This is a genomic window from Paenibacillus sp. MER TA 81-3, assembly GCF_023713585.1.
In the GTDB taxonomy this organism is placed as follows: domain Bacteria; phylum Bacillota; class Bacilli; order Paenibacillales; family Paenibacillaceae; genus Paenibacillus_B; species Paenibacillus_B profundus.
On sequence record NZ_JAMAWB010000026.1, the window covers coordinates 1 to 57,671 of the forward strand.

General features: G+C 43.0%; 48 protein-coding genes and 3 pseudogenes (1 of these 51 running past the window's edge). 16 read left to right on the forward strand and 35 right to left on the reverse strand.

Translation table 11 applies throughout. The features are described from left to right. Positions 1 to 119: 119 nt before the first annotated feature. The 3 genes from M3650_RS26630 to M3650_RS26640 form a co-directional block, all read right to left on the reverse strand. Positions 120 to 647 carry a caspase family protein gene (locus tag M3650_RS26630; RefSeq protein WP_311295146.1) on the reverse strand — a complete coding sequence of 176 codons (528 nt, stop codon included), beginning with the start codon at positions 645 to 647 and terminating at the stop codon, positions 120 to 122. Further along, entirely contained in the window at positions 643 to 870 is a 228-nt protein-coding gene (locus M3650_RS26635; RefSeq protein WP_251579129.1) for a hypothetical protein, read from the reverse strand. The genes M3650_RS26630 and M3650_RS26635 overlap by 5 nt, the downstream gene beginning before the upstream one ends. 304 nt (positions 871 to 1,174) lie before the next feature. Beyond that, positions 1,175 to 2,122, reverse strand: a complete 948-nt coding sequence (locus tag M3650_RS26640; protein WP_251579131.1) for a site-specific integrase — start codon at positions 2,120 to 2,122, stop codon at positions 1,175 to 1,177. Between the two features lie 1,232 nt (positions 2,123 to 3,354). Here M3650_RS26640 and M3650_RS26645 point away from each other — a divergent pair. The 6 genes from M3650_RS26645 to M3650_RS26670 all read left to right on the forward strand — a co-directional run bounded on the left by M3650_RS26645 (position 3,355) and on the right by M3650_RS26670 (position 10,261). Then, positions 3,355 to 4,704 carry an FAD-dependent oxidoreductase gene (locus M3650_RS26645; protein ID WP_251579133.1) on the forward strand — a complete coding sequence of 450 codons (1,350 nt, stop codon included), beginning with the start codon at positions 3,355 to 3,357 and terminating at the stop codon, positions 4,702 to 4,704. 38 nt (positions 4,705 to 4,742) lie between these two features. Beyond that, positions 4,743 to 5,594 carry a hypothetical protein gene (locus M3650_RS26650; protein ID WP_251579134.1) on the forward strand — a complete coding sequence of 284 codons (852 nt, stop codon included), beginning with the start codon at positions 4,743 to 4,745 and terminating at the stop codon, positions 5,592 to 5,594. Further along, on the forward strand, positions 5,594 to 6,037 hold the full coding sequence (locus M3650_RS26655; protein WP_251579135.1) for a hypothetical protein: 444 nt from the start codon (positions 5,594 to 5,596) through the stop codon (positions 6,035 to 6,037). Before M3650_RS26650 ends, M3650_RS26655 begins: the two co-directional genes overlap by 1 nt. Positions 6,038 to 6,370: 333 nt before the next feature. Then, positions 6,371 to 8,515: a hydantoinase/oxoprolinase family protein gene (locus M3650_RS26660; protein ID WP_251579136.1), complete on the forward strand. Its 2,145-nt coding sequence runs from the start codon at positions 6,371 to 6,373 to the stop codon at positions 8,513 to 8,515. Positions 8,516 to 8,624: 109 nt separating this feature from the next. Beyond that, positions 8,625 to 9,302 carry a hypothetical protein gene (locus M3650_RS26665; RefSeq protein ID WP_251579137.1) on the forward strand — a complete coding sequence of 226 codons (678 nt, stop codon included), beginning with the start codon at positions 8,625 to 8,627 and terminating at the stop codon, positions 9,300 to 9,302. A 98-nt stretch (positions 9,303 to 9,400) separates the two neighbouring features. Next, complete coding sequence (locus tag M3650_RS26670) at positions 9,401 to 10,261, forward strand: MurR/RpiR family transcriptional regulator (protein WP_251579138.1); 861 nt, start codon at positions 9,401 to 9,403, stop codon at positions 10,259 to 10,261. 92 nt (positions 10,262 to 10,353) lie between these two features. On the opposite strand, the gene M3650_RS26675 is transcribed toward M3650_RS26670, so the two are convergent. From M3650_RS26675 to M3650_RS26695, 5 genes are all read right to left on the reverse strand, one after another. Next, positions 10,354 to 12,639: an ATP-dependent DNA helicase gene (locus tag M3650_RS26675; protein ID WP_251579140.1), complete on the reverse strand. Its 2,286-nt coding sequence runs from the start codon at positions 12,637 to 12,639 to the stop codon at positions 10,354 to 10,356. 245 nt (positions 12,640 to 12,884) lie between these two features. Then, the gene (locus M3650_RS26680; protein ID WP_251579142.1) at positions 12,885 to 13,523 is read right to left on the reverse strand and encodes an NAD(P)H-dependent oxidoreductase; all 639 of its coding nucleotides are present in this window, start codon (positions 13,521 to 13,523) and stop codon (positions 12,885 to 12,887) included. Then, positions 13,523 to 14,023 carry a flavodoxin family protein gene (locus tag M3650_RS26685; RefSeq protein ID WP_251579143.1) on the reverse strand — a complete coding sequence of 167 codons (501 nt, stop codon included), beginning with the start codon at positions 14,021 to 14,023 and terminating at the stop codon, positions 13,523 to 13,525. Before M3650_RS26685 ends, M3650_RS26680 begins: the two co-directional genes overlap by 1 nt. Next, positions 14,023 to 14,601: a TetR/AcrR family transcriptional regulator gene (locus tag M3650_RS26690; protein WP_251579144.1), complete on the reverse strand. Its 579-nt coding sequence runs from the start codon at positions 14,599 to 14,601 to the stop codon at positions 14,023 to 14,025. Before M3650_RS26690 ends, M3650_RS26685 begins: the two co-directional genes overlap by 1 nt. Positions 14,602 to 14,828: 227 nt before the next feature. Then, a complete protein-coding gene (locus M3650_RS26695) occupies positions 14,829 to 15,206 on the reverse strand; it encodes a phosphotransferase family protein (protein WP_251579145.1) in 378 nt (125 codons plus the stop codon). 14 nt (positions 15,207 to 15,220) lie between these two features. Here M3650_RS26695 and M3650_RS32780 point away from each other — a divergent pair. Both M3650_RS32780 and M3650_RS26700 read left to right on the forward strand, forming a co-directional pair. Then, positions 15,221 to 15,421: pseudogene (locus M3650_RS32780) on the forward strand (hypothetical protein); the annotation flags it as partial. 1 nt (position 15,422) lies between these two features. Continuing rightward, complete coding sequence (locus M3650_RS26700; RefSeq protein WP_251579146.1) at positions 15,423 to 16,316, forward strand: transposase; 894 nt, start codon at positions 15,423 to 15,425, stop codon at positions 16,314 to 16,316. 321 nt (positions 16,317 to 16,637) lie between these two features. On the opposite strand, the gene comI is transcribed toward M3650_RS26700, so the two are convergent. Both comI and M3650_RS26710 read right to left on the reverse strand, forming a co-directional pair. Continuing rightward, positions 16,638 to 16,733 (reverse strand): competence inhibitor ComI, encoded by a 96-nt coding sequence (gene comI / locus M3650_RS26705; protein WP_311295144.1) that lies wholly within the window; start codon positions 16,731 to 16,733, stop codon positions 16,638 to 16,640. A 360-nt stretch (positions 16,734 to 17,093) separates the two neighbouring features. After that, positions 17,094 to 17,441 carry a hypothetical protein gene (locus M3650_RS26710; protein WP_251579147.1) on the reverse strand — a complete coding sequence of 116 codons (348 nt, stop codon included), beginning with the start codon at positions 17,439 to 17,441 and terminating at the stop codon, positions 17,094 to 17,096. 582 nt (positions 17,442 to 18,023) lie between these two features. Between M3650_RS26710 and M3650_RS26715 the strand changes: the two genes are divergently transcribed. Next, a complete protein-coding gene (locus M3650_RS26715) occupies positions 18,024 to 18,866 on the forward strand; it encodes a tyrosine-type recombinase/integrase (protein WP_251579148.1) in 843 nt (280 codons plus the stop codon). Positions 18,867 to 19,029: 163 nt separating this feature from the next. After that, positions 19,030 to 19,832: pseudogene (locus tag M3650_RS32785) on the forward strand (tyrosine-type recombinase/integrase). A 217-nt stretch (positions 19,833 to 20,049) separates the two neighbouring features. On the opposite strand, the gene M3650_RS26735 reads toward M3650_RS32785, so the two are convergent. From M3650_RS26735 to M3650_RS26750, 4 genes are all read right to left on the reverse strand, one after another. Beyond that, the gene (locus M3650_RS26735; RefSeq protein ID WP_251579156.1) at positions 20,050 to 21,123 is read right to left on the reverse strand and encodes a Wadjet anti-phage system protein JetD domain-containing protein; all 1,074 of its coding nucleotides are present in this window, start codon (positions 21,121 to 21,123) and stop codon (positions 20,050 to 20,052) included. A 219-nt stretch (positions 21,124 to 21,342) separates the two neighbouring features. After that, positions 21,343 to 24,813, reverse strand: coding sequence for an ATP-binding protein (locus M3650_RS26740; RefSeq protein WP_251579158.1), 3,471 nt, complete (start codon positions 24,811 to 24,813; stop codon positions 21,343 to 21,345). Next, a complete protein-coding gene (locus M3650_RS26745) occupies positions 24,782 to 25,390 on the reverse strand; it encodes a DUF4194 domain-containing protein (RefSeq protein ID WP_251579160.1) in 609 nt (202 codons plus the stop codon). The genes M3650_RS26740 and M3650_RS26745 overlap by 32 nt, the downstream gene beginning before the upstream one ends. Then, positions 25,387 to 26,820: a Wadjet anti-phage system protein JetA family protein gene (locus M3650_RS26750; RefSeq protein WP_251579267.1), complete on the reverse strand. Its 1,434-nt coding sequence runs from the start codon at positions 26,818 to 26,820 to the stop codon at positions 25,387 to 25,389. Before M3650_RS26750 ends, M3650_RS26745 begins: the two co-directional genes overlap by 4 nt. Before the next feature lie 274 nt (positions 26,821 to 27,094). On the opposite strand from M3650_RS26750, the gene M3650_RS26755 reads away from it, so the two are divergent. Continuing rightward, complete coding sequence (locus M3650_RS26755) at positions 27,095 to 27,463, forward strand: hypothetical protein (protein WP_142546877.1); 369 nt, start codon at positions 27,095 to 27,097, stop codon at positions 27,461 to 27,463. 158 nt (positions 27,464 to 27,621) lie between these two features. Further along, on the forward strand, positions 27,622 to 29,280 hold the full coding sequence (locus tag M3650_RS26760; protein WP_251579162.1) for a hypothetical protein: 1,659 nt from the start codon (positions 27,622 to 27,624) through the stop codon (positions 29,278 to 29,280). Between the two features lie 363 nt (positions 29,281 to 29,643). Here M3650_RS26760 and brxL read toward each other — a convergent pair whose 3' ends face one another. The 10 genes from brxL to M3650_RS26810 all read right to left on the reverse strand — a co-directional run bounded on the left by brxL (position 29,644) and on the right by M3650_RS26810 (position 44,464). Then, complete coding sequence (brxL, locus tag M3650_RS26765) at positions 29,644 to 31,719, reverse strand: protease Lon-related BREX system protein BrxL (protein WP_251579165.1); 2,076 nt, start codon at positions 31,717 to 31,719, stop codon at positions 29,644 to 29,646. A gap of 47 nt (positions 31,720 to 31,766) precedes the next feature. Then, on the reverse strand, positions 31,767 to 34,283 hold the full coding sequence (gene pglZ, locus M3650_RS26770) for a BREX-1 system phosphatase PglZ type A (RefSeq protein WP_251579167.1): 2,517 nt from the start codon (positions 34,281 to 34,283) through the stop codon (positions 31,767 to 31,769). 24 nt (positions 34,284 to 34,307) lie between these two features. Next, positions 34,308 to 37,862 carry a BREX-1 system adenine-specific DNA-methyltransferase PglX gene (pglX, locus tag M3650_RS26775; RefSeq protein WP_251579169.1) on the reverse strand — a complete coding sequence of 1,185 codons (3,555 nt, stop codon included), beginning with the start codon at positions 37,860 to 37,862 and terminating at the stop codon, positions 34,308 to 34,310. A gap of 11 nt (positions 37,863 to 37,873) precedes the next feature. Further along, positions 37,874 to 41,509, reverse strand: coding sequence for a BREX system P-loop protein BrxC (gene brxC / locus M3650_RS26780; RefSeq protein WP_251579171.1), 3,636 nt, complete (start codon positions 41,507 to 41,509; stop codon positions 37,874 to 37,876). A 12-nt stretch (positions 41,510 to 41,521) separates the two neighbouring features. Then, on the reverse strand, positions 41,522 to 42,061 hold the full coding sequence (locus M3650_RS26785; protein WP_251579174.1) for a DUF1788 domain-containing protein: 540 nt from the start codon (positions 42,059 to 42,061) through the stop codon (positions 41,522 to 41,524). Positions 42,062 to 42,087: 26 nt separating this feature from the next. Beyond that, a complete protein-coding gene (locus M3650_RS26790) occupies positions 42,088 to 42,690 on the reverse strand; it encodes a DUF1819 family protein (RefSeq protein WP_251579176.1) in 603 nt (200 codons plus the stop codon). Positions 42,691 to 42,720: 30 nt separating this feature from the next. Further along, positions 42,721 to 42,951 (reverse strand): helix-turn-helix domain-containing protein, encoded by a 231-nt coding sequence (locus tag M3650_RS26795; protein WP_285848691.1) that lies wholly within the window; start codon positions 42,949 to 42,951, stop codon positions 42,721 to 42,723. Positions 42,952 to 43,150: 199 nt separating this feature from the next. Next, positions 43,151 to 43,498 (reverse strand): hypothetical protein, encoded by a 348-nt coding sequence (locus tag M3650_RS26800; protein WP_251579177.1) that lies wholly within the window; start codon positions 43,496 to 43,498, stop codon positions 43,151 to 43,153. Positions 43,499 to 43,579: 81 nt separating this feature from the next. Continuing rightward, positions 43,580 to 43,846: a hypothetical protein gene (locus M3650_RS26805; RefSeq protein WP_251579180.1), complete on the reverse strand. Its 267-nt coding sequence runs from the start codon at positions 43,844 to 43,846 to the stop codon at positions 43,580 to 43,582. 27 nt (positions 43,847 to 43,873) lie between these two features. Beyond that, positions 43,874 to 44,464, reverse strand: coding sequence for a hypothetical protein (locus M3650_RS26810; protein WP_251579181.1), 591 nt, complete (start codon positions 44,462 to 44,464; stop codon positions 43,874 to 43,876). Between the two features lie 130 nt (positions 44,465 to 44,594). Between M3650_RS26810 and M3650_RS26815 the strand changes: the two genes are divergently transcribed. Further along, a protein-coding gene (locus M3650_RS26815; RefSeq protein ID WP_251579183.1) for an IS3 family transposase occupies positions 44,595 to 45,715 on the forward strand; the annotation gives its coding sequence in 2 pieces (ribosomal slippage) (positions 44,595 to 44,841 and positions 44,841 to 45,715; 1,122 coding nt in all). Between the two features lie 412 nt (positions 45,716 to 46,127). On the opposite strand, the gene M3650_RS26820 is transcribed toward M3650_RS26815, so the two are convergent. The 8 genes and pseudogenes from M3650_RS26820 to M3650_RS26855 all read right to left on the reverse strand — a co-directional run bounded on the left by M3650_RS26820 (position 46,128) and on the right by M3650_RS26855 (position 52,093). Beyond that, positions 46,128 to 46,415 carry a transposase gene (locus tag M3650_RS26820; RefSeq protein WP_251579185.1) on the reverse strand — a complete coding sequence of 96 codons (288 nt, stop codon included), beginning with the start codon at positions 46,413 to 46,415 and terminating at the stop codon, positions 46,128 to 46,130. Between the two features lie 38 nt (positions 46,416 to 46,453). After that, entirely contained in the window at positions 46,454 to 46,966 is a 513-nt protein-coding gene (locus M3650_RS26825; RefSeq protein ID WP_251579187.1) for a helix-turn-helix domain-containing protein, read from the reverse strand. 325 nt (positions 46,967 to 47,291) lie between these two features. Continuing rightward, a complete protein-coding gene (locus M3650_RS26830) occupies positions 47,292 to 47,963 on the reverse strand; it encodes an HAD family hydrolase (protein WP_251579190.1) in 672 nt (223 codons plus the stop codon). A gap of 385 nt (positions 47,964 to 48,348) precedes the next feature. Continuing rightward, a complete protein-coding gene (locus M3650_RS26835) occupies positions 48,349 to 48,783 on the reverse strand; it encodes a GNAT family N-acetyltransferase (RefSeq protein WP_251579192.1) in 435 nt (144 codons plus the stop codon). 122 nt (positions 48,784 to 48,905) lie between these two features. After that, positions 48,906 to 49,658 (reverse strand): class I SAM-dependent methyltransferase, encoded by a 753-nt coding sequence (locus M3650_RS26840; RefSeq protein WP_251579194.1) that lies wholly within the window; start codon positions 49,656 to 49,658, stop codon positions 48,906 to 48,908. Positions 49,659 to 50,029: 371 nt separating this feature from the next. Next, a pseudogene (locus tag M3650_RS26845) lies at positions 50,030 to 50,445 on the reverse strand (hypothetical protein); the annotation flags it as partial. A gap of 254 nt (positions 50,446 to 50,699) precedes the next feature. Next, positions 50,700 to 51,371 (reverse strand): DJ-1/PfpI family protein, encoded by a 672-nt coding sequence (locus M3650_RS26850; protein ID WP_251579196.1) that lies wholly within the window; start codon positions 51,369 to 51,371, stop codon positions 50,700 to 50,702. Between the two features lie 164 nt (positions 51,372 to 51,535). Further along, positions 51,536 to 52,093 carry a helix-turn-helix domain-containing protein gene (locus M3650_RS26855; RefSeq protein ID WP_251579198.1) on the reverse strand — a complete coding sequence of 186 codons (558 nt, stop codon included), beginning with the start codon at positions 52,091 to 52,093 and terminating at the stop codon, positions 51,536 to 51,538. Positions 52,094 to 52,207: 114 nt separating this feature from the next. On the opposite strand from M3650_RS26855, the gene M3650_RS26860 reads away from it, so the two are divergent. Continuing rightward, entirely contained in the window at positions 52,208 to 52,792 is a 585-nt protein-coding gene (locus M3650_RS26860) for a LysE family transporter (RefSeq protein WP_251579200.1), read from the forward strand. 73 nt (positions 52,793 to 52,865) lie between these two features. Here M3650_RS26860 and M3650_RS26865 read toward each other — a convergent pair whose 3' ends face one another. The 3 genes from M3650_RS26865 to M3650_RS26875 form a co-directional block, all read right to left on the reverse strand. Further along, positions 52,866 to 53,291, reverse strand: a complete 426-nt coding sequence (locus tag M3650_RS26865; protein ID WP_251579271.1) for a transposase — start codon at positions 53,289 to 53,291, stop codon at positions 52,866 to 52,868. Between the two features lie 1,365 nt (positions 53,292 to 54,656). Further along, positions 54,657 to 54,875: a hypothetical protein gene (locus M3650_RS26870; protein WP_251579202.1), complete on the reverse strand. Its 219-nt coding sequence runs from the start codon at positions 54,873 to 54,875 to the stop codon at positions 54,657 to 54,659. 180 nt (positions 54,876 to 55,055) lie between these two features. Beyond that, the gene (locus tag M3650_RS26875; RefSeq protein ID WP_251579204.1) at positions 55,056 to 55,973 is read right to left on the reverse strand and encodes a LysR family transcriptional regulator; all 918 of its coding nucleotides are present in this window, start codon (positions 55,971 to 55,973) and stop codon (positions 55,056 to 55,058) included. Positions 55,974 to 56,130: 157 nt separating this feature from the next. On the opposite strand from M3650_RS26875, the gene hutG reads away from it, so the two are divergent. Together hutG and gltS are read left to right on the forward strand one after the other, a co-directional pair. Then, positions 56,131 to 57,072, forward strand: coding sequence for a formimidoylglutamase (hutG, locus tag M3650_RS26880; RefSeq protein ID WP_251579206.1), 942 nt, complete (start codon positions 56,131 to 56,133; stop codon positions 57,070 to 57,072). After that, positions 57,056 to 57,671 carry the 5' portion of a sodium/glutamate symporter gene (gene gltS, locus M3650_RS26885; RefSeq protein ID WP_251579208.1) on the forward strand. Its footprint extends 572 nt past the window's final position, so the window shows 616 of its 1,188 coding nt (coding positions 1-616); the start codon lies at positions 57,056 to 57,058; its stop codon lies beyond the right edge, outside the window. Before hutG ends, gltS begins: the two co-directional genes overlap by 17 nt.

The following is a 57,671-nucleotide window of genomic DNA, read 5'->3' on the forward strand; positions in this document are numbered from 1 at the left end:
ATCACACAGTCGCCGAAATCCGCAAAAATGTTCAGCAGTTTATGGACGAGATCATGAAATATCCCTTGTCCATCATCGATCGTCTTTGTGTAAGATTCTAAGTGATTCAATAATTCAACTTATATAGATACTTCAGCCCAAGGTCTTTGATTTCCTCTTATGTTTGTATTTAACTTAATAAAATCGGGTACCGCTTTACTAAGATAGTTCTGCAAAGATGCACTTGTAATGAATCGTTCTTGTTCTATTGCTTCGGATGCTTCACCCTTAAGTGCTTTTAACAGAAAGTGTGTCCATATTCCATGACCAAGTATTGAACTCCCGTATGATTTTTCTCCTCGAGAACATGATAAAAACATAGCTCGATAATTGCTTGATCTTACAAACTCGATAAATTCACTGGGATTCATATCGACTATGAAATCCCGACTTAACAATTGCTCGTCAATTTTGCTAGCGCAAGCATCTATAAATATCAAACTCTTATTACAATTTGATTTTCGTAAAGGCTCCATTAAAACATGATTAAGAGAAACCGTAGTATCTTTTAAATTGTATGGATGGGTGTCCCATGTTGTTATCTTGTTATATCCAGAATCAAAAAATCCATGACCAGCATAATAAAAAATAAACTGATCATTCTCAATTTAATCTGGATATTTCATATCGCAGCTCTTCAGTTAATGCTGATTTTGTTGCATCGGCATCTATCCATAGCTTAATATTCTCATGAGGTATCTTAAGATTATCGATCAACCACAGTCGAAATGCTTGAGCATCATTATTTGCATAATCAACCTTACTAATCTCAAATTGATAATTTTCGACTGCAATAATTACTGCATAAGTATTATATGTCTCAGTAATCATTCAATCACCACCCAAGAACGTAATCAATTTAACAAAAAAATGTTAAATCTAACACTATGCAAAAAGATATCTATATCGTTGCTTATCAATTAGGATTCTTCGGGCAACAGTACATTGCGTAAGTGTTAACCACTATCACATAGGACAGAACTTTCAGATAACGTTCTTGTTTCACGAACCTGAGAGCCTTAAATGAGCAATAGCGAACGGGTATCACTGCAAGCCTAGTCCAGCTGAATTTCTCCTCGCTTATCTACTTCGTTCCGAACCAAGGGCGTGTTCCTGCCGCGTCAATACGGTGTTATCAGATGCCATATGCCTTCTTCGAATTAATAATAGTAAAATATTCTTTAATCGCAGTTACTATTTGTGTTTCCTTGCTAAGCCCTACAATCTCATAAAAATCTATCAACTGTCGCCCATCGGTATCTAAAAGCCCGTGTAGTATCCTAGATCTTATCATTTTTTGTACATTCACTCTTCCTGACAATTTCTCATAGTTATCTTTCGTATCATTTAATAAATTGATAATTCGATTAAGTGACTTATTATTGGCTGGAGATTGAGAAATGTAAATAAAATAATCATCCTGTACTATCTCATTATGCTTCTTAATTAGAAATTGTTTATAGGACTCTATTAAACTGATTACATCTTCATTTAAAGGGATCCACTTAATACAGTAGTTATCTTCATCAGATCTAATATTTCTGATTTTTCTATTTACTAAATCGATATCTCTCCACTTAATTTGGGATATATGGTTTTGTTCAAACAAAGTGTAGTAAATTAACTGGAGAATAAGTGGTGCTAAAAATCTTTCTTCCTCTGTTCTTCGAGTACTGTATCTAAACTTAGAACTAAGAATAAAAGTGAGATCATCTTTTGTTAAAAAGTCCGATACATCTGTTTTTTTACTTTGGTATTTTTTTAGTTCATTCCTAATATCTAAATAATCTTTGGGACTCACTCTGCCAATTTTGAAATAGAACTCTAATAAATTTGTAATTGCAAATCTGGCTGTAGATGTTTTTCTATTGTTATGATAATCTTTCAGAGCGTAGGAATTGAAAAGATCTTTGTATTCTTCAATTATTATATGTTTTGGTACAATACACCTGTTCTTGTAAAACTGAAGATCGTCTATGTAACGAGTCTTTGTTTCTTCTGTAATTTCTTTGTCTTTCAAATTCAAATAATTAATAAAATCATTGTCAATTGACTTGAACAGTCTGGTCATGAAATCACTCATATTACGCCTCCCTGTTTTTATATGAAATACTTATTTTATATGTTCTATATATTACCATTATACGTTTTGTAATAGTTTAATTCAATATGTTTTGCATGTGATTTCTTGTATTATTTTCAATTAGAAAGGCTTAAGATGTTCGCACTGGATCCGACGGACTTAGTCAGAGCAGGGTTGTTTGTCTGATCCACTTCTCTGCCGACGGCTTCGGACAGACTAAGGAGCGACGAAGTCGATCCGTAGCGCGAATGCGGTGTTATCTTCTGTTACCGTCTTCTTCAGAAGATCTATTAGAATGTTTACATTTTGAGCAAATAACTTTATCTCTTGATATATCAATAATTTTCCCAGTTTCATTTTCAAGTCCTTTTAACACCGAGGGCTTCACCATTCGATCAAATACAGCATTCACATCATAGCAATCGCCCCTCCAAATCATTATTTCTAATTAAAGGACACTTATAATAATCCTCGTTTATTTTATGAGAAAAATCGTCAATCCAATTATAATCCTCCCCAACGAGGGTAGCTTCAGTATAGTCCAGTTGAAACTGTTTTAAATATGTACTTAAGTCTGTGATATTCCAACCTATCTCTCTCCAACCTCCCAACATAATATTCACGAACTTCGTAAAATACAGAATACAAATAAATCTACGAACATCATTAATTAAGATAGGTAAATTGTACCACGAGCATATTTTAAATAAAGTTGGGAACATATGAGGAGTTATTATCTTAAATAAAAAACTCCTACTAATATTAATAGTAGAAGCTTCTTTAAATATTTATCCACACAGGCAGATATATCCTAAACTCCCTGACTTCCTCTCCGTATAGAACACCTCCACAATAAGAGACACTTGTAACCACGAATTAGATTTACTGGTCAAACCAGTATCTGCTCAAGAAAGACGGAATCTTCCTCCGAAAGCCTTTGCCTTGCTTCTTCCACCAGTTTAGAAGTTTTTCTGTTAAGCTAACGAACGGCGATCCATCAATCTCATTGTCGATACCCTATCAAGGCTTCCGAACATTCGGAAGTCTTCTTTTTTTACGATAATTCCACACAACCATCCTTTTTACACCAGTTATCACAACTCAGCAAACAATTTTCAACATTTCCGGATATTTAGAAAATTATTTTCTAAAAGCGTTTACAAAGTATTTTTTATTTGTTAGCCTATAGGCATCAGAGGAATTAATCTTACGAGTAAAGGAGCGAAGCGTACATGAATCAGTATGACGTAGTTGTAATGGGCGGCGGCATCGCTGGGGCAATGGCGGCCATCGCCGCATCCAAGACCGGAGCGAAGACGCTTATTGTCGAGTCTCATGGTTTTCTTGGCGGCACACTGACCGCTAACGGCGTCGGCCCGATGATGACTTTCCATGCCGGCGAGAAGCAAGTCATTCAGGGCTTTACCGGGGAACTGATCGAGCGGTTGAAGCGGTTGGGCAAATCCCCGGGGCATATTTTCGACACGGTCGGATTTACATATTCCGTTACCCCGTTTGACGCCGAAGCGATGAAGCATGAGCTGGAGCTAATGGTCACGGAAGCGGGCGGTGATATTTTGTACCATACGATGCTGGCAGGCGTATATACGGAAAATGGCCGCATCACGGGCATACAGATCTGCAATAAATCCGGGCTCAGCGACATCCATGCCTCCGTCTTCATCGACGCAACGGGTGATGGCGACCTCTCGGCCCTTGCCGGAGTCGAATACACCAAAGGACGCGAATCCGACGGAGCAACGCAGCCGATGACCCTGAAAATGAAAATGTACAACGTCGATATCCCAAGGGTCAAGGAATATATTCACAGTCATCCGGAAGACTTCCCGCTGTATAGCGGGGATACCTCCATTATTGAGAAGTCCCCTCGCCTTTCGGTTGGTGGCTTTGACAGCCTGTTCAGGAAGGCCAAGGAGCGGGGCGAAATCTCCATTCCGCGTGAAAATATTTTGTTCTTTGAGACCAATAACCCGGGCGAGGTCATCCTCAATACAACGCGGATTATCGGCTATGACGCCACCGACGCGCACAGTCTCAGCCAGGCTGAAATGGAAGGCCGCAAGCAGTGCCGTGAATTGGAGCTGTTTGTCCGTAAATACATACCGGGATTCGAGCATGCGGTTGTCGAGTCCACCGGACCAAGCATCGGCGTTCGCGGCTCGCGTCAAATCAAAGGCATCTATACGCTGACAACCGAGGATATTTTGCAGCAGCGCCTGTTCGACGATACGATCGCCCATTCTGGTTATCCGATCGACATCCATAGCCCGGACGGCGAGGGCACCAAGCATCAAAAACTGGAATGGGGCGGCGTATATAGCATTCCTTATTCCTGCATGATTACCTCCTCCGTACATAACCTGATCGTCATCGGCCGCTGCATCTCGGCGACTTTTGAAGCGCAAGCGGCAATGAGAACCACTCCGACGACCGGAGCCATCGGTCATGGCGGCGGGATTGCCGCTGCACTCGCGGCGCTAGAAGGCAAGAACGCACAAGACATCGACATCAAGAAAGTGCAGACGATTCTCAAAGAGCAAGGTGCATATCTGGAAATCTAGTTCAACTTCTATCACCCATTTGGAGAGGGGAAATTCAGATGACAACTGCAATGTGGTTCCAAGCAATCGGTATTCTGCTCGTATTTCTGGTGTTTGTAGGGCTGATGATGACGCGTAAGCTGCCGACCATTCTGGCGCTGCCCTGCATGGCGATTCTGTTCGCCATTATCGCAGGCGTACCGCTGCTATCAAGTGATCCAGAGACAGCATCAATCGCCAAGACGATTCTGGCCGGAGGCTCGATGAAACTATCCGGCGCCATCGCCGGACTCATCTTCGGTGCCTGGTTCGGCCAGATTCTGAACAAAGTCGGCATCACCAAATCCATTATTCGCAAGGCAGCCGAGTTGGCCGGAGATAAACCTGTACTTATAGCTATTCTATTTTTTATTACCGCATCCATTATTTTTTCCGCAGCAGGAGGACTGGGCATGGTCATCCTCGTCGGCACGATCGTCATTCCGATTATGCTGACGGCAGGCATTTCCCAATTCGTCGCTTCTATCGTTGTTCTGCTGGCCGTTGGCGTCGGCTCCCTGTTCAACGTGTCCAACTGGGCTGTATATGTCGATGTGCTCGGTCTTTCCGTTGAGCAGATCGCCGACTACACGTTAGTTGTGGCTTCCCCACTGATCGTCATTGCCCTGGCCATGATCGTGTTCTATATCCGAAAAGACGGCAAAGGCCGCAAAGCATGGACGATGCCAGCAGCAACGCCTGGTGGCGGCGACAAGAAGGTGCCTGCGATTGCCCTGATTAGCCCGCTCGTACCGGTACTGCTCGTCTTTATCTTCAAGATCGATATCGTTCCGGCCGTTATTGCCGGTGCGATCGTCACAATCCTGCTCACCTGGCCGAAGCGTCCGGTTCATATCCTCTCAGTGCACTAGTGGAAGGAATTCAGGACGTTGCTGGCGCAATGGGACTCATGATCGGTATCGGCATTCTGCTCAGCTCCGTAATGTCGCCGCAAGTATCGGCGGTCATCTCGCCGCTGATCGAGTCCGTGCTGCCGAATACCCCACTGATGTTTATCCTGTTCTTCACGATTCTGTCGCCGCTGGCCATCTACCGCGGACCACTGAACGTATGGGGCCTTGGCAGCGGCATCGCTGCCCTGTTCGTATCCGCAGGTATGACTCCTGTAGCTGCCATGCTTGCCCTGCGCGCTGTCAGCAACGTGCAATCCGTCTCCGACCCTACGAACTCGCATAACGTATGGGTAGCTGACTTCACGAAGAGCGACATTAACGAGATTCTGAAGAAGACACTGCCATGGACTATGGTATCCGTCTTGATCGCCGTCATCATTGGATCGTTTATCGTATTTTAAGCTTCAAAATAATTACCTAATTAAAATCGAGTTCAAAAATTCCGGTTTTCAGCACCGAGAAGATTGGATGAAGCTAGGGACTGAGGAGCGGAGCTACGTTTTGGGTACGTGAGCACCTGAAATGTTTCCGGAGGAAACATACTTCGTAAGCATCTGCTTAGGCCCGGCTGAATTCAAGATTCGATGTCGAATAGCTTCATGATTTACTTCGTGATCAAAAGTGGACTTTTTGAATTACCTTTATAGATAAAACCGGGCACAAGGGCCCTGCGAAGAACCTTTACATAAGGCTCGAGCAGATGGTCCTTGACCCGCCAACTGGAGGAGAACATTATGGGGAGAACGAAAGTAAGGGTCGGCATTGACGTCGGCGGTACGTTTACCGATGCGGCACTGATCGACAATGAAACATTCGAAGTCATTGAGAAAATGAAAATCCCAACCACCCACCATGACCCGGACGGCGTGGCCAAAGGGATTGTACAAATACTGAAGCGAATTCTGGACAGCAGAGGTATCCAGCCCGAAGACGTTACCTTCATCGCCCACGGAACAACGCAGGCTACCAACGCCCTGCTCGAAGGAGACGTGGCGCGTATTGGCATCATCGGTATGGGCTCGGGCATCGACGGGCTCAGCGCCCGCTCCGAATCCAATCCGGGCGATATCGAGCTAGCTCCTGGAAAATTCCTGCACACTTTTCATACGTATCTGGATTCCAAGAGCATGACAGATGAGCAGCTCAACAGTGCCATTGACGAGTTGGCGGCTCAGGGCGCCGAGGTGATCGTCGCCTCCGAAGCATACAGCGTGGATGATCCAACCAATGAGCTACGCGTTGTAGAACTTGCCAACCGCAAGGGCCTTTACGCCACAGGCGGACATGAGATCAGCCAGCTCTACGGGCTGAAGACGCGGACACGAACAGCCGTCATCAACGCCTCCCTCATTCCGAAAATGATGGAGACCGCCAATATGACCGAGAAGTCCGTCAAGGATGCCAACATCCAGTCCCAACTCATGATAATGCGCTGCGATGGCGGTGTCATGAGCATTGACGAGGTACGCAAGCGCCCGATTCTGACGATGCTATCCGGTCTTGCCGCAGGCGTTGCCGGGGCGTTGATGTACGAGAAGATTTCTGACGGTATCTTCTTCGAGGTCGGCGGAACCAGTGTCGACATCTCCGTGATCAAGAACGGCAAGGTAATGATCAAGAATGCCGAGGTCGGCGGCCACCGCACCTACCTGCAATCCTTGGATGTGCGTACACTCGGCATCGCCGGCGGCAGCATGATCAAGGTGGCAGGTGGAAGAATTACCGATGTCGGGCCGCGCAGCGCGCATATCGCCGGTAAAGAGTACGAAGCCTTTACCCCGACAGAGAACATCGTCAATCCGAAGGTGAAATTCATCAGCCCCCGCGAAGGCGACCCTGCCGAATACGTCATCTGCGAATGCGCCGGAGGCAAAGAATTCTCGTATACACTAGCCGGAGCGGTCAACATTCTGAATTATGTTCCCGAGGGTGATTATGCCAGAGGAAACAAGGAAGCGGCGCTGAAATCCTGGAAGGCGCTGGCCGATCATGTTGGACTAAGCGTAGAGGAAGCTGCTAGACAGGTTATAAATATCGCCATCGATAAGACGATGAAGACCGTCAACGAGATGATCGAGGACTATGAACTCGACCGCAGCTTCGTCACGCTGGTTGGCGGCGGTGGCAGCGGTGCGGTGCTCGTCCCGGCAATGGCGGAGCGCGAAGGCTTCAAGTCGCAAATCGCCAACAATGCGCCTTATGTCTCCACGATCGGCGTAGCACTGGCCATGGTCAAAGAACAGCTAGAGCGGACGGTCATCAATCCGACCGAAGAGGATATCAAGCGCATCCGCGCCGACATCATCGAGCGTATCGTACAGTCTGGCGCTTCTGAGGAGACGGTCGAAGTCAGCATCGAGATCGACAGCCAGAAGAATATTCTCCGCGCCATGGCGACTGGCTCCACCGAACTGCGCTCCAAGGATCTGGCACAGGAAGCAATGTCGGTGGAAGATATGAGGGCCGTTGCTGCCAGCTCCATCGACCAGCCGCTAGAATCGACGACACTCGCCGCGCAGACCGGGCGCTGGAGCCTATTCGTCAGCGAAAATGTGAAGAAATCTTTTTTTGGCTTGTTCAAAAAGAAATCCAGCTCTGTCAGCGTTCTCGACCGCGAAGGCGTCGTCCGCTTCAAGAAAAGCAATGTGCACTATACGAAGCTAAGCAAATCCGCACCGGAAGCGCTATGCTCATTCCTGGACGATAACACCATTTATTCCGACGCAAATGCTACGATTCCGAAGGTGTTCGTCTTTTATAAGGAGAAGATGCTCGACTTAACCGGCATGCAGACCAAAGAGCAACTGCTGTCCATCCTTGAAATTGAAACCGAGATGCTCGCAGCAGAGGATGAAATGCTGGTTGTGGCTTATCAGTAATAGGATACCTAGTTATGTTAAAATTTTTAGCAGCCTTTTTAGGAGTAAATAGCGATATCACGTTTCGTTAGAGAGATTGATTTTACTGAATTAGCAAGGAGGCGTTCGAATGCCTGTTCAAACCCTTTTGCCGAACTCACTGTCCGGTCTGTCCGATGAAGTCTTAGGTTGTATGGAGCTGCGCCAGGACCCATTGTTTCATAAAATACCGCCAGAGAGAATTCCGTATTACGTTCATGAGTCGCTTCAGGCCGGACGCGTGGCGGCTGCGACATACAAAGGCCTCGGCATTCGCGGCATGTGCAGGGACGCCGGACTTCGTTATGAGATCACGGAGTCTTCTGTCCAATTTCATAACGTCTCCTTCCGCGCACAGATTGATTTCTCCAAGAAACCGCCGGAAATTATTCTGTACACCTCCTCGCTCAAGGGAATGCGGACGGTATGCCAAGAAATCCTAGGCGAAAGATCCAGCGGCAGCGCAGCGGATCTCGACCTTCTAGTCGATATTCATCTGGCTCATGAGTTTTATCACTGGCTGGAGTACCGGGAGCAGATTTTTACGAATGAAAAGCTTGAGCGGATCGAGGTTTTTAAGCTAGGGCCATATTCGAGAAAATCAAGCGTAGTGCAGTGCTGTGAGATCGCTGCGCATGCCTTCTGCAAAGAGCTGCTGGGACTTCCCTGCCTCCCCAACTTGCTGGACTACGCCTATTTGATCGGGGAGCAACAGCTTGCGACTGGAGATTTTATGGTTCAGATCGAAACTTGTAAATTATGGATATAACACACTCTCAATACCTCACTCAGTATGATATAATGGGAAAAGCTATTGCCAGACACGCCGGAGTAGTCATTTCCAGCGTTAGATCAGGAGGAGGTATCATGTCTTCACAAGTTCCGGCCGTCATCGCCAAAATCGTATCCCAATCGCAGAAATTAACATATGGTGAAAATCAGATCGCCAATTTCGTCATACACAATCCGGATTTTATTACGCGCAACACGATTACGGCCATTGCCAATGAAGTCGGCGTATCGGAGACAAGTATCAACCGCTTCTGTAAAAAGGTTGGATTCAAGGGCTTCAACGATTTCAAAATCGCCTTCGCCCAAGACGCCTTCTACCGGGATATGCAGGCCAAGAAAAAAGAAAGACGGGAAATTAATGCGATCGATGCGCTTGCGCTCGATTATAACGAACTGATTGTCAATACATCAGCGCTTGTCACCGAGGAACAGCTCCGCCAAGTGGTGGACATGCTGAAGGGAGCCCGGCGCATCTATATTATCGGTATGTTCGATTCTTATCTGGCCGCTATCGCCTTGAAGAACCGCTTGTCCATTATCGGCATCATGGCCGAAGCGATCAATGACAGCCGTGCCATGAAAATCGCCGCCGCACAGTGCAGCAAAGAGGACGCTGTTGTGGCATTCTCCCGCTCCGGCTCGACGAAGGAAATCGTGGAGACGGTAGCGATCGCGCAGGTTCATCAGGTCAAGACGATTGCGATCACCTGTTACGATTCGTCACCCATTACGGAGAATGCGGACGTGAACATCATCGTGCCGGATAAGATATCGGTCAATAACAGCGCGCTGATGTCCAACCACATCACGTTCCTGTTCGTCGTCGATTTGATCATGAGCATCTTCATTTCATCGGACAAGGCTTACCTGAAGAAGAAGCTTGACAGTGAGGCCGTTCTGGCCAGCGATCAGGCGATGACCAACTATTATTTATGAAAATAACAAAGTTCCTAAAGCGTTCTTTCCATCACGGAAGGAACGCTTTTTTCATGGCCACACTTGCGGGCAAAATTATGGCTTTTTACCGCTCACTTCCACTCATCCGGCAGCAATGCCGCATAATGCGGCTGCAGATAACGGTCATCGATCAGCAGTAATTCCCCCTGATCCGTCTCTGTACGGATCAGCCGCCCGCCGGCCTGCAGTACCTTGTTCATACCCGGATATACATAGGCATAGTCAAATCCGTTCTTGCCCTGCGAGTTGAAGTAGTCGCGGATGATATCACGCTCCAGGCCGATCTGCGGCAGTCCTACACCAACGATGGCAACGCCGGTCAAGCGGTCTCCCACTAGATCGATCCCCTCGGAGAAAACTCCGCCCATAACCGCAAAACCGATCAATGTCCCTTCATTGCCAGCATCGAAGGCTGACAGGAAACTGTCCCGCTCCTCCTCCGCCATATCCCCCCGCTGCAGCAACAGCCGCAAGTTTGCCTCTTCTGCATGAGCAACAGCAAAAGCTTCATAGACGAGATTCATATAAGCATAAGAAGGAAAAAAGAATAAATAGTTTCCGGGACGATCGGTAATCATCTGCCCCAGCACTCTCACCAGCCCAAGCTTGGTTCCCTCGCGATCGTGATAACGCGTCGACAACGGCTCGATCTGAACCGCGAGCTGCTCGCGGAAGAAAGGAGACGGCAGCGATAATGTATAATCCTCCTTCGGACTTGCCCCCAGCATGTCCCGATAATAGGACATCGGCGTAAGGGTAGCCGAGAAGAAAATATGCGAGCGGAAGCCCTTGCCCATTTCTCGTAGCAGATGAGAAGGATCGAGACAGAACAGCTTAATGGATACTTCTCTCGAAGAAATCTCGGCATAGGTTACATATCTTTCGTCGTACAGCTTGCTGATCCGCACGAAACTCTGGGCCGCAAAATAAACCTGCAGCAACAACTGCGACTGCTCTGTATCCTGACGGGAGCCAAGCTCCTCTTCTGCTGCGAGGATAAATGCCTCGGCCCGTTCAACCAGTTGTACAGGAACCTCCTGCGTAATTTGTGCTTTTCCGCCCGATTCTTTGAGCAGTTGTATAAAGAAGGCGTTCACCGCCTTGGCCGCCTTGTGCACCTCAGCGTTAAGCTCTTTATATTCCCGCTGCAAGCTGAGAAAATCCCCTTTATTCAATGTGGCCGAATACATCTCTCGCGCCCGGTCCACCAAATTATGCGCCTCGTCAATCAGAAGCGCCGTCCGGCTCTTCCGCTCGGCGAACATTCTTTTCAAAGAAATTCTAGGGTCGAAAATATAATTATAGTCGCAGATCACCGCATCCGCCGCATAAGCGAGATCAAGCGAAAATTCAAACGGACAAACCCGGTGCTTGCGTGCGTATTGCTCAATGATTTGCCGGCTGATTAGCGACCCGTTAGTCAATATATCAAGTACCGCCTCATTAATCCGATCATAGTAGCCGTCCGCGAATGGACAATCTTCCTTGCGGCAGCTCACCTGATCCTGAAAACAAATTTTCTCCTTGGCCGTGATGGTTACGGTATGCATCTGCAATCCTTGCGACTGCATCAAGGCGAACGTCTCCTCCGCTGCGGTACGGGTAGTCGTCTTGGCGGTCAAATAGAAAATCTGCTCAAGCTGTCCCGTCGCCATTGCCTTTATGGCGGGAAACGTTGTCGAGATCGTCTTACCGATCCCTGTGGGAGCTTTGGCAAATAAATTTACTCCCTCTTCGATCACTTTATAGACCGCTCCCGCTAATTTCCGCTGTCCAGCCCGATAATTAGTGAAAGGGAATTCCAGCCCGCGGATGCTTCTGTCCCGTGAAATCCGGTGATCGCGAAGCATCCGCGCATAAGGAGCATAATTCTCCACCAAATCCCGTACAAATAACTCCAAATCCGCAAAAACTGCCTCCTGCTGATAGCGTCTTTGTTCGCCCGTTACGACTTGTACGTAGGTCAATTGGATTTTCATTCGAGCAGCTCCATGCTCTCTGGCGTACATATAGGCATAGCATTTAGCTTGAGCCCAATGAACCGGATAGGTATCCTCCAGTGACTGCGGGATCTCGCCAGAAGTCGATTTAATCTCATCGATGACGACGGTTCCCTCTTCTTCCACCAACAACCCATCGCAGCGCCCGTCTATGACAAACAACAGATCTCCGCAAGGAATCTCTGCCGATAAATATACTTCTGTCTGATCCGCCTCACCGTAAGTTCGCTGCACCTGCTGATGCGCTTTAGTCCCCTCCGTGAGGGCCGTTCCCGCTCTGAACCCGCTATCCAAATCCCCGCTGCGGTACACGTACTCAACCAAAGGCCTCACAGCGATTTTCACTTGATCCTTCATCGCTTCACCCGCTGACTTTCGCTATAGAACATTTGTTCCATAGTATACCATAAAACTGCTTATACTCCTTACTTTTATCGAACCTTTTTCACAATATCCTTTCTTCACAGAAAACAACAGCGCCCCCGCATTCATTATGAACGCAGGGACGCTGTCAACTCATTAATTGGAAGTCCAATTTTCATTAATAATCTACCCCAGTTATGTATCGATGTTGATGATTATTCCACGGGAACGGTGCCTTCTTAAAGCCTTTTCATAATATCTTTCTTCTTCAGACCATTCTTTTTAGCTTTTGCATGCCAAAAAGAGTGTGTCGCTGCAAAGCGCCAGGCAAAGCGCGGGAAATTTGGACTGAACAGCAAGGATTCATCACTACCGTGCGAATGTATATTTTTTGCCAGGCTTTCCATTGCCTTTCCTAGATTTTTTAAAGGGCCCTGGCCAAGTGGTACCTTTTCGATAAAACCCATCATTTCACCGGCGCCTTGTCCGATTCCTTGTCCAAAATGAAGTCCGGATCGTATGCACCAGTTTTTGATGATTTCAAGAGCAATGTAAGTTTGCTTCCCCTCATAAAATCCATTGTTTACAAGAGCATAAACATAAATTTCCTTTTTCCGTTCTGCTTTCATATGCCCTTCAAGAGTAGTCAGCATCCTTAGTAAATGCGACGGTATTGCATCGAAGTATAGAGGGAATGCAATTATCAGTGTATCCATGTGGCAAAGCTCGATGTATTGCTCATCGGTAAGCGGTTTTTTATTCATGTTATAGTGTGATATTTCATGCTCGGAGATTATCAGGGGTTCGAGTGCTTTGAGCATCATGCCCGAATTGCTCTTTCCTAACTTGGGGCTTCCATTTATCATAGCGATTCTCACTATATAACCTCCTTGATTGCTTGTAGGCTGCTATGGAAATACATCTTGTTTCCTATGGAATTCAAGTTCACGCTATTCGCTGCAACCAGAGCTTGTGCGGTTTCCTTTTCTGCTTTGGTTATGTCATTGCCATAAAAATGTACCGATAGAGTGAATTTGTTATCATACCGGAATCGGTGATGGGTTTCTCCATTTTTGACTACAAAATAAGGAAGAAGATATGGTAAGCTCCGATCTACAATATTGCACACAAAGGGGCTGTAGCTCCCATAAACACATTTACTGATGATAACCAGCTCATGGCATTTTGAAAGAAGTTCGCCCATATTGTCATAACCATCCTTTATAACGCATTTTCCTGGTGTTCTGATCCAGCATCCGAAGCAACCAATGCATTTACGGATTGTGCCATTGTCTGATATAACAGTTACGTCTGTATTTTGGTTATCATACAACGCCATGAATTCTTGTTGTTCCAAATCATGTATAATAATTTTCATCATTCTATCTCCTTAATACAATTGTTTATGAAAACTTTACTCCAGTCCCCGGAATATCGGATACCCTGATTGGTAAGCAGCGAGGCTATGCCGTGTACCATTGACCAAAGAACAATCAATTTTTCTGAATAAGCTTCCTCTGGCAACCCTAAGCTGTGAAACATTTGATACGCCGTTGTCCTGAATAAAGCAAATGGCGGATAATCATTGGCGTTCTCATTGTCCAAATCAATGGTTAATCCTGAGTGATAGAAAAGGAACTGAAAATATTGCGGATTTTCAATGAAGAAGGAAATATAAGCCTGCCCAAGCAGTGAGGTCGCTTCAAGACTGTTTTCCTGTCCACGAATTGATGTACGCATCTTTTCCACAAATCGCTCCGTTACATGCTCGCCCATGGCATAAATCAACTCGTCTATATCTTTAAAATGACTGTATGGTGCGGCATGACTGACGTTGCATTTCGCTGCGACCTTACGCAGGGAAAAACCTTTTAAACCATCTTCATTAATAAGCCCTATACCAGCTTCAATAAGTTTATTTCGCAAATCACCGTGATGATATGTTTTTTCTTTCATTTGATATATACTTCCTTTCACACAACTTGACACTGTAAAGATTATATTGAACAATCTTTACAGTGTCAAGTTTAAAAATGTCATAGGAAGTCGACAGTTTCCATCTCAACTATTCATGCTTATATTCGTGTAACTAGCACGATCTCAGCCGACCCGAAGCGTGAACACATTGTTTAGGATATTAGTGCCTTCTTCGAGACACTTACACAATTCAACTATCGTTCTCCCTATCGTTCTCCGTTATCTTCCTGTAAAGCAAAGGTGCTTCTATAAAAATGAACTCGTTCTAAAATTTGGCTTCCTCCTGGGTACAGATTAGTGCATATTTCAAAAAACTCTTCTCCGTAACTGGAAAGAATTCCTGCGAAATCATATGCTGGATCCCCAAGTCCTGAGCCTCCGAAGTCAATAACTCCTGTAACTCTGTTTTCTTTTCGATCCCATATGATATTACTTGCTCCAAAGTCTCCATGAATAAAAGTTTTCTCTAAATTCTGATTATGAGTATTATTTAAAAATGTATTAAAGTTATGGCTCAATCCAAAACATAGTGCTTGAATAATAGAAAAACATCTGAACATTCCGTAAGATGGTTGTGCGACCAATCCAACTGTGAGGAATGACAGATGCACAATCAGTATACCGATTTTTACTCCGACTGCCAGATGTAAAAACAAAACAAGTCTTGGAAATCAATGAAAGCACCCTCCATATCGAAGTAACTCCCATCGCTGTGAGACAAGCCTGTCCATGTTGCCAATTAACGGAGCACGTCATCCGTAAAGGACAGAATCGGGTTCGCCGAATTCGTCATCTGGGAGTTGGAGGGCAAAGAATCTATCTTCTCGTTCCTGCCATCCGACTGTTCTGCAAGTCCTGTGATTGCGGGTGCGTCTGGAATTATTCCTTTGTTGATCCAGGGAAGCGATATACGAAAGCCTTTGAACAGCAAGCACTTCAGACGGCACGTGTGGCTACGGTCAAAACAAAGCGCAGAGCTTCATTTCCTGTCAAACAGCACCCTTCATCACAAGCATGAGCAGTGGCTAGCCATCGAAAGTAAACGCCTGCAAAAGCAAGGATGGAAAGAAGCTGCTTCTATGTCCAAGCTTGTTCTGGGGATTGACGATTTTGCCATTCGAAAAGGACACACCTACAATACGGGCATTCATAACTTACGCGGCGAAACGCTACTGGACATTTTGCCTGGTCGAAAGCTGGATGAACTGCGGATCTATGCAAAGCAGAGTCCTGCTTTTTTAGCGCTGCGTCCCGTGGCTGTTGTGATGGATTTAGCTCCGTATTACCACACTTGGATTCGAGAATGTTTTCCTGAAGCCATCCGTGTGGCTGACCGTTTTCATGTGCAGCGGTATGTCGTAAAGGCGGTTCAATCAATTCGCAAATCGATCACCCCTACCCTAGCTCCACAAGCGAAAGCACATCTTAAGGCAAAGCATCGCCTTCTGAATCCTCGTGTGGAATCCTTGTCTGTTGATAAGCAGGAGGAACTACGAGACATACTGGGATATTCCGCTTTGCTGAAGCAAGCTCACGCTTGGAAAGAAAGTTTCAGTCGATGGTACGATTGCTCACCAAATGTACATACCGCCAAGCAATGGCTGCATCACTGGCTCGTTCAGGGCAAACACGATAACGTTCTTGTATCTACGAACCCGAGAGGCTTAAGGCACAACACGCGCCGGTCCGACTGACTTAGCCTCACAGGGTTGTGAGCTGATTTCACTTCCATGCTCTCTACTTCTTGCGAACCAAGGGCAAAGCCCGCAGCGTAGATACGGTGTTAGCTGATGGGGATGCCATCTTCGAGATTCTTTCGATTGTGAATGACTACGTCTTTTTTGCTTCAACATTTTTCAATCCTTTGATACATCTGTTCTAATATGGTAATATATATGTAATAAAGACCAAGTGCGCTAACACTTGGTCCATACAATTGGCTTGGATGGATTATCCCCTTCTAGGTCATAAAAGGATTAAAACCCACCTTCGGCTTCCAATCTTCGGGTGGGTTTTTACTTTCTCTTGTTGTTATGATTAATGTACGTTAAATGAGCAAGAATGAATATTCCAAAGAGGAGCATGATCGTTATTGCATCTTTTACTTCCATGGCTTCACCTCCTTTCGAAGGGAAACCATGCCCAACCAAGATTCAATAGTAGTTATATTTTACCTTTTCCACATCCGCGCACAAGTTTCTTATATTGGTTTTAAACTTACATTTTGAACATGGTTTTAAAGTAATTCGCATACCTTTCAGATAACGTTCTTGTATTCACGAACCCGAGAGGCTTAAGACGCAACACGCGCCGGATCCGACTGACTTAGCCTCACAGGGTTGTGAGCTGAATTAACTTCTCTGCTTTCCTCATCTTGCGAACCAAGGGCAACCCGCAGCGTAGATACGGTGTTATCCGAAGTTATTGCCTTCTCCGAAACAGCTAAAATTCCTCGAGTAATTTAACCTCAGTTATTTTAAAATTAATTCACCTACACTGATTATACCTTCTGTTAATTTAGGATACACCGCACTCCAAATCAATGATGAAATAAATAAAATGATAAATATACTTGGATATCTTGCCCTCATACAGCGAGACGTTTGAATCATGCTGAGTAATAAAATAGGAATTGTTATGAATGAGGTTATATGCCACCCCCTCTCTCCTACCTTAGTCCAACTTCCAATCCCAATTAAGTCCAAGAAACTATCCAATAATGAGTATCCATATAAATGATTACATCCTAATATCAACACGACAAAATACACAGTCATCCATATACGGCCTATATTCATTTGATTGTATTGTTTGAACAAAATAACACCTCCTATCATAGTTACTATATTGTTAATTGGAACTAAGGTTGTTTTAAGGTTTAAAAATTTTCTGCAATAATTTCTGATAACGTTGTTGTGTTCACGACGTCCCACCGACTTAAGGCCACAACGTGGCCGGGCGCGATGCGCTTAGTCGGTGCGGGTGTGTCCGGTTGCCCCATCTTCCCCGAAATCCCTCTGCCGGACCGAGGGGCTTGTCCCCAGATGCGTGAACATGGTGTTACACGAGCCATCCTCTGAAAATTCCTGACCTTCAAAATACCCAGAAACCCATATGTATCAAGGGATTCCGGCGATTTTCGAGGAACGCGAGTACCCTTCAAATAACCCGGTTTTTCGTGCAAGTTATACGAAAGTGTATAACTGATTGTTATACGAATCCCGCTCCCCTCTTCGCATATCCGTTTTGGTTCGCATAACTCCATTGGGATGAAATGCGAAGTGCCGAACAAGGAAAGCTTCAAATTAAACTGAGATTGGAACGATGCTTTACAGTTATTTCTGCAAGATTGCAAAGTCAAAAACTTCAGTAGGGAGAGCATTCGCCGTTATCGCAAAGGCTTGGAAAAACTCCAGCTGCATCTCGATGCTTTGGAACTGCAACTAAGAGATCTTTCACCTGCCGTTTTCAAAAAGCAGGTGCTGCCCAGTTTGCTTGACGAGGGTCTCGCTTTATGCACTCTTAATTGTAACCTGCATATCTATAAGTCCTTTGCTCAGCTTTTATGTGAAGAAGAGTGGATTGACGAGCCTTTTGGTGCTGATATAAAGCTGTTTAAGCTACAACCGTCTTCTGCTCACACATTTACAGACGAGCATCTATACCAACTGCTTGCACTGCCTGATCGTACAACGTTTACCGGATTACGCAACTACGTGATGATGCTAACCCTTCTAGATACCGGTATCCGATTAAGAGAACTGGCCAAGCTGCAAGTCACGGATGTTTTACTGGATGAAGGCTCCCTGCGGGTTAACCATGGAAAAGGAAGGAAATCACGTTTAGTTCCGATTGAACGATTTGCCGCGAGTGAATTAAAACGTTATTTGCTGGAACGCGGCACACTAAATCATAATGCTCTTTGGGTGAACTTGAATAATCAGCCCTTTTTGCCTGGCGGCATTCGCACGATGATTGCCCGCTACTGCCAATCCGCCAAAATTGAGGATATTCAATGCTCCTACCATACCTTTCGACACAGGCTTGCCAAGAAATACTTATTAAATGGCGGCGACGTCTTCACACTCAAGAGCATCATAGGGCACGCTCAAATCGATACGACTGAAATGTATGTCGAATTATTTACCAGTGACTTGCAGTCTCAGCATGAAAAGTTCAGTCCTATCGAACATTTAGCTGAGGCCCTTCACCTACTGTCAGAAAGTGAGGTGGATGGTATATGAATGTTCGCCGTCGACAAAACAAGCTGGAACACGCAGAGAATCCAAGCCAAGCCAAACAACAACTCAATTTTGAAGATCTGCTTCATTAACTTTTATTCTCGATCGCAAGGCCAAAAACCTTTCACCTGTAACACTTCGTTTCTATAAGGACAGCGCCAAGCAGATGAAGGAAGCCTTTTTGGAGCAACAAGTTTCCTTTGATATCTACACGGTATCGATACGTGATATCAAAAATCATTTTATAGCTTATTTGTTTGATAAAGGCAGGTCAGACAATACGGTGAGCGGACGAATCAAGGCCATAAAGCAGTTTTTCAAATACTTATTTGAAGAAGGTTGGCGGACAGAGAACATCGCAAATGATCTCCATGTGGTCAAAGCCAAGAAGTTAATGATTCAAACGTTTACGAAAGAGCAAGTAGTCTCCATCTTTGAGCAACGGGATAAAAAAACGTTCACGGGTTACCGGGATTTTACTATGATGATGTTGCTTGAAACTGGGATGCGAATGGGTGAACTATGTCATTTGAAGAAAGGTTACATCTTTTTTAAGAATTGGAGATTCAAATTACGAAGGGAAAAGGCGAACGGGCACGCAGAGTACCGTTCCAACAAACCTGCGGGAAAATCATTCGCAAATACTTGGACATACGAGGCGACCTGGAAACGGATCCCTTGTTCGTCAACATGGACAACGAACAAATCAGTACACGAGCCTTGCAAGACAAAATGCAGACACACGGTAAGATGGCATAAATCACCAACATTAGAGTTTCACCGCATACGTTCCGGCATACTATGTCCAAATTCTATATTCTGAATGGCGGTGACCCATTTACGCTTAGACGTATTCTTGGCCATGCTTCATTGAAAATGGTAGACTACTATGTCGAGTTGTTCAGCAGCGATATCAAACAGCAGCAGAAGAAATTTAGTCCAGTTGAGAATATGAAACGAATTCTATGAATATTAAGATGGGACTGTCCGAAAAGAAATGTTTGATGAATGAATGTTCAGCAAAAACGATAAGATGGGAAAGAGTGATTGCTGGTTAATATTTATTCATTCTTGTTTTCTTTTCGTGCACCCCCTCTTTCTTTTCATTAGAACCGGCTAAATTTGGATCTAACTTCCATCCAACGCTGTTGCATAACTCACTCTAAGTTTGTATAAAATCCACCTATCAGTCTACGATACACTCCTGCTCCAGACGAATCCTACGCTCTAACATGGTTTCCAGCACCGGAAGCCAATCCGCATATCGTGGTTCACTCAACGCATGAAGTAGCTGACTGGCATAATCTTCACTGACAGGCGCTGCTTGTGATTCGTACTGGAGTAGCGTATCCACTCCCATCCGATAAGGTCGAAGCCCGGGAAAAAAATTGGATTGAATCCACTTAAAAATGCGGATTCCGCCAAGGTCGATATCTCCCCAGTGGAGTAGTTCTGGCGGATTCGACGCTTCACTTACTACCTGACTCAGCTTTCGGAGAAAGCTTTGCAAGACACGATTTGGGTACCCTCCTGTGTAGATGACAAGAACCTCGCCAGCACGAACCGAAGGCTGCTCTAGATAATAATGGTAGCTCGTCCAATTTTCAATGGTAAGAATGTGACGAGCAGGCATAAAGATATGCGTTATCGCATCAATCGTCTCACCAGAAAGCCCAAGACCGCCCGGAAATGCGCTAATGTCAACCTGCTTGCCGTCGCGGGCTCGAAAGACAAGTGAGCCGCATAAAAAGACACTTTGAGGATTACGAGTAAGACCAAGCCAATCCAACCATTCTTCTTCTGTCTCCCGCTGCTCGCCAGAAGCCTGCTTCGCGAGAGCAATCAGCCGTTTAAGCGTCTGACGCTCCAGATGCTTCGTATCTCGAAATAGCTGCTGGCTAAAGATGCGAATTGGTACTGCACGATCACCAAGCAGCGGCAACTCGTTCAACGTGCACACTAGATCAACCGTTCCTTGCACATCATCTGGATCGAGGCGAACAGTCTTGCCTTGTGCCAATGCATCGTCCATTTCCTGTCGCCACTCTTGAATCCAACGCCACGGATGAGAACTCAACGGAATCAGAGAAGCCCGCAATTGCTCCAATTTGGTGCGTAAAGGAGTACGACCGGAAATCCGGTACGCCTCCTCTACAGCCTCCCATTGCAAATATACCTTCTCTATTTCGTCCGAACGATATTTAGTCCTTGTAAGTTGAACAACATCCACCTGCTCCAACTCGGCTAGCCTTTCGTTCATCCAATGACGCTTTCGAAAGTCCATCTCATCGTTGTAATCTCGAGCAAAAGGACTTTTCCCAATTATGAGTTGGGGACGCATTTTTCCAGGGGTCCCTGTAACAAATGATTGGCTTTGTTCGTATTTGTTCAAAAGCAAAGTCAGCAAATCCTTGCCAAATTTCTGCTTAAAGCTTATTTCGTCTGCTTCCATTCGCAAGTCTTACCTCCTGCTACCGATTTAAAACAAGGTGCCTTGCCTTCCGTGGCGTTCACTTTCAAACGGAGGAATCTCTGTACTTTCAGCTAACTTTGACGAGGATGAGTCCGTATCGGGAATTTTATCTTGAGTTAGGTCAACCGACTTTTCGATTGTTTCATTATTGTGAAATGCAGGACTCGTCTCCGCTTCATCTGGGACCCAGCGGTCAATCATATCAACAAAGCACTGGTAGTCATGCTTGCTGACGAACAGCGTAGTCGTCACTTCGGGTGCCATATGCTGCATTTTCTCGTCCGGAACAGCAGCGACCAATTGCAATCCCATTTGCTTAATTAGCCGCAAACTGGATTGAATACGCTGTTCGTCCATTTTGTTGAATGCTTCATCGAAGACAACTAAACGTGAGCTTTTGTTTGAATACAAATGATGAAACGAAGCCAGAATGGCAATATAGAAGGGAGTCTGTGTCTCGCCGCCGGATTTCTCTTTAAGCACTTGCGAGAACCGGTAGCGCCCCCCACTGCTCGAAGAAACCATGATGTCAAAGTCAAGGTATTGCCGGTAATCGGCATACTCTTCCATCTGCCCGGCCTCTCCACGCACCAGCATTTCGAACAATTCATGTAGCACTGCTGTCCGATCATTTTCCGGCAAGTCGAACAGAGAGCCTTTCTCCATCAAAAGTGGGTCCATCACTGCCTCATAAAATTTCTTGTACCGTTCGCTCGGCGAAACCTCGAAGTGATACTTGTCGTCAGAAAAGGGGAAGTTCCGCAGTGCAAAGTTCAATTGTTGGAATTCACGCCGCGCCATCTCAATTGCTTCCCGAAGTTTAAATACGAAGTGGGACTTGAACTCCTCCTCGGACTCTGCAAGCGCCTCTGCAACCTTTTGCTGATATTGTGGAATGTTAAGATGCTCGATTGTATCGAGCAGACGGTCATAGGCATCATTCTCGGAATCGTTCGCATCACCGCTGAAAGCATGATCAACATTGTACTTTTGCCTGAGTTTGGCTACATCATTGAATTGGTCATCACGCTTGGTCTGTAATCCCTTGGAGCTACGTTCCCAGTTTTGCAACTTTTGCCACGTACTGACTGTCGTTGATCGCTCCGCTTCCTCATAACGCTGCTTGGCTCGCTGCTCACTCTCAGCACCATACTCACCCACCCATTGCTCAAGCATAACTTCAGTATCTCGTACTTTATTCTGTTGAACGAGCAAAGCTCCCGCAAGCTGCTTACACTCGGCTTCAACCGTGCCTTTATCCTGCAAGAGACCTCCCCATTTTTCCGTCCATTGCTTCTCCGCCTCGCGCCAATGCTCGTACTCAGCCTTAAGGCGTTCGGCTTCCGCTAGATTGAGTCCTTCCCATTCTAGTTGCACTTGTTCCTGACGACACCTGCAAGCTTCCAGCTCTCGCGGCAATGCGAGGTGAGATGATAAGCCGTTATACACAGCATCCTTGTCCCGGAATCGGTCCATCCACTTACGGAAGCCAGCCGCCAACTCCCTTAGCCTTGTAATTGTTTCCCTAACCTCCTGAAGCTCCAACTTGCGAATCTCCAATTGGTGTGCGATTGCCTTTGTTCCAATATAAGGGATTTCATAGTACTTCTTCGGGATTTGTCTGGCCACAAGATTATTGTATACCATACAACTACGCGTAACGGCTGTACGATGCCGTCGCAACTCCTGCTCGTCCTTGGCTTTCATCACCCTGCCTAGCAGGTGCTCAGCACGAGCCCGAACGACAGGATGCTCAGCAATAAGCTCATGGGCCAGCGAACCAGGCTCCGCCGTGCCTAGATATTTCCTTTCTTTGTCAGTATCGACAAGACCCACGCCTTCGAGCTTTCGCGTCCATTTCTCTCGCTCATAGATGCCGAGAGCCTCCGCGAAGCATTCCGGTTCCACCAATAGATCAAATCGTTGCGTATTCAGATAACCTTCCAGTGCATCCCGCCAGCCTTCGTCAACAAGCTCCGCTTCCTCACAAAAAATCCAGACCGCAGAACGTCCCCTTAACCGTTCCTCCAACAATGCCTTCAACTGTCTGACCGGCTCCGCATAGCTGCGCCGCTTCTGCTCTAGATCACGGATAATGCTCTCCAGTTCGGTCGCCTGCTCCCCCGCCGCCTTCAGTGTTTCCAGTAAGCGAGCTTCGCCAATCAACAGCCGGTCATACCAACCAGACCGGGCTTCACCAATTGCAGCTAGCCTCGCTGCCCATGTTTCTTCATCCAATTCTTCTGCGTTGCCTTTGTCTACAATCGCCAGCAATCCCGCAAGATGCTCCGTATATTGTCCAATCTGCTCCCGCTCTCCTGTTTCCCACGACCAATATTCTCCGTCCGTCCAGGTGGAGAAGTTCTCCAGCAATTGTCTCTCCCGATCAAGCCTGGTGCAGTAAATGGACAATATTTTCTCCAGTTCCTGCTTGCGTCTTTCAGCTGCATGATTCTGCCAGCGCTGGTAAGCGAGCTGCGACTGTTCACGCGCCTCATTCAACTTACACTCTGCCAATCCAGCACTTTCCTGTAGGTAAGCCAACTTTTCCTCCGCTTGATGCTTCAAACGCTCCTGTTGCTCGAGATTCTCTGTTTCATACAACAATTTTAATTTTCGAATAACATAGTCCTGCTCTTTAATTGTTTCTTTGAGCCGGGCATACTCCTGATAGCCATCTCGAATGCCCTGCAACTGCAATTTTCGCTTCTGCAGCAGTTCAAGCTCCTGCCTGTAGCGCTCATGAATCTCGAAATTCTGCTTCATCAAATCCAACTGCAACTCACGCTTGTCCAGGATGTAGTCGTAAACGAACGCCCGGATATTGCGAATCGGCTTAAACGACAGTGCTTTGGTGAATATATGGAAAAATCGATCCTGCAGTTGACCCAATCTTGCCAACAATGCCTTCTGATAGTTAGACTTGTTACGCTCAAATAGAGCCCGCCTCCTTGAACCCTGCCTCACACCAAGCTGCAGATCTCCTTCTCCAAGACCAGTCCCAACACCGGCTCCATATCGTCGTTTAAACGCTTCCCGATTCAGCAACTGGCCTTGCGGATTAACAAAGTCAAGCTGATCCAACTTGCATGCAGCCAATATAAAATACTCTTCCTCATACGAACGGTCGCGGTACACGTCGATAGCTGCACCGATAACAAACGATTCCATCTTGTCCTCGTCACGAAACTCGGCAATAATGTAGGTCGTAAAATCCCCGTCCCGAACGTACGAGCGTTCATCGCTGCCAATCTTGCCCATTAGGTAATTCTCAAAACTGCGCTTCGCCTCATCGTGAGCTGCAGCGTTGAAGCGAATAAGCCGCTGATCAACTACAAACAGCACCTGAAGGGCGTCGATAATCGTCGATTTACCGGCGGCATTTTGTCCTGTAATTAATGTCTGTCGGCCAAATTCCATAGTTACATCCTTGAAGTAGTGCCAGTTAATCAACCGGACCCGTGTCATCCATTTCATCCAGCAATCCTCCTTCCTCTACGGCATCGTAGCGTTCCATTCTTTCCGTAAGTTGAGCGATCTCGTCAGCCTGAATAACATACATCCAGGTATGGTAAAGTTTGAACCGGGCATCGTCCGCTCGATGATCCTCATCCATCGCTTCGAGCAACTGAAACTGTGCACACAACCGAATAAGCTTGTCCAGCGCTGTCCGTCCCACCCATTCAATCCGAAACGTCGCAAACTTACTACGAATTTCATGCAACGTCACCATCGGATAATCAGCTAACGACAAGCCTTGTCGCTTCTCCTCATACAGAAGTCGCAGCACAAGTAGCCAAAGGGTCTGTTCCCTATCCAGACGCCTGCGAAGCCGTCCATCCGGAAGGTGGAGAAAAACACATTCATGTCGCTCATCAACTGTTAGTTCCCAGCCGAGAAATTGAAAGTAGGCTTCAAGTGCCTGACTATGACGCCGTATGATGGCATAAGCTTCACGCTCCTTGTCTCTAACCAGCAGATTGACCTCGAATAACCGATTCAATACATGACGAACCTTGGCTTGCTCAGATTCAGTCAATTCGTCAAATATCATCTTTTCGAGCCCCCTTTCTTCTTGACAATTGTATGGTTATCGAATCGATATCCGCCAATCGTTAGAATATTGCGGCCATCACTTCGCCGAATCAGGAAGTTCGAGCCCCCGTCTGATCCATACAAATAAATATAGCCCAGCATTATAAACTGCTCCGCATTCTCGGGTGCGAGTTCCGCCATCTCCATCTCTGTCCGTTCACCGAAACGATTCGTAACGTAATCATCAACCTTCTTTCGGGTAATCGCCTTGCGCATTCGTTCGAGGTTTTTGGTTCGCAATTCCTCCAGTAGATGATCAGGCATCTCCACAGCTACATGCACATCAGGTTGATGAGGAGCCCGCTTGCGCCGCGGCGGCAATAAGGATTGTTCAGAAAGAGCGCGGGTCTGGCGCAGCGCAAACAACGACTCCGTACCATCCATTGATAAGTCTTTGCTCAGCCGTTCAATTAAACGTGCAAGCTGCTGATCCATGCCTTCATTCTGCTGACTCAAATAGCGAGCGCGATCATAAGAGGAACGCAAGTATTGATTGTGCCGCACATCAATTTGGTAAAACAACTCATCCAGCCCGTTGAACGTTTCATCAATGAAAAAGAGTGCCTGCTTCACAGCCTGCCCAGCCTCGTCTACTGAAGTGTACAATCCGCTCTTCACCCCGTCGAGTGCAGCTTCTTCCAATTGCTGCCGATCTAGCAGCCATTGCTGTACCGTATTTAGAATTTGCATTCGATAACGAGCAACATGATCGGATGTCTTCAGCCGATGATAACTCTTATCAATAATTTGGGTTTTATAATGGTCAAAATGATGATCCAGCACATCCTGTATTGACGTCTTCTGAACAACCTGTTCCATCAAGTGCTTCATATTGTTGTAAAGCGCCACAAGCTCCTGTCGAAACTGTCCACTTACTTCAGTCGCACTCATAACGGCCGAACAAGGCTGCAGCCGGGCTCCTTCTCCGGTCAGCGATTGGTAGACCAAAAATGCAAATCGCTGGTACTCAACCGTCCTCGCATCGCACAGCTCTTTTAACACTCCAATCAGCCGACTGGCATAGTGGGGCAATACAATGAACCGCTCGAATTGAGCTCGCGTCTCCACATCGATCCACTTTCGCTCTTCCAGTCGCCGCAACATTGTATTCGCTTGAGCCCTCGTCAGGTCTTCCATGTTAATCTGTCTCAAATCGTCAACGCGCTCGCTCTCCTCGTCTTCCGTATCCAATACAGCAATATCCTCACCCAATTCGCGCCGGGTATCCAGCATTTCCTGCAGCAAATCCCGCATGACGTTAAAACGAATGCCGAAGCGCTCTGTCTGTGCCTGATCGTACAGCAGCAACAGAGCCTCAGCATAGATTTGCTTATTAGAGCCCACAAGCAGCGTAAACAGTCGATCCGGAATAATGTCGAACAATTTCATACTCGTCACACATTCCCTCGTTAGTATAGAATTCCTTGCGCCGATAGGCTTGTTAATATCCTGCCTTATGCCATCTCCAGTCATCGACGCATTTTTATAAATTTCGACAGTAATGGCATCATATCCTTTAATCTATTGTGGCCTCAGGATAGAGGTTACGTATAATCAAATCCTCAAAAACAACTACCCAGCACACTACTATGTAGTATGATAAAGGTGAAACTAATGATATTAAAACCGGAAGAAAAACGCCCTGCTAAAGGAGGTGAAACGTATGGCAAAGTATTCGGATGAAGAGATCAGAGGCATGTCCAAAATCACCATTAAAATTGCAGCAGATTACCTGGGTATATCCCCAAACATGTTGACACTCGGTATGAGAAATGACTTGTTGCCAATTGGTTTTGCAATTCGTAATGAAGATCGATATAGGGAGAGTTGGTCTTATACCATCGTACCGGAACGGCTTATTGCCTATAATCACGGCAAGATCAATGCGATTCAGGTGGAGAATATTGAAAAAAACTTGAATACGATCATTAATCAATTCGAAGAAATGAAACGGGACCTGGTTTTTCTATTAAGCGAAAACGAGGGATTGGAGGGATCAAACAATTCGACGCACTCCTTGCACCGCAGGTAAATTACACACTGCAGGGTAAACACACTGCAATTGACTTTCATGATGATAAAGAAGCAGTTCAACAAGTCGCACAAGAAGAGCAACCAACTAGAATTGAACCTGCAGTTGTTCCCATCATTGAAGTAAGCTCGTCAAGTGAAGGAGAGGTGGGAAGCGCTTTGCCCGAGTATTCGAATATTGAAATGACTCGAAAGCAATTATACGATGAAATCTGGGAAATATCGGTCGCCGGAGTGGCCAAAAAATACAACCTCCCTTATGCCCACCTTATGAAACAGATTAAAGACGCGGGCATTCCGATTCCTCCGTCTGGATACTGGACGAAGCTCAATTTTAACAAACCTGTAACCAAGCTTGAATTACCGGAGCCGGCAGAAGAAATCATTTTGTTATCCAACTCCCACCCTTCTACTCGTAAAAAGAAGAGGCAAAACTTAACGAATGAAAGCTCTGGTGGAGCAGAGTTGGAAGCAGGCATCGCAGAAGCATCACCAGCATTCGAAGCTCCTACATTACCAATGGAGGAACAGGCTCCATTCCCTTCTACAACAATGCGGGATAATGCCAGCGAGGTCGCTCAAACCATTGACCTACCAGAAACGTATGAGCAATCCGGACAAACCTTCAATATTTATGACAGAGAGCTTCTATACAATGAAATATGGTTGGCTCCCGTAACCGACATAGCTAAAAGATATGCTGTCTCGGATGTCGCAATCCGGAAAGTGTGCCAGTCGTTGGATATCCCCACGCCTCCAGTTGGGTATTGGGCCAAGCTTCGAGCAGGCAAGCCAGTAACCCGTACTCCGTTACCTATAACCAACAAACCTACTAAAAAATCAGGTGTAAGAACCGGAACGGATTACACTCCACCACTTGAGAAAGAGACAGTCAGCTTTTTGAATGAAGAGGATAGAAGTGTCGTTCTCTCTATTGCAACGCAAATCAGGCTGCCCGATGAGAACGCCAAAATGCATCCGACAATTGTAGCCCACCGAAAAGCAGTCATTGATTGGAAGAGAAAACATAGGGAGCAAGAAACCAGAGGTTATAATAGAAGAGTCATGGATACTCCTCTCTTTCTTGCCGACACGGTTTCTGAAGAAGCATTGCCCAGGGTGTTGCATATCTTTGATGCGCTAATCAAAGCCATGGAGCCGCTCGAATGCTCGCTAACCAGCGATCTACAGTTTGTTGTTAACGGAGAAAACGTCTCTGTCTCGGTGACAGAAGCAAAGGACGAAATCAAGCATATTCCTACGAAAGATGAAAACGTACAGCTACTAAAGTATGAAGAAGACAAGCGCCGCCATTCATGGGCGTCAAAACCAAAAATCAAAAAGTATGACTATGTTTACAATGGCCGAATAACCGTTTCGGTTAATAACTCAAAAAGCTTCCGAGATTGTAAATCATACGTCATTGAAGATCGTATTGGTGATCTCATGATTTCGTTGTACGAGGCTTCTGATATACTCAGGCAAGAGCGCGAGGCTCGGGAAGAAGCCGAACGTAAGCGTCAGGAAGAGGAACGTCGAAGAGAGGAACGCCGTCAACGTGTAAATGAAGAGGTTGACCAAACACTGATACTGGGAAATTTATCGGAGGACTACGATATCGCCTGCAAAATAAGACGCTACATTACGGCAGTTGAGGCATCTGAAAACCTTGATTCAAAGACAACGGATTGGATAGCATGGGCAAAAGCCAAGGCAGACTGGTATGACCCAACGATTGCCCGGGAAGACGAATTTTTCGGGAAACGCGATCACCAAAGGAACGCTGACCAAAAGAAGCTGGAGCGTAGATGGTGGTAATGAACGGGAAAAGCAAGTGCCTGCGTGTTCTTCAGGCCTGCTTGCTTTTCCAAGAGAAAGGTACAATTTCACCTCCTCTGAGCAACATCCCTTTTTCAATCCAATAACTTCTCCTTAAGGAACTAAAAGATTACTTGGATGAGCAGGAGGCACTACTTAACTCCTCTGATCCGGTTCTTTTAGAACAACATATGAACAAGGCTATTGAACTACAACGTTTTTTCGATAACATGACTTGGGAGGATGATCTTTAATATCCCAATATAAGTTTAGCCCCCCTGCTAATTTCAATGCATGGTGGGGCTGAATTTTGATCAATGTATTATTCATCTAAGACTTTCATTTGTCTTTAAACACAACTAACTATTCAATTCCCAATGCTTTGAAAACCGCATCCTCTGGGCTAACATAGAATGAAGTCTGGAACTTTGCAAATAAATCTGACGGCACAGTTGCTATGTCAACGGCACTAGACATTGGAAGCAATATTTTCTTAGCCCCGGCATCGAAACAGACCTGCAATGTGTTGGCAAGTTCCTCCACTTTACTGATCGTTCCCCCTATGCTCATATTACCAAGTATACACATTTGTGTTTGTATTGGCTTTCGCAGAGAAGCGCTGCACAGTCCTATAAAAGCACACAATGCAATCTCAGCAGGAGTCCCTACTCCTTGACAATCAACCAAATGCATAAGTGAATTATTGGTATCAATATTAATGGAGCCACTAATTAGTTTCTTATTAGCCTTGAAATAATTCTGAGCAGTTTTTACATTTTCTCTAGCCTCACGATCATATCCAATACCCGTTACTTCAAATCTTCCGGTTCCACCAACAACTTCTGTCTCCATTTTATAGACACCTAACATTCCAGTATCTCCATGAGCTACAGTAAAAACATGCCCCGGCTTACTTTGACCTTCCGGTATTAACTTGCCAGATCCCTGCTCAGGCACTGCTACAAAATGCTCTTCAAAAGTAGAGTTGTCTAGATAAGAAAAGTGAACATCATAAAACTCCATACCACCAATTTTTTTAAGTTGCTCCTTCACTCTACGCCGCCCTTCAAGCGCATATTCAAGCACTTCAGATACGTCCTCTTTGCTATATTCTCCGTGTGGATACAACAATTTAATCAATCCAGAAACAGTCTTACGGACTGCAATGACATCACGCTGGTTGAGGTCATGGCCTAACCTGAAGTACTTTTCAATCGCATCTCCAAAGCTTCGCTTGCGCATTTCCCTAAAAAATTCTGCTAAGTAATCTGTTATAAATCCATATTCATTAGTAAAGTACTCAGGCCGCATTTTGGGTATTTCCCAGCCAGGCAAATAATAATGCATTCGATCAAAAAAGGCTGTATCATACGCCATTGCATCCGGGAAAGGTTCGAATAGATGAGATGTTTTCAGTAGGACATCCACACTCTGGTTAATGTTACCTACAAAGACCATTGAAGCATTAGCATTTTTTTCTTCCTTTCCTCGTGCAAATGATCCCGATGCCATATAATCTTTCATGATCTGGATACCATCTTTATCTTTGAAAGTAATTCCGGAGACTTCATCGAATGCAACACAGTCCCACATTCCAACAAGCCCGATGGATCTGCTAGCCATGTTATAAAATAAGTTTGCTACCGTAGTTTGTCCGCCAGAGATCAGGATGGAATTAGGTGAAATTTCTTTGTAAACATGCGATTTCCCTGTTCCGCGAGGTCCAAGCTCACAAAGATTATAGTTATTCTCTACTAATGGAACGATTCGCAAAAGTAGATGCCATTTTGTTTTGTATTCAAACTGTGTTGGCTCCATACCAACACTTCGTAGTAGAGAATCCATCCACTGCTCCTTAGTAAATTGCTTTCTGCCCTCAAAAAACTCCTGCATATCCATGTGCGCCATCTGAATTGGAGTCAGCTCCTCAATCTCAAACGGGCTGACTCTATTTTTCTTATTCCCCTTTGGTGCATCTGAATCAAACTCATCATAGCGTTCATCAAGCCGATTGTAGTTCATTCGCAAAATACACCAGATACCACCGGCCAGTAACTTTTCATACTGCTTAATATAAGTGTCAGCTACAACAACGTTCTTTAGCCCAAGATTGGAAAAAACCGCTCGATACGTATCACTGTCGGGATCAAGCTTAGCCTCTATTTTGTCGATAATGGTATAACTACCTAATTCACGAACTTTAGACTTAATCTTCTCCGCCTCGTCCGGACGTACGAAGTTATCCGACAAAATACCTTTTACACGCTGAATACCTTGTTCAATTGCCTCTTCATCATCCGTGGCGCAATACATGCCGAGTAAATATTCAAGGACATATACAGGTACATTTGCTCCCTCTTTAATTTTTTTGGTGAGATCCTTGCGAACAACTTTCCCTGCAAAAGACTCTTTTAATAAATTGTTCAGTTGCTCTTCCATAACAACAACTGCCTTTCCAAAATAAAATCTCACAGCATCCTACTCAGTCAAAATCCAAAATCATTAGCAAAAGCAATGTCAATCACAACATCATGACGAAATACTTCCGAATCATTTTTTTCATCCAATGCTACCAAGTAGTATCTTTTATTACGGTGATATTTCTGATTTTTAAAATCAAAGCGCAAACGAAACATTCTTTTCTGCGGATCATTATCTTTTCGATCAGCCAAGTAGTTGCATTCATTCGAAATACGTTCATTCTGCTCCGAAACAAAAAACAGCTTATAGCTCGTTTCCTTAACTACACTACTAACGGGTTCAGTCTGGATAAAATCTAATGAAGTAATGAGATTCGTAATTTTATGAACCATGCTAACCAAGGCAATTGAAGCAGGTTGTGTCTCCACATGCCCCCGTTCAGTTTTCACATGAATGACAGGTAGGAGTAGTTCTTGCGGTGAGCATCCCCCATGCACATAATTCTGTCCACCACCCGCAACCTTGAAAACATTCGTACTGACAGGAAACGAAACATACCGATTGTCATCATTTCCTAGCATTCTTCCAAGAATGTCCGAAGATACACCGTCTTCCTGAATTGCATCCCGAGTTACAATGAAGCGACGATTAACATAAGCTCCTTTTCCGCTTACTCCACTAATTTTGTCATACTCCATTAGCTTATCACGTTTATACAAGAAACCGTGGTCTGCTGTCACTACAAAATGATACGTATTAGCATTTACAGACAGACGCTTAATCAGAGTATAAATTTCTTCAATTGCTTCTTCACACGCATTAAAAACTTCATTCTCGGTGTTCAACTTATCTCCTCGTGCATCTATTTGGTTATGATAAACATATACAACATCCATTCCTGTAAACAGTTCACGTAGTTCAGGTTTCTTTAATTGCTTGACATCATCAAATTGTACACAACGACTATTAGGGACCGATTTTTGTAAAATCTCTTCCCTCTGTTTAAGATTATCTGAAGGTAAACCATCCACAAGAACTTTCCCTTCATCCGTCATTTCTAGTTTCTTATGTGGAAGTAATGAGGCCATACCTAATCGTGTGAAGGAAGGTAAGATACCCATCATTGTTTCTATTTTGGTCTCACAGTTAGGGTCTCTTTCAAGTTTTTGAAACAATTGCTGTCCTACCTCATATCTCAAAGCATCTGAAACAATGACAACAACCTTCCTCTTACTACTTTCAACATAACGGCCGTAAAAGTGTCTTTGCAGTGGCAAATTGCTCATTGCTGCATCGCTTGCAAAAGATGATGTCCACATAGGCATTTGCTTTGCCAAATACTCATTTGTATAGATATTCTCAATTAAATCACGCAATTTTTCATAGCCAGAAGTGTCAGTCAACTGGTCATACAAGAAATAAAAGTGCCTATAGTGAGCATCAATTTGATAATCTTTTTGTTGATATTGAGCAATCAATGATTTCAAATCATCTGAACAAGCATAATTAGCTGCAACAATCACTTCATAAGCACTAGCTAACATACTATACTGTACTTTAAATCGTGTACCAAAATGCTTTTTGCCACGCTCCAGGCAAATCTTTGGTATGTCCCATTCCCGAAGTTTTGCTCCTGTATCCTCATCCAGCAATCGTTCCATTATCCAATTCAACAAAAGTTGATCAATCTCGGCGAATGAATCGCAGTCAAGTAGGGTTTCATAATCAAGTTTCGAGATAGCACCGGAAACATTCAGCATAACAGATGCCGCGGCAGATAATTCATCGTAACGCTCATGGTAGAGAAAACTATTCATAAAATGATCCATAAATACGATCACATTGCCTTGTCTCAAAGAAACAAAACTCCGCCATGCTTGTGGTAGTTCCTGTTTCAAATAACGTTCCGTATACGTAACGAACAAAGTAGCTGTAAGTTTTTCTAATGTAGGTGCTTCATCTGAATAGCCATACTCTCTCTCACAATGCTGCCAAAATGTCGTGGTCAAATCGAACTTCTCAAACTCATTTAGAAAACGATTATTCTCTAATTTATCCTCTGTCATAACCACTCGTAAAACTTCATCAAATGTAACAGTTCGTGCCTTACATAAGACACTCAGAAGAGCAACTTCAATTGTTTCCTTTGTGAACTGCTCTATCTCAAGACTATAGAATTTGCGTTCTCTTTCCTTAGAAGCAAAGAACTTGATATACCTCTGAATAATTGGCTTGTACTGTTCATCAATCCCCAAATCCACTGTTAACAGTGAGGCACGGTCTGCATAGAAGCGTTTCGAATAACGCAGCATATCCTCCAAGTGATTATCGCGTATAGCCGGTTTTGGGAAAGGAGCATAGAGCAAGTAGCTAGTCTCTGTATCTTCCCGCTCCAAAAATATCTTTGTGCGAAACTGGTTATCTGGCTCAAGTACATACACTTGAGCTCGATCCAGTTTCAAACTTGTGATATCTTCAACAAACTCAGCATGCTCGTCATACCAAAAGACTAATTTGCGAGTTTCCCCGGTAAATTCTGCATTGAGTTTATCGACGATTTGTTTCAAATTCAACTCGGGCATCCTGCTGTCCCTTTCTTCATTCAATTAAATTTTCGCTAGCACAGGTAACATGGTATTTTCCAAGTCTGTCTGCACTTTCTCATAGTTAACCTTTACTCCATCATCCAGATCAATAAATCTGCGAGCAATGGCAAGGTGAGCAATTTTCTCATCGTAGTCCTTCGTTTCCTTCAACTGCTTCATCAACTTTTCCTTACGTTTTTCCGCAACAGATTTTTCTCGTGCATTGTCACTATGTTTAATAGTTTCATCCATTCGAGCAATCTCTCGCTCGTAAACACGTTGAAGACGATGCAAATAGTCAATACGCAGATTGCCAATCGTATTCTCATCATAACGGTGCATATATATTAACGCCTTGAAGCCATCCTGCTTGCCGCTATCAAACAACCAATAAATTGGTCGCTTCTGGTAGGTTTTACAGTGTTCCTTAAAGAAGTCTTTTAAGAAGTAATTGCGAATTTTCTCTCGTGAGCTATTCCCCTTATTGCCCAAAGCTTCAGCAATAAAGGCCAAATTTTCTTCCAATGTCTCCTGTCCGTACACCTTCTTCACAAAAGCAACAAACAGTCCGACAATATCATCCTCATAATACTGCTCATCTGTAATTGGCAAGATATTATCTTTATCCGGAATGAATGTTCGATATTGGCTATCATCCCATTCACCACCCGCATAAGCAAGTCCGTCCACATCCAAGGAATAACGGCCAAACATGCAACCAACTGCATAAGAAACAAATGACTTTATCACATCTGTCTTGGTCAATACATATTTGTTGCCTTTCATGCTCTCCGGAATGTCTTCTTTGTTATCAAATATGCGAGCAATCGTTACTTCCTTATCCCCCACCTCTGGAGTAAGCTCGCTTTGCAAGCCATAAATATCAATAAAGACACGATTAAGTTCTTCTTCATTTTCCTTAAGTTGAAGGAATCGGGATTCAGTAATGGACTTCCACTGCTCGTAGCATAACTGTATTTTATTTTGTGTATCTTTATCCGTCCCTTGGTTAGCTCCTTTTATTAAAGGATGATAAGGGAATTCCCATGAGTTCTCAAAAGAATCCCAATCATTTTGCGATAATCGGATACATTCCTCAATGATTAATATGACCCTTTCACTAATCTGATTTTGACTTAACACAGGGAAATTACTAAAATTACCGATCTGCAAATGAATCGTAGGATTCAATATTTTAAAGACATAATCAGCTATTTTTGTACTCATTAGTCCAAGAAGATAAAGTAACAGCATCCGATTCTCAGTAAATGCCGACATTCCTGTAACATCATGTATACTTCCTGCGGTTCTATACCTTATACTAAAGCCTCCACTTGTAATATCTGACCACGTAATTGCTTCTTTGAAATAAAATTGTGGACTCCTTACTGCTGAACGCTGTTTGCCCTTATTATCTTTGAAATTTCTAATTTCAAAACCATCATTTTCCCAATTCACTACATAGTCATAATTCCCATACCATTGCCGCCGTTCTCCACCTTTATTATAAGGAACCCACTTAAAACCACTTGCTTTCGATTCTTCTATACTATTTGTATCGTATTTAATCTTATTATTGCTTGGCTCCCACCATAATCTTAAAAATCTATTATTGTCCGCTGTTGCAAGGCCTTGTTTAGGTTCAATTAATTCAGACATTTTTGATCCTTCTTCAAAAACTTTTAATAAGTTATTGCTAATCCAATATGCTATTGGCATTCCAGGAATCTTTGCAAATATATTAGCACTTACTTGTGAGAAACGATTTTTGACAACAGGGAAAACTATCGGCTCATCATCGTCTATATCCAATAATTTAATGTAGTTATATGTGCCCTTATAATCTCTAACATATACATTTTTTAAAATTGTCACAGCTGTGCCAAAAGCAATACCCATAACCATATTTTCCATGTGCATAAGATTAGTTATTGTGTTATTAGAAAGTAGTTTGTAACGAAGGTTTTCGTAGCTTGAAAGAAACATCCATGATTGCATTGTTACCAGACAACTATATCCTTGCGGCGCAACCATTGATGTACATTTTTCTATAAAAACCGCAAACAAATCGCTTTTACTATCTGGATAATTCAATTTCAAAAATTCCGATAGCCTGTTATTCATTCCACTAGAACCCATATAAGGTGGGTTAGTTATAACTATATCGTAATGCTGCGAGAGAACTCGTTTAAAATCCCATATACTTAGTTTTTCAGCATAGTTAATATCTTCAATTGTCATTTGACCTTCTGATATTTGTGGCATTGGTTCAAGTACATCTACTTTGATTAAAGAACCAATTTCCTCTCCCTCTGCATCCCCAGAAGGAAAATACAATTGAGGAGCTACTTGCTCATTAAATATTCTTCGGTTATATTGTCGTGCCTTCATTATTAATGAAAAATAGGCAAGCTGCCATGCACGCTTATCAATATCTAATCCAAAAATATTATGTTGCAATATAAGCTTGGCGGCATCTCTCGCACTATAGCCTTGACTTTCATAAATTTGAATTAATACATCAAAAGCGTAAACTAAAATGTGACCGCTCCCCATACAAGGGTCAATAATCTTAATTTCTTCAGGTCTTAAATACTTCTGTTCCTTTAGACGTAAATCCATTTTCTTTTGAACAGATGGTTCTTGCTCGGCTTCTTCAAGGTAATATTTCCAACCAAAATAACTACCATTTAGATATTCATTTCCAAGGCCAACTCTTGCACGCTCCTGCTCTAACCACAGTCGTCCAAGACTGTTCTCGACCATGTAACGAACAATCCAATCTGGGGTAAATAATTGGGTTGCCGTAGGAATGCGTTCTTTTGTAACCTTCACATTTTTCTTCAATAAATTAAAGGTATCTTCTTTCGGCTCCGTATTATAATACTGATACAACCAGCCAATAATCTGAACCTGATTTTGAAAGTCTTCCTCAGCAATATTGTTAATTAGTCGAGATACAACACCATCTTTATCTGAATATGTGATATTCAAGAGCAATTCTGTATAATCATTTGTCTTCTCAAACAGTTCAGGTAGGATTTCGTGTAAGGCATTGCACTGCTTAATGAATAGCATCTGAAAAAGATCGTCTAGTTTATTGTCTAGCTTAAACTCCAGCACTCGTTCCCGCTCGGCGCTTGTAAAGGGGAAATCAGCATCGAACGGCGTTGTCACGAGATCTGGCTCTGGCTTATTTGGACTTTCCGATGAGAGTACTCTTATACGAGAAGGCAGATAATCATTGACTTCCATAAAACGAATAGCAATTAAGCGATTAAACCAGGTATACGCTACTTCCTCGACTACATAACGATAAGCATTTTTATAATCAGAACTAGCGGCTTTAGTTTTAATGATCTCAACTAACTTGTTACGTTGTGCGATCTCTATATTTGAAATAGCATATGGTTCACTCGCTCCAATATCGAAAAATTGAATTTCTTTCGTAGATTGAGGCAGTGGTTCAGCTATGCCATCGCACGACACACCCATTAATCCTGCCTTATACGTAATATCTGTAATCAGTTTATTTCTTGCCCATGTAGCAAATGTTTTAATAGCCGTTTTGTTCATTTATACAGCTCCTAAAATTCGATATTAATCACCGTTTCTTCATCAAGTTCACGCAAGATGCGCTCACGTAATGCAGCAATATATTTTTCAACATCCTGCTGAGTTTCAATTTGCCAGGAGTTTGTCAAATTGATGCTTTTAATACTGATATTCCGACGTTTTTTCACCTTTGGTAGTGATTGCACTTCGGGTTCTGCTGTAGTAGCCGTTTCACTGTTAACTTTGTATTGCTCAGCCTGCTTCGCACGCTCCCTCACAAACTGTCTATCCTTGGCATCCATTTCGTTGAGCAGCCTTACTTTTAGTGCATCTGCTTCTACTCTGATATTTTGCAATGTGGCGACATTGTTACACGTTTGTAATTTATCGTATATTTCTTGAAACAACCTAAATGCATGTTCACTCATTGCATCTTGATATGGCTTACCATCCAAAGCATCCACAATGCGTTCCTTCGCATCATCTACAGCAGCACGCACAGGAATAGACATATCATCAAGCACCTTTGTATACGCCGCGGCAAACTTATCGAGCAAATCAGGAAGTTTCGGAATGTCCGTATAAGGTTCATTTTTCTTCAAAATCCCCTTAATATCTGCTACTAACAATTCTACCTGCTCATCCACAATAAAGGTTTTACTTTCATCGAAAATAGCTATGAGACGAAGAGCACGCTCAAAAATATTTTTCTGTTCTCCATTAAAGAACAGCTTGATCGGTTCATACATATCCGCAAAGTCCAGATAATCGTCCCGATCACGATGAAGCAGTTGGAAGAATTCTGCTGGTACCTGTATCTGCAGCACATTGCGAAGCAGTAACTTTCCTGATGAAACAACTGTTCTACCAGGTAAAGAATTATTTTGTTGCATCATAATCTCAATCTTTTCAATGTCATTTAATAAGCGTTGACTATAGCGCTGATAATCCTGCATGATGGAATCGTCATCTTCACTCATGATAGAAATACCGAATAGTTCCTTAGATAACTCTCGCACAGTTTTTTTCTGTTGATCTGTAGCTTTTTCACGCCGATCCATAAGCAATTTTTCTACAAATTCACGTTTTGTCACATAGCGAATGATCTCTTCTGAAGTCTTGTTCAATAAGGTTACGCCACTACCATTGACCGTAAAAGAAATATCACCGTTTTTGAATAGATAGGCAATCAGCCACTCTATATCGTCTTCGACAAATCCATAAGGTGCTTTCATAAAACGATTCATTATGCTCTTCATTGATGTTTTTAAGTGTGATGCTGCATTAAGAGAGATAAATTCTAATACATCTCGCAATGCATTCGCATTAGCCGGCTCTCCACCTTCCAATATTAATGACTGTTGCATAGAAGTAGTAAACAACTCTCTTAAATGAGCTTCTCCCACTGCCACATTAATATACGGAAGCTTGTGATAAACAGTCGACACCAATTTGCCTATTGCTTCGTTAATACGAGTGGATACGTCTTTTGCAGAAATTTGCACCTTGTCTCCATTGACATAAATCTGAGCTTGCTTGAGCGATTCTGTAAGGAAGAGCTTTGCATGACCATTTCTTTCGTTCATTTCAACGTTTTTGGCATCCTTAATTTGTTGAAACTTTGTCAAAGCTCCCGAAGCAGCAGTACGTAAATACTTCTCGATTTTTAAAGCACTGCGAACCTCATCCAGAAAAGCAGCATCGTTAGGCAAAACGATCAATACTTCCTTTTTCTGTCCAGAAACCATCCGCAGCGTCATTTCATCGTCAGCATACTCTGAATTTGGCGTCAATACTCGAACACCAATATCATAATTTTGATTGGGACGATGAAGACGATCATCCACGAACTGATTAAATAAAAAATGATAGCGGCCATTGAAAGCTGGATAGCGATATTTCGTTTCCCCATAGATATCTGTGAAAATCAATTCAGATACTTTGGCAATGACCTCTGCCATTTCTACTGTCTGGTTTTTGATTTCTTGATTAATTTCCTGTTCTTCATCTGTTAGAAACACGTATACCTCGCCATGTTTTTGTACAAGTGTCTGATCAACCAGTACTTTAAGTGCATCCTCAACCTTTTTCTTGAGTGCGATACGGTCAGTATCCACATGATTGATCATAAGACTAACAATATTATCTACATGAGCCGTAACTTCCTTGACATATTTGATCATAAACAAGGTTTTTAGTACGTTAACATTGAAGCAATCTTCTTCTTGATTGGGATTTATATAAGTATTGCTTGCCGCCCGGATGATTACTCCTTTATGTCGATGATCAAGGAACTGATGTAACGCATCATAGAATACATTGAAAGGCACAAGCGCACCTGCTTCATTATTCATGATTCTCACTGCCGATTCTTTAAACAGGGCCAACATCGAACGTTCACCCTCCGAAAGATGCTTTCCAGATGCACCATGTTGCCTGATAGATGTCAGTACATCGCCTAGCAAGTTGAACTGGTAAGGAATGAATGGATAAACAGCAGAAAAATCCTGTTCATTAACATATAGCTTTTTTTCCACTCCATCGTTAAACACTATCAGATTTTTTATGATTGTTGATTTTTGTTCATACAACAGTCGTAATGTCTCATCTGCTGTCTGATTTTTTTCCAATATACGTTTTTTTATGACTTCATCCACATTGGCAGAGGAAAGCGATAATCTTGTATCAAAACGACCTTGTATCTTTGAAAAATCATTACTACGTAGCCCCATATCTTTGGCAATTGCATCTATATCTTGTTGGCTCGTTACAATCACCCATGCTTTTCCTTGAGACGCTGTCCCAAGGTCTTCAGTGACAGTTTGTAAATTCAACATAAGCTTGGAATCATCACCTATGTATTGACCAATCTCATCTACTAAAAAGACAACATGATGATTGTTTCCCTTTCGATCAATGTAATCTTTCACCAGTTTTGCAAATTGTTCAATACTAATCTGGTATGGTTCTGCAGCTTTCTCGCACCAATTACGTGCCGCGGCTTCGCTCATAAAATTTAAAGTTACCAAAACTTCCACAACAACATCCTGAATAAAATCAAACTTATGCCGAGAGGACACCCATGTTTTCTTATACAATTTTTCAAACAACTGCTTAAATTCTTCATATATATTGGCTTCTATTAGTGTGCGCTCCAGATCAGCCAAAAAAGGAATAGAAGCACATAGACCCTGCATCTCGTTAAATGCTTTAAGAAAAACCGAAACAATGGCATTTTTCGACTGTTTGCCGCTAACATCACTTTTGGAATCTATATTAAATAAAATGACATCCGTGGATACATTTGAAGCTAATGTCATATCTGCAAGTACCATCGAATCTGATATTTTTTTATCTTCAGTAAAGAATTCAAATGCTTTCCGTCCATTGACAGCCTTATTTTCTAATAAATAAGATAGTATTTTTAAAAAGTGTGACTTACCACTTCCGAAGAATCCAGATATCCAAACCCCCATTTTATCTGTACGTCCAGCAATTCCTTTTTTGTAACTGGCAAAAAAGTCAGCGAAATGCTTTTGCATTTCCTTTGTAACAACATACTCATCCAGTTCCTGGCGAATGTTCTCATCATCTGCTTGACCAACTTTAATCACGCCTTTAATATCACGGTCTATCGATTTAACAAACATATCGCGAATTGACATCATCATCCATTCCTCCTAATCAACGAGTCGAAAAGCTCTATAATAATTATCATCCTTTAATTCCGAGAAAAGCACGAGTTGTTGACCATCATACGTTCCTGGATACATCATAATTACTGGTACATGATCAACCGCATGATGCAGATTATTCAATACTTTATGCGAACGAAGAAATGGATAACATTTTCCAACCCCTATTAATACTACAACCGCCATCTGAGGAGTGTTCTTTTGAATATATTGCTCCACCATATTCTCCTCATATACAAGCCGTTCAATAGCTGTAACAATACGATCTAACCCATTTTTCTGTTCGAATCCATAACATAAATCTAGAAAACCTTCTTCTTCAAGCATTTCGATGACAATATCATATAGATCAAAGACTACCAATTCATACCCATCATTAAACTTGCTATTCTTGTTTTTCATGTATTGTATTCGCTGCCGCACAACGAGTTCATGCTCTGGAGGATAGTCAAATACATAATATCCCACTTCATTACCCAGCCCTTTGTTTTGTCGAAAGTTGGGGAGACGAATTAATTGTTCCATCTGATCTAGTCGTTCATGTAATGTCTTCACCTTTCTCCCCCTGTCAAAGCATCCAGATATATCTGCATTTGGTTATTCATTAGCCAACTTTTCAAAGCGATATCCAATATTGGCTTTTGGATGTTATCCCTTGAGCCACGAATCAAAACACCAGCTTCAATGAGAATTGTTTTATATGCCCTTCCTAGACGTTTTAAAGTTTCATCTGTCCATTTCGCAACTCGCTCACTTTGAACTTGCTTATTTCTAAGAAAAAGCTGAATATCGCCGTCAGAAAGTTGATTGTTTCCAAATTGGATCTTTTCATAATAAACCTCGTAGACAAAATCAAAAAAAAGCTTGTCCGTCTTCATGATAGAAATTAGTACAATTATTTTTTGTGTACTCAATTCGCCATTATAAAAAAACGTATGAATGCTTCTATCTAAACTATTCACACGATTGGCAACCACACGGTATATGTGATTCGCTCGCTCAACTGTACGCACAGAAAAAATGTTTTCCTCTTGGCATAATCGTTTGATCTCCTCCCAACTACTTCCCTCCAGCAGAAGACCAATCATTTTTCTAAATTCATTAAACCAAAATGAATGTTTCACCATTCCAGCACTATATTCTAATTTCGCCATACCATCACCCCTCGAATATCCGTTCTACTGTTAGTTTTCTACAGCAGAAACAACTTCCATAATATCTCCTACATCGCATTTAAGCACTCGACATATTTTGACAAGCACGTCCATTGAGACATATTCATTATTAGAAAGTTTAGTCAATGTGTTAGGACTTATACCTGTGGCATGGCGTAGATCTGTTTTCTTCATCCCTTTATCAATCAGAAGTTTGAACAGCTTATTGTATCGTACATCCACAAAAAACACCCCAATCATTGAAATACATCACCCGCTAAATCATAGCACAAAAAAGTTCACTCTAACAGGAATTAAGTATAGGTTTGTGAGAGTTTCTCATAATTTTGATTTAAAGTCATTGTGGTTTTGAGCTATTATAAAATTAGAAGAACCCTGCCATTTTATTTGACAGGGTTACCTTTAATTATCAGAAACAATAAATTTTCTCCTTACAAAATCAGTTTGAATTAAAACTTTGATTGTTTACCGTATGCAATATCCCTTTTGTCCAGTAATCATTTGACCATACATAGTCGGCTCGAGGTATATCATCAACAAGATAATTTGCAGCCCAGGTACGGAAACCAGAACTATTTGTTTGAATAAAGTATCTAAAGAGTGAATATTCCCCTCTCGCTTTAGATTCCCCAGAATCAATTATGTCCACCAGCCAGTATCTATCTCCACCCACATACTTTAGTTTGCAGCTCAAGGATTCTATACGTGAAACATGGTATGCCAGCTTTAACCAGTTACTTGCGGCACTAACCTTCTTCTTGACCCCGTCCTCATTAATCTCTTTCACGACAGTAACTTCGAAAAAGGATTTGAATTCATCTTTATATGAATAATAGTTCTTACCAAAGATATGTCCGAAGTATTTATTTTAAATCTCTTTTGAAAGACCTAATTTGCGACTGGCAAGACGCCCCATTGCCGTTGCGAAGACATGTACTTTCCCATCAAATTTATCACGGTAACTGCCTGACTCCGTTCTAGCTAAGCGTTTCAGCTCCAGTTTAAACTGATTTATCATATTGAGAAATGGAAGGGTTGGAATCAGTTGCTCTAAATTTTCTAATACGAGTGGGCTAAGCTGCCCGATTTCTGCAAACTTCTCTTTATATGTGCTATTAGTAATATCGGGGAACAATTTGTTGAAATCATTTTCTTCAAAAGCTTACTCAAAACTCCGATTGATTTGGTCACGATACTTTTGAAACTCTTTTGGTAATCGAACCTGTTCATTAAACATGGATAGATATGTAACATAAGTGCTATTGTTTGAGATAAAACTAGCACATTCTTCAACAGCATCTACCCGCCCAACATCACGCTTCGACCAATCATTGGACTGTTCTTTAGTATAAAAAATATGATCCCAAATACCCCTATCTTTCAATAACCACTCAATTACCTTTTCCTTCTCAGCGTCATTTTGCGAAATACTTTGTCTTAAGTGGCTCAACTCATCACGAATATCCTTTAACAAGACTTTCTCTGCTTCTAACCTGTTCTCTTTAAGTTTTTCGTCCAGAGAAATTTCCCGACAGAACTCATACAGATCAATTAAATTCTCATCTGTTAAAACAGGAGCTGTATCACTAGTCACTCCTTCAGTTTCTGATAGATTCGAGGGAACATCTCTTAAGACAAGGCAATCGTAAAGCTTACTTATCATATGATCTTCTAACAAACCAGAAATACGAGCAATATACTTCTCATAATCATTTTTCAATGTCGTGTAACTTATTAGTATCTCAGGTGACAAAATTGTATTCCTTGATGGTAAATAACTTAACAATGAACCAAGGCAAGTATTATGAATCGGCTACACTTAGTTGGACAGAAAAAATAAGGGCTAGTAGAATGAACACATCAGAACAAGGAGCGGATCTACTATGCCAAGAAAAAGACGTACATTTACAGATGAATTCAAAAGACAGATGGTTCAGTTATACGAGAATGGAAAATCAAGAGCAGATATTGTAAACGAATATGAACTGACTGTGTCTGCACTGGATCGTTGGATCAAGCAAGCAGAACAGTCAGGCTCCTTCTCAGAGAGGAACAATCGCTCTCCTGAAGAGAATGAGCTTATTGCTTTACGAAAAGAAAACCAACGTCTTAAAATGGAGAACGACATTTTAAAGCAAGCAGCGCTGATCATGGGACGAAAGTAAGTGTCATCATGCGAAATCGTGACAAATACTCGGTATCAGCAATGTGCGACGTCCTACAAATTTCTAGAAGCACGTACTATTATGAAGCAAAAGAACGCCACCATGAAGACGATATGACAAAACCTATCGTTGAAATCTTCGAGAAGAACCGGAAAGCATATGATACAAGAAAGATCAAAGCCAAGCTTCATGAACGCGGACTTACCGTATCTAGACGTCGAATTGGACGCATCATGAAGGAACAGGGGCTTGTTTCTACGTATTCGGTGGCTCAATACAAACCTCACAAAGCGGCATGTAACGAGTCGCAGCAGTCAAATGAACTGAACCGTCAGTTCCAGCAAACTGAAGAGAAACGCGTCGTTGTAAGCGATCTAACGTATGTCAAAGTCAAAAACAGATGGCACTACATTCTTTGTGTACTGGTTGACCTCTTTAATCGAGAGATCATTGGCTTTAGCGCAGGCACGAAAAAGGATGCCCCCCTGGTCGCGCGTGCCTTTGCCTCTGTCCAAGGAGATCTGCGTCAAATTCAGTTATTCCATACGGATCGCGGCAGCGAGTTCAAAAACAAGTTGATTGATGAGACGCTTACTACGTTCCAGATCGGTCATTCTTTAAGCATGAAAGGGTGTCCTTATGATAACGCCGTTGCTGAAGCTACATTTAAGGTAATGAAGACTGAATTTATTCATCAGATGAACTTCCAGAGCCTGCAGCATCTTGAGTTGGAGCTGTACGACTACGTAAATTGGTACAACAAACATCGTATACATGGAACTTTAAGCTACATGAGTCCTGTTGACTACAGAAGATTAGCCCTTAAAAAAGCTGTCTGATTTACTGTTGACAATCCACCACAACTATCTTCGATACTGATCTCGTTGAACCTTATTGGCTTAGATATAGACTTTATTAACGGAAAATCGGTACGGATGTATGGAGTTGGTGGCTTAAGTGAATTATGTTATCAATAGATTGTCTCAAATAACTCTATTGATAGCATCCTTCTTAAAGACTTCACAATTCAACTAGGACTTACTAAAGAACCCTATGGTTTCGATGCTATACTAGGTGTCGATTTTCTTTATACCTATGGTTTAAAAATAGATTTTGAGAATTTAGTTGTTTCATAGAAGCTTTATCGAACTTGCGTATAACGTTTTAATATTCACGAACCCTTACCACCTTAAAGGAACGTAGTGACTGGCCGCGACGGGGTTAGGTGGTGCAAGGTGTGGCTTCTTCGTATCAAATGCTTCCGGGACCAAGGGGCGTAAGCCACGCAGCATGATGAATCCGGGCATTATCTAACACAAGAACAAGTTTCCCCGTCGGATAAGCCGCGAGGATCTTCTGGAGAAAGGCAAGAAAAGTTTCAGCCGTATAGTGTTCGTCTTCTTGCCAAACGATTCGTCCCGTCTCATAGTCAACCGTCGCGAGTAGCTTGACCCCGCGATGCTTGCCCGTGGTTGGAATGATTCGTTGCTTCCCGCGAAGAAACCAGGTTTTCTGAATCGCTTGATAATCCCGAATCATGGATTCATCCTCGAACAGTAAGTGATCGATCTCATGGTTCAGTAACTTTTTTTCAAATCGGGAAAGGTCGTTTCGGCAAACTGGCGTTGCTTCTCTGGATCTGCTGCCGCAAGCGTGTATGTCGGTTTTGTATAGCTGAGTCCTAAGCGTTCCATCACTTTTGAGATGCCTCGGAGCGAGTAGCGGTGGTCCCATTCTCGTTCCACATACCTGGCAATGAGTTCAAGCATCCAGTTGTGCTTGGCTGTAAAGCCGACCTCGTGGGGCACCGAATAGGCGACGGTCTGCGTCAACTGATCTTGCTGTTCCTTGGTTAACCGAGTAGGAGCACCAGATGAATGCTTGAGCCGCAAGGCGGCCAATCCGCCATTTTCGTACGTATGAATGTAACTGCTCACCGTCATTCGATTACGATTCAGAATTTCAGCGATTGCCGTCATGGATGTGCCTTTCAAGTGTAAATAGATGGCTTGATAGCGTTCATACATTCGACGCTCTTTGGCTTGTTTCATGGCTTCTGTTACTTTTTCCAGTTCATTATGCTTATCCATGGCGTTCCCCCACTTTGTCCGTTTCTTTATCTGTTTCTTATTCGACAAATGGTTCATTTTTTCCTTGCCAAGGCTTGCTAAGAACTTTCATTCAACTTATATAATACCTCTCATCAGGTACATTCGCCCCTTTCTAGCTTTGATTATATCTATGCTGAGATTTCGGATAACGTTGTTGTGTTCACGACGTCCCACCGACTTAAGGCCACAACGTGGCCGGGCGCGATGCGCTTAGTCGGTGCGGGTGTGTCCGGTTGCCCCATCTTCCCCGAAATCCCTCTGCCGGACGAGGGGGCTTGTCCCCAGATGCGTGAACATGGTGTTATCAGATGGCTGGGCCTTCTTCGAATTGCTCAATCAGACTTATCAATTCCAAGAGATTGGGCAGTTCTGCAGTCGGGTACACTTTCATCTGCTTCAACTTTTCTTTATCTGATCGATAAGCTATGAACCTTATCCCTGCGCTTATTGATGCCTTCCCATCTATCCATGAATCGCCTACAGAGAGCCATTCATTCGCTGAGTGCTTAAACTCATCCAACACTCGCAAATATCCATCAGGTGAAGGCTTCAATGCTTTCATTAACTCCCTACCAATAATGAAATCAAAGTATTCAGAAATATCATTATCTCTTAATGCGATTTTTGCAGCTTCAACAGAATTATTCGTTACAATTGCAATGTGATATCTACCTTTGAGTTCACTAAGGACCTCCACCGCACCAGACTCCAAGTCTGCCCCCTGCATTCCACACACTTCATGCTTCTTAGCAGTATCCCACATTTCATTTAGTAACTCTTCAGTCATTCGATTCGTTTGTATTGCTTCTTCAACAATAGTTGATGTTGTATGGTAATTAAGATTATATCCATCAGGTAGGATCTCTTTCGATACAAGAAATTGATATGTTTCATTCTTCATGGCTTGGAAGTCAATTCTTGATCTTAAAATAGTATTATCCATATCAAATACAATTCCTTTTAATTGATGCTTCATAGGATACCTCGCTCAAAACATGGATTTGCCCAGCTTTCCGATAACTCACGAAACAACCCAGCCTTAGATAGCTCTTATCTTAGGCTGGGTCGTTTGTTGTCTGCTATATCTTCTTTGATTATACATCTGACAATCAAGGGACGGTAGTCCCGCAGCGTTGAATGCGATGTTACCTGTTATCTGGAGTCGTCGCTTCTTCGACTATACTCTCAAATCTATAATAACGTTATTAGCTTCTCCGAGAAGCCTCTTAAACAAATTCTCTTCTTCAAAATGCGAGCCAGATTCAGCCTTTGACGGCTAAATCCTAAATAAAAATCTTATCTTTCGTAATATATAAATATAGCGAACTGAACCAAGAACCAACTAAACTTATTAATGGAAGTCAAAGACCTTTGTCAAAGCAGTATGAATCTTTATCATAACCATTATGTTCATAAAAGGCATGGGCATCTGTACGTTTAAATCCACTACATAAGATTATGCTTGAAATCCCTTTTCTTTTGGAATATCCCTCCACATATTTAAGCAGTTTTGTGCCAATTCCTTTATTCTGAAGTTCTTTTTGCACAGCAAGGCCCTGGATGTGTAAGTAACCAATTTCATCTCCAATTGATAACGCCTGTACCGTTGCAATAAAGCCAACCACTTTATTTTCAAATAATGCTACAAATGTTTTATAGTTCCCATCTTTATTCATTTTCTCTATAGACACGAAAAAATTATCAAGGTTAACCTTGCGGTTTCCTAACACATTAATCCATAATGATACTACCTCAGGACAATCATTTACTTCAATTTCACGTATTATAACTTCCATATTCACACCGCCCAAAATATTAATTATAAAGGTTGCCTCAATTTCATAACTCTATGTTGTAGTAAGAATACTGATTTCATCTTACTATCGCCTCTGAAAATAGTGAGGAATGTCAATTTGTCCTACAGCTTCCTCGCTTTAAAAATAGCTGTTAACGGAACCATTTGCGATTTTTTTGTCCAATCGCTAAGTTCGCCTGTTAATTGCAAAGTTTCGTCGTTTGTCTCCTCAATCAATTGCTCAATTACAAAACCTGCCTTCGCCAAGGCGTTTACGTAAGTTGATATTTTCCGGGAGCAAAGTAAAATATTTTTTCCGTCAAGATCTCGCTCAGACCATGTTTCATCAAAATAGCTATTTTTAAAAAAGGCTTTACCTTCTTCAAATGCCACGCACATATGGATATGGTGCGACCAGCTGAATATAAACACCCCATCCTTTTTTAAACATGATGCAACCCTATTAAATGTACCCTGTAAATCCGTTGTCCATCCAATTGCATAAATGGAATAAATATAATCAAAATAATCTGTTGGTAGTCCGCATTCGTCCTCCATTGCCCCACAAATCAGCTTTGCTGCATAACCACTTTCTGAAAGGCATTTCGCCGCCTTCTCAATCTGGTTTTTAGAAATATCTATGCCCCAAAGTTCGGCAGCCTTGTTATTGCCATGATATTTAAGAGATTCACCGTTGCCGCAACCAATATCTAAAAGTTTTTTGCCTGCTACATCACCAAATAAGTTTAATTCATTTTCCGTTAAAGTATTACAACCGTAATAAGGCAGTACAATCGCTTCTAAAAAATCGTTACCATTCTCGTCCCAATAATTCTTGTTCGTGCGATGTATATTGCTATTATCAGTTTTGTTCATATAATTACCTCCACGTAATATAAATGATCTTACTTCACAATCGTTTACTATTGTTGTCGCCTGTTTACGCTTCCTTGCTAGTGAATATGCTCCGTAATGAATCTGCTTCTACTGATAGGCGTAGCCCAAATACCAACCGTCAAAAAAAGAAGCGCGATCCTCCGAGCTTTCCTTCAATTCTTTAAATACATACTACACAGCGAGGTTATCCCTAATCCTCTATAGTCATTTTACACTCTTGCAAGGGTTTCAGCTAACGTTCTTGTGTTCACGAACCCGAGAGGCTTAAGGCGCGTATGCGCCGGGTCCGACAACATATGTATCTCTCAATTCAAATTGATTTAAAACTAATTGCCGGGCAGTTGGATGCCGCGCCAGCCGCTTACATCGCATTGACCATATTTATTATCACCCACAGCAACCACCGTACCGTCAGATTTAAGGCCGAGAGAATGAGCGCAACCCGCCGCTTCCGCCACAATATCGCGCCAGCCACTTACATTGCATTGGCCATACTCATTCCAACCCACAGCAACCACCGTACCATCTGATTTAAGACCGATTGTATGAGCATTACCCGTATTCGTCGCCATATGAACATTACCAGCCGCAACCGTCACAATATCGCGTCAGCCGCCACATCACATTGGCCATATTTATTATCACCCACAGCCGTCACCGTTCCGTCTGATTTAAGACCAACGGTATGACGACGACCCGCCGCTATGGTAACTTTAGGCCACGATTTCACCTTTGACGCTGCTTCAATCTGTGAAGTGTAATCCATGTTTTACCTCCATGAAAACAAGAACTATTTTGGAAATACGTTGCTTCTATTTTATGCTCTTAGGGACTTTCAGATAACGTTGTTGTATTCACAAACCCTCACTAGCTTAAGGGGCGTTAGCCCGGATCCAGCGGACTTAGCCAGTGCAGGGTTGTGAGCTGATTCCACTTTTCTGCCTACATCTTCTTGCGAACCAAGGGTAAAGCCCGCAGTGTAGAACAGTGTTATCGGATGGCCCCGTCCTCTTAAGCTTCTTACAAATTAATTTTGTCCATAACATCCATTGTTTCACTTTCTAAATAGCTATTGAACTCTAAAATTTTTGCCGTTCTAAGTGCTGTTTCTTTATTTATTAGTTTTTCTATAAGGTACAATGCCATATTGATTCCTGAAGATACTCCTCCAGATGTAATGATATTTCCATCCTTAACTACTTTTTTATCTTTTACGACTTGAATACCTGTCGATTTTTGATTAAGTAAGGATAAGGCCAAATGATGAGTTGTGGCTACCTTTCCATCCAAGAGTCCGGTTTCAGCTAGAATAAGTGAACCTGTACATACCGTACATATCATTTCAATGTTTTTCGATTGAACTATATAGTCAATTATCTTTTTATTCTTTCTTACTTTATTAATAGCTCGTAATGGTCCTCCAGGAATGATTAAAATATCAAATTGAGGGGCATTATTTAGATTATAATCAGAGTGAATTACTGTTCCTGTATGGGTTTTAATTGTATTTCCTGTTTCTGAAACAGTTTTAACTAGGAAAGGTTTTCCTTTTGGTAGATTTCTTTTATACAACATGATGTTTTGTTGAAAATTAGAAAATGCGGTTAATGAAAGAACTTCGGAAGGGCCTGCAAAATCTAGAATATCAATGAAGTCGTATACCAAAATTCCAACATTATATTGTTTTTTCATAATGTTCTCCTACTTTGAATTATGGTTTTACTTATTTTTTATAATTAGGGGCTTTCCGATAACGTTCTTGTATCTACGAGCCCGAGAGGCTTAAGGGAGCGCATGCGACCGGGTTTAACAAGAAAGCAGATGGCATGAAGCCTGATCTGCTTTCTTTTTTCATCCTATTTCATAGGATAATAAATGGTCATGCTTAAGCGGGTCAAGGTATCGCCAGGATTGGAATACAGGTGGGGCCGATCGGCTTTGAAACGAATAGAGTCTCCGCTATTTAGGTGATGTACATGATCATTTACTTGAATGATCAATTGTCCTTCAAACACGGTGATATACTCCTCTGTACCATCTTTATGGGAATTTGAGCTCAGTTCCCCATGTGCTTCAATTTCTACACTATATATCTCAAAGCGTCTATCCTCCTGATAGAGAAATGAGGGGTAGACTCGATATTTTCCGCTATCTTCCGTTAGCACTTTCATTTCATTACGCAGCACCACTTTTGCTTCTTGCTCAGGTTCGATAATCAATGAAGAGAAAGAAATCTTTAGCCCATTGGCAATCTTCCAGATGGTAGTTATGGTGGGGCTTGATTCACCTCTCTCAATTTGACTGATCATCGTTTTGCTTACACCACTCAACTCTGCGACCTTTTCTAAGCTTAGCTTTTCTTTCTCGCGAATAGCCTTCAAATTTTTAGCAAGAATATATTGAATGTCTTCCATCCTGTTCACCTCAAGGTATTTACGTTATAACGATCATTTTATACAATATAAAGAACATTCACTATAGTGTACGTTTTGAACATTATAACACACACCCTAAAGGGAGGTTCTAAAATGCCGTTTATATCATTCCTATTGTTTGTCATCGTTAGCAGCTTTACTCCTGGTCCGAACAATATCATGGCGATGGCATTTGCTAATCAAATAGGTTTGAAACGCTCTTTGATTTTTTGTGCCGGGGTAGGCGGAGGATTTTTCGTTATTACGTTATTGTGTACCGTATTTAATCTGCTGCTCACCAATCTTCTGCCTGTTATTGAAACACCGCTAATGATATTTGGCGCAGCATATATGCTCTATTTAGCTTACAAATTATTGACTAGTAATAGCCAAAGCCGTGATCAGGAACCAAAACACAAGAACCTTTTTTGGATTGGGGCCTTTATGCAATTCATTAATCCCAAAGGCATTTTGTATAGTATTGCAGTAGTGGCAACGTATATCCTTCCTTATTACAGCACTTATTTTAGCTATTTCATGTTCGCGTTGGCTTTAGGCTTCGTTGGTTTTCTGAGCAGCTTTAGCTGGAGCTTGTTTGGCTCCCTTTTTCAATCCTTTCTTACAAAGCACAGGAAGCCGTTTAATATCATCATGGCTTTGCTGCTTGTATATTGTGCAGTATCAATCATTTATCCTTAGAAATTCATTCGATTTAATTACTGTACATGCCAATAAACACTTCAAGAAAATGGTAGCGCCCAGTAGCGATCGATCACTTTCGTAGATCGAACCTGATATCGATCCAAGCCAAGGTGGACTTTCGCCGTTCGAAAAACGTTTCAATCGACCATCGCTTGCTATAATAGCTCAAAATTTGCTTGTTGGTTAGAGAAACATCTGCTTTCCAGCAGAAAAGGAAGACTCCATTATCAAGCAAATTGAGCTTTCCTTCGTATCGATAAACGCGATAAGAGTCTACTCCGATGGTCACGAGATCGGTATCAGACTTCGAAATAAACGAGGCAAATTCTTTAATCGATTGGCGAATCCCTTGTGGGTAGATGATACGATTGGTCTTCAGAGCGCTAATGACATGGAATCCTTGCTCGCTACTCACCTGAAGAACAGAGGCTGAGGGATGCCACGAATCCATTAATACGTAAGTTAGGTAATGAGACTTGGGCACTTGCCGGATCATATCACAAGCCAGATCAATCTTGCTCTTGCTTTTGGATTCATAACGTTCTGTTGCAAAGGGATATACTACATCACCCGCCCGTGACGAAGGTTTGGTTTTTTCACACACCGTATCATCTACAAGGACAAAGATAGGACTGTTTTTGTGTTAGCGCTGAATTTGACTTGCTGATAGGCGATATTACGTACGATTTGCTTCAGGAAACGTTCATCCCACTTCCCATGGGATAAAAAATGACTTAAGTTTCTACGATCCCGACGATGCAAGCTTTCACGATGTATGTCTGTTAAGGTACCTGTAAATCCAGATGACAACAAACCATCTACAAAGTAAGTGATGTGATTGAGTACAGATTTGTAAAAATACAACGGGAGTTTCCATTGCCGAAAGATATTGTTCCAATTGCGATGCTTTGTTAACGTATACGTATGAGACATTTCTTGATCTCCTCTATGCAGAGTGGTTGATAGCACTTCTATTTTACACAGAGAGTCAAGGGTGTCTCTTTTTACATTTAAGTACAGCGAATTTCGGCATGCACAGTAATTTACAGTAATTTCTGATAACGTTCTTGTATCTACGAACCCGAGAGGCTTAAGACGCACAGCGCCGGGTACGACGGACTTAGCCTCGCAGGGTTGTGAGCTGATTCCACTTCTTTGCCTATCTCTTCTTGCGAACCAAGGGCGACGCCCGCAGCGTAGATACGGTGTTAGGTGAAGTGCCATCTGAGTTGCTTACAAAATAAACGATTATTATAATGCCTACTTGTTATCAAAGAATCCTCCAGGATAATAATCATCCTCTTCTTTTTCAACATCGGGGTACCTATATAAATTGAATTAAAGAAAGATCACATTTCCAACCAATAACGATACGCTGTCACGTACTTCTCTCCACTCTCCCTCTCGTTCAGAAGGGGCATCCCCCCGTATGGTGAGGTTAACTTTGGTATACATGTCTCTAGTAACATTGCTTCTCAGACGATGCAGCAACATCACCTTTATATCACAACGCCTACAGTTGGAGACGCTCCTCCCAATATTACATCAACCGTTCGACCACACCATAGAGCGCCTGGGCGATGCTGGAATCGTTGTTACTGAATGGAGGGGAGAGTGATCGGAAACGCCGAACGGAAAGAGTACCGCCTCTCCAATATCTTGAGATAAGTAACGAAGCTGTTCTGATAACGTTTTTTTTGCGAAGTTCGCAAATACCCTATATACGGTGATATCTACGAACTTCGCAAATACCTACAAAGTCGTGAAAATGTACGAACCTCCCTGCATCAAAGGCAACTACTCTCTTCATTTCGTTTTTTCCCTCCCCCATATCACTATTATCCGATCGGGCGGAGCGGACTCATAACGCGCCGGATGGGATCGTTGCTGACATGCGTGTAAAGCGCTCCGTTGTTCGAGAGCTCGGATGATCAAAAAGCTCCTGAATATCCCGCAACTCCGTACCCGCTTCCAGCAAAGGGTAGCAAAAGAGCAGCGTAGCGAATGGACACTTGCAGGCTTTTCTTGTCAGATCTATTTCTTCTCCAGCTTCACTAAACGTTTCCAAATTCATACTCACAACGCTCACCTTCCCCTAAGTATACCTACAGTGTGTAATATTGGAAATATCATCTTACATAGAAAGAGACACCTCCTCCGCCTACAGACAGATTGAAGTGTCTCTGAAAAGAACGATGTACGCACATCCTTTTTTATTGACGATTCTCGTGCGCTTTTGATTGAATTCATTTAGGATCATTCATATCTCATCTATACTATCCGTTGCTTCGTTCCCCTGTGCAAAGTTGCGTTGGATCTCTTCCAAGAAGCATTGAACCGCAGGTGCCAAATACCGATTTTTCATAAACGTCAAATAGACCGTTCGTTCCAGCGCTGGTGAATCCATCGTTTTTCGGACAATCGATACATCCTTCGGTTCAACTAAATAATTTTCTGGGATAATGGCGACCCCAAGATTTTCTCCTACCAATGTCAAAGCGGTCTCAAACCGTTCAATTTCAAATTTGATGTTCGGAAACGCTTGCTCGAGCGCAAAGGCTTCTAAAATATCTTCCCTTGTCTGGAATCCTTCCATGCTAATAATGAAGGGTTCTCTTTCCAACTCTTTGAATATAATGGATTCCTTCTGGGATAGAGCGTGATCCCTATGCAGCACCAGGACTAACTTTTCCTTATACAAAGGGAGCGATTCAATATCATCTTCGTGGATGCACTGGTTTGTAATAATGAGATGGGTATGGTATTTCCGCAATGAATCGACTACCGATTTTCTGCTCAGCACCTCCATCAGCTTAATATGAATGGAAGGAAAACGGCCTTGATATTCACGGATCACTTTCGGAACCCACTGCCTCACGGACTCGATCATGCCAATCACAAGCTCCCCGCTGCCGGTCTGCTTTACTTCTTCCATCTCCTTTTTTAAAATGTTCATTTGGGAAAGAAGCCGAATCGATTTTTGATACAATACGTTGCCGGCATCCGTCAGTTCGATTTTTCTCGTGCTTCGTTCAAGCAACGGCGAGCCGACCTCACGCTCCAAATTTTTAATGGCATTGCTTAAAGAAGGCTGTGATATATGCAGTTTTTGTGCGGCTTTGGAATAGCTCAACTGATCGGCGACCGTCACAAAATAATGTAATTGTTTGATGTCCAAAACGATCTTCCCTTCGATTTATAACTTGATGCTATTAATTTATTTATATTATATATTTTAAATTATAAGAATGTCATCATATAATGAAACAACAGAATATGCAGAAAGGGTGGGGACATTGCCAAAACATGTTGGAGCCGATGTATGGACCGGCCGAATGGATCATACGGAAAGAAGAAGCAGCTTTCGCTACCATCAAATCGTGGAACGGGTGGAGCTGGATACACCATGGAAGACCTCCTCTACTAATACTTGCGCCATCATCGGTTTTGAATGCGAGGAAGGCGTTCGGCGCAATCAAGGGAGATTAGGCGCGGCGAACGCTCCGAACGCAATCAGACAAGCGCTCGCAAGTCTCCCCTGGAGAGCAGCGGAAGGTCATCGCCTTGTCGATGCGGGCAATGTGGTTTGTCCCGACGAAAAGCTTGAAGAAGCCCAAGAAGCATTGGGCCATGCCGTCTCTGACCTCTTTTCAAAATCCGCGACTCCCATTATTTTAGGCGGAGGACATGAGACGCTGTATGGACATTATTTAGGTGTCCGGCAACATATAGGACCAGATGCTTCGTTAGGAATCATCAACATTGACGCCCATTTCGACTTGCGACCCTACGACAATCAGCCTTCATCAGGAACGATGTTCCGACAAATATTGGAGCAAGACAGCAATAGCCGCTATTTTGTGCTTGGTATCCAGCGTTTCGGAAATACGCAGGAACTGTTTGATAAGGCGGACGATCTCGGTGCCCGCTATATTTGCGAGGAAGAGATGCATGAAGGACAGATGGATGACATCACTTCATCATTACACGCGTTCATGGAGCAACAGGATTATGTCATGCTCACCCTTTGTACCGATGTTCTCAATGCGGCATTTGCGCCGGGAGTCAGCGCTCCGTCTCCTTTCGGGTTAACGCCGATGGTTGTTCGTGCCCTTATCCGCACTGTCGCTTCCCACAAGAAAGCGCTTTCTTTCGATATTTGCGAGGTGAATCCGGCTGTTGACGAGAACGGAAGAACTATAAAGCTAGGTGCATACTTGACGAATGAAGCCATTATGGCATTTATGGGGAGGAACAATGATGACACTGGCACTTAATCAAGTGAATACGATATTTTTGGCCGTAGCCCTGCTCGTACTAGGAACCGTCATTGTCAGAAAATCGGGAGTACTGCAAAAGTTTTGTATTCCGGCGCCCGTTGTCGGGGGTCTGCTGTTTGCCATCCTGGCCACGATCCTGAAAACGACGGGGCTTTTGGAAATTGCATTGGATACCTCGCTCCAAAGTCTATTCATGCTCACGTTCTTCACCACGGTAGGCTTGGGCGCAAGCTTTCAACTCATCAAATTAGGCGGCAAGCTGCTCGTCATTTACTGGCTTGCCTGCGGATTTCTGGCTTTAGCGCAAAACGTGATCGGGGTTTCCCTCGCCTCGTTATTCGGCATTCATCCGCTGATCGGGATGATGGCAGGAGCCGTATCTATGGAAGGCGGACATGGAGCGGCAAGCGCATTTGGACAAACGATTGAAGATATGGGAATCGACTCGGCATTGTCTATTGGGATCGCGGCAGCTACCTTCGGTCTTATCGCCGGCGGTCTGGTTGGCGGCCCGACGGTAAAATATTTGATGGCTAAATACAATCTGAAGCCGACGGAAACAAAAGAAGAAGCAGCGGACGTGGAAGAAAACGTTC

What these genes read in the sequence shown, in the direction of transcription:
- M3650_RS26635 (WP_251579129.1), bottom strand. Translation starts at nt 870, where the DNA reads ATGATTACTGAGACATATAATACTTATGCAGTAATTATTGCAGTCGAA.
- M3650_RS26640 (WP_251579131.1), bottom strand. Translation starts at nt 2,122, where the DNA reads ATGAGTGATTTCATGACCAGACTGTTCAAGTCAATTGACAATGATTTT.
- M3650_RS26645 (WP_251579133.1), top strand. Translation starts at nt 3,355, where the DNA reads ATGAATCAGTATGACGTAGTTGTAATGGGCGGCGGCATCGCTGGGGCA.
- M3650_RS26650 (WP_251579134.1), top strand. Translation starts at nt 4,743, where the DNA reads ATGACAACTGCAATGTGGTTCCAAGCAATCGGTATTCTGCTCGTATTT.
- M3650_RS26660 (WP_251579136.1), top strand. Translation starts at nt 6,371, where the DNA reads ATGGGGAGAACGAAAGTAAGGGTCGGCATTGACGTCGGCGGTACGTTT.
- M3650_RS26665 (WP_251579137.1), top strand. Translation starts at nt 8,625, where the DNA reads ATGCCTGTTCAAACCCTTTTGCCGAACTCACTGTCCGGTCTGTCCGAT.
- M3650_RS26670 (WP_251579138.1), top strand. Translation starts at nt 9,401, where the DNA reads ATGTCTTCACAAGTTCCGGCCGTCATCGCCAAAATCGTATCCCAATCG.
- M3650_RS26675 (WP_251579140.1), bottom strand. Translation starts at nt 12,639, where the DNA reads ATGAAGGATCAAGTGAAAATCGCTGTGAGGCCTTTGGTTGAGTACGTG.
- M3650_RS26685 (WP_251579143.1), bottom strand. Translation starts at nt 14,023, where the DNA reads ATGAAAATTATTATACATGATTTGGAACAACAAGAATTCATGGCGTTG.
- M3650_RS26690 (WP_251579144.1), bottom strand. Translation starts at nt 14,601, where the DNA reads ATGAAAGAAAAAACATATCATCACGGTGATTTGCGAAATAAACTTATT.
- comI (WP_311295144.1), bottom strand. Translation starts at nt 16,733, where the DNA reads ATGGAAGTAAAAGATGCAATAACGATCATGCTCCTCTTTGGAATATTC.
- M3650_RS26735 (WP_251579156.1), bottom strand. Translation starts at nt 21,123, where the DNA reads ATGAACGAAAGGCTAGCCGAGTTGGAGCAGGTGGATGTTGTTCAACTT.
- M3650_RS26740 (WP_251579158.1), bottom strand. Translation starts at nt 24,813, where the DNA reads ATGAAATGGATGACACGGGTCCGGTTGATTAACTGGCACTACTTCAAG.
- M3650_RS26745 (WP_251579160.1), bottom strand. Translation starts at nt 25,390, where the DNA reads ATGATATTTGACGAATTGACTGAATCTGAGCAAGCCAAGGTTCGTCAT.
- M3650_RS26750 (WP_251579267.1), bottom strand. Translation starts at nt 26,820, where the DNA reads ATGAAATTGTTCGACATTATTCCGGATCGACTGTTTACGCTGCTTGTG.
- M3650_RS26755 (WP_142546877.1), top strand. Translation starts at nt 27,095, where the DNA reads ATGGCAAAGTATTCGGATGAAGAGATCAGAGGCATGTCCAAAATCACC.
- brxL (WP_251579165.1), bottom strand. Translation starts at nt 31,719, where the DNA reads ATGGAAGAGCAACTGAACAATTTATTAAAAGAGTCTTTTGCAGGGAAA.
- pglZ (WP_251579167.1), bottom strand. Translation starts at nt 34,283, where the DNA reads ATGCCCGAGTTGAATTTGAAACAAATCGTCGATAAACTCAATGCAGAA.
- pglX (WP_251579169.1), bottom strand. Translation starts at nt 37,862, where the DNA reads ATGAACAAAACGGCTATTAAAACATTTGCTACATGGGCAAGAAATAAA.
- brxC (WP_251579171.1), bottom strand. Translation starts at nt 41,509, where the DNA reads ATGATGTCAATTCGCGATATGTTTGTTAAATCGATAGACCGTGATATT.
- M3650_RS26785 (WP_251579174.1), bottom strand. Translation starts at nt 42,061, where the DNA reads ATGGAACAATTAATTCGTCTCCCCAACTTTCGACAAAACAAAGGGCTG.
- M3650_RS26790 (WP_251579176.1), bottom strand. Translation starts at nt 42,690, where the DNA reads ATGGCGAAATTAGAATATAGTGCTGGAATGGTGAAACATTCATTTTGG.
- M3650_RS26795 (WP_285848691.1), bottom strand. Translation starts at nt 42,951, where the DNA reads ATGATTGGGGTGTTTTTTGTGGATGTACGATACAATAAGCTGTTCAAA.
- M3650_RS26820 (WP_251579185.1), bottom strand. Translation starts at nt 46,415, where the DNA reads ATGATTCGGGATTATCAAGCGATTCAGAAAACCTGGTTTCTTCGCGGG.
- M3650_RS26825 (WP_251579187.1), bottom strand. Translation starts at nt 46,966, where the DNA reads ATGGATAAGCATAATGAACTGGAAAAAGTAACAGAAGCCATGAAACAA.
- M3650_RS26830 (WP_251579190.1), bottom strand. Translation starts at nt 47,963, where the DNA reads ATGAAGCATCAATTAAAAGGAATTGTATTTGATATGGATAATACTATT.
- M3650_RS26835 (WP_251579192.1), bottom strand. Translation starts at nt 48,783, where the DNA reads ATGGAAGTTATAATACGTGAAATTGAAGTAAATGATTGTCCTGAGGTA.
- M3650_RS26840 (WP_251579194.1), bottom strand. Translation starts at nt 49,658, where the DNA reads ATGAACAAAACTGATAATAGCAATATACATCGCACGAACAAGAATTAT.
- M3650_RS26850 (WP_251579196.1), bottom strand. Translation starts at nt 51,371, where the DNA reads ATGAAAAAACAATATAATGTTGGAATTTTGGTATACGACTTCATTGAT.
- M3650_RS26855 (WP_251579198.1), bottom strand. Translation starts at nt 52,093, where the DNA reads ATGGAAGACATTCAATATATTCTTGCTAAAAATTTGAAGGCTATTCGC.
- M3650_RS26860 (WP_251579200.1), top strand. Translation starts at nt 52,208, where the DNA reads ATGCCGTTTATATCATTCCTATTGTTTGTCATCGTTAGCAGCTTTACT.
- M3650_RS26865 (WP_251579271.1), bottom strand. Translation starts at nt 53,291, where the DNA reads ATGATCCGGCAAGTGCCCAAGTCTCATTACCTAACTTACGTATTAATG.
- hutG (WP_251579206.1), top strand. Translation starts at nt 56,131, where the DNA reads ATGGATCATACGGAAAGAAGAAGCAGCTTTCGCTACCATCAAATCGTG.